Consider the following 57671-nt stretch of genomic DNA (forward strand, 5'->3'; position numbering starts at 1 on the left):
TTTCTGTTTCAACCCCTCACTTTCTTCAGCCAACCTGAGAAAGCCCCTCTTTTTATTAGGCTTTACTAGAGGGAAACAATATCTGCTACATGAACCAGATCCGTATCGATACCTGGTTTACGACTGATTGCATCGTGCAAAGAAACAGTGGTGACAGAGCTGTTCTGAACACCCACCATAATGCCACTATGGCCAGCCAGAAGTTGTTCTACAGCTGACACGCCCAAACGGCTTGCTAAAACCCTATCTGCACAGCTTGGGTTACCACCGCGCTGGATATGACCAAGTACAGAAACCCGAATGCTGTATTCAGGCAAAAGCTTTTCAGTCTTTTCTGCCAGCTTAAAGGTATCACCGAGCTGATCACCTTCAGCAACCAGAACAATATTGGATGTCTTGTTTGAGGCGCGGCTGGACTTCAGCTTATCAACAAGGTCATCAATACTTTTGTTGTCTTCGGGAATAAGAATCTCGGTAGCGCCTCCGGCAATACCAGCATTAAGAGCAATAAAACCTGAATCACGCCCCATACATTCAATAAAGAACAATCGGTTATGGGAAGTGGCTGTATCACGAATACGATCCATTGCCTCGACAACGCAATTCAGAGCTGTGTCGTAACCGATAGTAAAGTCAGTACCGTAGATATCGTTGTCTATTGTTCCAGGTACGCCAATAACAGGGATATTGAATTCAGAGGAAAAAATACTGGCACCGGTGAAGGAGCCATCTCCACCGATAACAACCAAAGCGTCAATATTGTTTTTCTTCAGGTTTTCATGCGCCTTCTGTCGTCCTTCCTTGGTGCGGAAGTTCTGACAGCGAGCGGATTTTAAGATTGTACCGCCACGGTTAATGATATGAGCAACGGAACGAGCATCCATCCCCCTGAGCTCATTATCTATTAGCCCCTGATAGCCTTCAGATATGCCACTGACTTTAATGTTGTAATGGGTACATGCTCTTACAACTGCACGAATGGCTGCGTTCATGCCAGGTGCATCGCCACCTGATGTTAGTACTCCGATGTGTTTCAGTTTGTTGCCCATATTATTGGTATTCCACATAACAGGATCTTATTAATTCATTGGTCTATGAAACAGGTGAAGTTCTGACAAGTAAAGAGGTACAGTGTTTGCCAGATTCCACCTCATTTATTGAAGTATTTGTAATGCGCCTGAATAGATGATTGGGCTGTGAGATATCTCTTACATGATAAACCGACATCTGCGTCTGTTGCTCAGGCGGGCTTACTCCTACTATTACTAGTACATGGATGGTTTGCGCACAGGGCCGTGTAACCCAGGGAAGGGTAACTCTATAAGCGACCACCAGTTCAGGCCTCACCCGCAAGAGGCCTTTTCTTTGCCTACCGTTTACACCCCACTCCGATCCTTAGGTTTAACTCTGGACGCACCCTCATCCGCTGAATAAATATTTGCATAGATTGACAGTATTCAAAGAAATAATCATTGACCTTTACCAGTGTCTGAAGACAATGTGCGCACCCGGTGATGATGTATTTCTTCTTTCTGCATTGCGCCCTATCTGCACAGTTATTCAATCCTGTGCATCGTTATACAACCTTCCAATGAGACCATGCCGATGAAGTACCTTAAAAGGTATCTGCTGTTCGTGTTCACTGCTTTAAGTGTGAGCGGCGGTGTAGTTGCTGAGAACGTTAATGTTCTGAACTGGGGTGACTGCATCGCCGAAAATACATTGACCAACCTTGAAAAGAAAACAGGGTTTGATGTTACATACGATGTGTTTGACAGTAATGAAGTGCCTGAAGCCGAACTACTGTCTGGTAACTCAGGCTATGATGCTGTTGCGCCAACCAGTGAGTTTTTATCCCGACAGGTAAAAACTGGCGCGTTTATTAAACTGGACAAAACGAGACTGCCAAACTGGAAAAAACTTGATCCTGACTTGCTGGATAAACGACAAGGTCACGATAAAGGCAACCAATATGCGGTTCCCTATATGCGGGGTACAACTGGGATTGGATCCAAACAGCACAACCCAAAAGACTACGCCAAAGTTGAAGAAGTTCTTTCTGGCGTGCGTGAATACATTACCTATTTTCATTCGTCTCGATATATTGCCGATCTGGCAAACGGCGATATTGCTGTAGCTATAGGTTGGTCGGGCGATGTAAGGATGGCATCTACCCTGATGCTCGAACGACTAAACGCCTTTATGCCTTTCAGGAAATATCACCCAAACTAAATCGGGTTATTACCAGAGGCTGGAACAGAATCCTCACTGGCAGGCGAGCCAGACCAAACTGGTAACTAAGCGCTTTGCTTCAGATAGCAGGGTGACTTGTACTATTTTTTAGGCATTTTTGCTTCCCTAACTACAGCTCTTCCAGCCAGACTCCGGCGGACTTTGGTTTGTGCTCAGTCAGCACCGTGGATGGGATTACTGTTTTAGTCACGTGGCTTTGGCTGCGTGGGAGATCAGACGTCGATGGCCGTACCATCTGGATTCTATAAGAAAACATTCAGTGCCCGGGAAAAGAAACAGGCGCTACTGAAAATTGAACGTGTTTCCAAAAAATTTGAGGAAACTATCGCGGTTGATGATGTATCCCTCACCATCAACAAAGGTGAAATCTTTGCTCTGTTAGGTGGCTCTGGGTCAGGTAAATCTACCCTGCTACGTATGCTGGCAGGATTCGAAAAGCCGAGTGAAGGAAAGATCCTTCTGGACGGGCAGGATATTACTAACCTGCCACCTTATGAGCGCCCTATTAATATGATGTTCCAGTCGTATGCACTGTTTCCTCATATGACCGTTGAGCAGAATGTTGCTTTTGGCCTGAAGCAGGACAAGCTTCCCGCAGAAGAGATTAAAGAGCGAGTCAGCGAGCTTCTGCGTCTGGTTCGTATGCAGCCATATGCCCGCCGAAAGCCCCATCAGCTTTCTGGTGGCCAACGCCAGCGTGTTGCTCTTGCACGAAGTCTGGCAAAGCGTCCGAAGCTTCTCCTGCTTGATGAGCCAATGGGAGCTCTTGATAAGCAGCTACGTACCCAGATGCAGTTGGAAGTTGTAGAGATTCTGGAAAAGGTGGGCGTTACCTGTTTGATGGTGACTCATGATCAAGAAGAAGCCATGACCATGGCAGACCGTATCGGCATTATGGATGCCGGCTGGATTGTGCAAACCGGCTCTCCTGTGGATATCTATGAAAATCCCAACAGCCGGATGACTGCTGAGTTTATCGGCTCAGTAAATATCTTTGCTGGTGAGATTTCCGAAGACGCAGCAGATCACGTGATTATTCAGTGCCCACAACTTCCTGGTCCTGTTTATATTGATCACGGTATTGCTGCGCCGTTGGAAGACCGTAAATGTTGGGTAGCTATCCGCCCTGAGAAGATTGAAATCGACAGAGAGCGGCCGGGTGAAAACTGTAATTGGGCAGGAGGTACGGTATACGACATTGCCTATCTAGGGGCTCACTCGGTTTATTACATTCAGTTGCCAGACGGCACCATTGTGCAATCCAATATGGCAAACACTGTGCGCACAGCGGATCACCCAACCTGGGATGACAAGGTTTATATTACCTGGGAAGCTGACAGTAGCGTGGTATTGAACTCATGAACCTGAGTAAGCTTTTGTCGCCAGACTGGCGCGAATGGCGCTCGGAGTTTGGCCGGAGAACAGTTATCGGCATTCCTTTTATCTGGATGCTACTGTTCTTTTTAATCCCCTTTGTGATCGTGTTGAAGATCAGTTTTGCTTATACCGAAATTGCAATTCCGCCCTATTCATCGCTGTTTGAGTATGCCGATGAAGCATTAACAATTGTTCTGCATCTGGGGAATTACATTTGGTTAGCGGATGATCCTTTGTATTTGTCTGCTTACTTTGGTTCGGTAGAGATTGCTTTCTTCGGTACATTGTTCTGTCTGGCTGTTGGATACCCTATGGCTTATGCCATGGCTCGAGCGCCTAAGCAGTGGCAGTCAGCCTTACTTGTGGCAGTTCTGCTGCCGTCGTGGACTTCCTTTCTGATTCGCATTTACGCATGGATGGGTATTCTCCGGAACAATGGTTTGCTGAATAACCTGTTGCTGTGGATGGGAGTGATTGACCAGCCCCTGCAGATTCTGAATACCAACGTGGCTGTGTATATCGGCATTGTGTATGCCTATTTGCCGTTTATGGTGCTGCCGATTTATTCCAATCTGGTAAAGCTGGATAACAGCCTGTTGGAAGCTGCGCAGGATCTTGGTACACGGCCTTTGGAGTGTTTCTTCAAGATAACTCTGCCTTTGTCCAGGAATGGAATTATTGCAGGCTCCATGCTGGTGTTTATTCCTGCTGTTGGTGAGGTTGTTATCCCTCAGCTATTAGGTGGGCCGGAAACGCTGATGATTGGCAAGATTCTCTGGCAGGAGTTCTTTAATAATCGGGACTGGCCAGTGGCATCGGCTCTGGCAATTGTGATGCTGTTGGTTCTGTTGATTCCGATCATGATCTTTAATCACGCACGGCTCAGGGAAATGGAGGAACGGTCATGACAGGGAAGAAGTACAGTTTTTCCAATATCGTCCTTGGCTTTGGGTTGATGTTTCTCTACTTGCCCATGTTTATTCTGGTTATTTACTCTTTCAACGCTTCGAGGTTGGTAACTGTGTGGGCTGGTTTCTCAATCAGGTGGTACGGTGAATTATTCCGTGACCGCCAGCTTGTTGATGCTGTTATCACCAGCTTGGAGATTGCTGTGTCGTCAGCAACGTCCGCGGTTATTCTGGGAACCATGGCCGCATACTTGCTTAACCGATACGGACGCTTTCGTGGGCGTACACTGTTCAGCAGTATGATCACAGCGCCTCTGGTTATGCCAGACGTTATTATTGGTTTGTCACTGCTGCTGATGTTTGTGTCTCTGTCGACCAGCATTGGTTGGCCAGAAGACAGAGGTATGCTGACTATCTGGATAGCCCATGTCACCTTCTGTACGGCTTATACGACAATAGTAATCAGTTCCCGCTTGCGGGAAATGGATATTTCTATTGAAGAGGCTGCCATGGATCTGGGCGCTTCTCCTTTGAAAACACTATTTGTCATTACACTGCCAACAATTTCACCAGCTCTGGTTTCAGCGTGGCTACTGTCGTTCACTCTTTCACTCGATGATCTGGTGATCTCCAGCTTTGTTGCGGGGCCAGGTTCAACAACACTGCCTATGGTTGTGTTCTCATCGGTGCGATTGGGTGTTTCACCAAAGGTTAATGCACTGGCGACGCTGATAATTTTTTGTGTGTCGCTGGCTGCCTTTGTGTCATGGTGGATGGCGCGCAGGGCGGATAGAAACCAGCGCGCAGCTTATCAGATGATGGGTCGAGATCAGTAAACAGTGCTTGCTCTGATAGTGGGATCAGGTCGGTTCCACTGTCAGAGTTAATGTATCGGTATAAGAACCAGATGGCTTGTTAGCTATCTCAGCATCATTAATTCTCACCCGCACTCTGGCATTCGTACCGTTATTGCAGTTGATGCTGGTGTGAGAACCTGTGAATGTAATTGATGGCATTGGAACCATTCAGTAATCGGAACTGGTTGCCTTGAGCATTGGCACTATCTGCTCGTAGTGTGTAATCGCCTCCGCCCCAAACAAATACACAGAAGTTCCGGGTTTCAAGGTAAGCGTTATCTGCACCATTTCTTGAATCGACCAGTACATCTTCAAGCCCACTGATCTTTGCCAGCTTTGGTAACTTCATCTCAAAGGGGATGCGAGAATGGTAAATACTGTTGTCTTGCCCCATATCCATACTGAGAGAACCATTGTAATTACCAGGCTGGGCAGCCTGAATTTCTGCAGCAGTCATTGTTACCCTGAGGGAGGCTTTGGCACTTTCCTGTGAGCAGTTCAGTGCTCCGGGAGTATCGTTTGTGAGCTGACTGGTAGAAACGTTAGCGTAATTACTGTTTGGGTTTCCACGCCATTGAAGGTTCAACTCTGGGCCGGTATTGCCACCAATTCGGTAGTTCCCGCTCCCTAAGCTAATAGCATTGGATTCTGTCCGGAACTGTACGTCGTAGGAGTGTTGTTAAGCCGGTTATATGCGAAAGCGCAGTCATCCTCCGTCACCTGCAGTGTTTGGGCTCCAGAGCCGGCGAGCATATCTTCGGTGGGAATAATAGTATCGAGACTGCTGATTTCCGCACAGGTATTACCATTGCACTCTAATGCTTGTGCAGATGCTGGAAGAAAGGGAACCAGAGCAACGTACTTCTTCATGCAGTTATTATTTTTGTAGCCTGTGCCCGGGCATTATATGGCAAAACTATGGGGATCTGGAAAGTTAAAAATCGTTACCAGTCTGAGATTAGTCGGGGCGAAAGGAAAATGGGAAAGGAAACGGGAGCTCATTTTTATCAGGCTCCCCTCTTATTTGAAGTCAGGCTGCGTTTTGTGAAAGAGATGGTTTGTTCTGTTTTTCCCACTCAATCAGTCGACGACCATGCCCAAGGGCGAAGTGCTCATAATCCAGTAAATTATTAATGATCTTCGCGGCACGCCATGCATTCAGGCTGAGCTGAGGCTCGGCAATGCCATGGCTATGCAAACCCGCATTTACAGCGTAAATGTTTCTGTTCGCAGGGCTGTCCCATTGCACCTGGAAGTTGCTGCCTAATTGAAGGTTTCCTTCAGAGAGATCAATGCTCGGGAGCAGTGGTTCCAGATACTCTGGCAACTTGTACTCAAAACCTGTGCAGAGAATGACACAGTCTGCCTCAATATGTTCACTACCCTGCTGGAAGTTATTGGAGATTTCCAGCTGGTAGCCGTTACCTGATTTGTTCATACCGCAAAGAGTTCTGTCTGGAAGAAGATTCCATGGAGGCATAGAGGCTTCTTCTACATAGGAGCGGTAATAAAGCTCTTCATACATCAGATTGAGGTAAGAGGGTGTTATACCGTCACTGGCCAGCTTCTGGCGGTCAGTGATCGTTCTCTTTCTCGAACTTTCAATACTGTGGAACGCTTCAACATAGGCTGGAGTGAAGAACTGGTTGGTGAACGGGCTTTCATCCAATGGTTCAAAGTTGGAACGGCGTGATACCCAGACAACCTCTGAGGGAGCGCCCCAGAGTCCATTCAGGCTATTCATAAACACTTCAGCACCAGTTTGCCCGCCACCGATAACAGCGACACGTTTGCCCGTCAGAGAAGGCTTCTGGTTGTTCAGGCTAGAGGCATGGAAGCAGTTCTCACCAGTGAAGGGCAGGGTGCATTCTGGCAGATGGGGAACTTTGCCCGTGCCGAGGCAAAGATTATTGGCTGTATAACTTTGGTCGTTGGTTCTGAGAATAAACGAACCGTTTTCAAATGACACTTCCCGAATACCGGAGTTGAACTGCAGATTCTGCAAGCCAGCAGCTACCCATGACATGTATTCGGTAAACTCCTGACGACTGATAACAAAGGACTCCAACGACATAAAGTCGTAGAAACGTCCTTTGGAAACCAGGAAGTTTAAAAACGACCATGGGCTTGTAGGGGAAACAGGCGTCACAAGATCTTTCAGGCAAGAGGTCTGCATACGAGCTCCGGGCAACATAAGCCCTGGATGCCAGCTGAACTGTTCCTTGTTATCGAAGAAAGCCGCATTGCATGTTGGAATGCCATCCAGCAGTGCAGCCAGGCTCAGGTTAAAAGGCCCGGCACCAATACCTGCGAGATCGAGTGATCCTTCAAAGCGTGTCATTGTTCTTTTCCAGTGAGGTGTAGAGAGGGTTGTTTAGCGGTGTGCCAAGTGCAGGTAGAGGGCGCTCAGCAGAATCATCGTAACCTTGTTTGAAGCGCACTCGATGCAGGCAAATACGTTCGATTTTTGGAGTAAACAGATTGAAGAGCGCATGACGCTCCTTTAGTTCTGGAGTGCTTGTCATATACTGCTGAAGAACAGAGCTGAGAATTCCGTAAAAGCGTGACTCGGAGAAATTCTGTTCGGCCAGAACGGTAGAAACAAAGCGCAATACCGTGACGAAGTGGCCAGTCAGCAGGTCGTGAATCAGATATTTTTCTGGTAGCTTGCCCAGAGTATTTTTTACGTCGGCAGGCAAACCTTCCTGCTCGGGGTAGTCTGTCTCAGTCAGGCGCAGGTCTCCCTGAAAGTCTTTCAGGGCCACTCGTGCCGGTATCCAGTTTTTCAGTACCAGAGTAATGTTCTGGCCATGGGCAACCAGCCCAACGCCATAGCGACACTGCAGGTGATAGAGCGGAACAACAACAGCATCAAACAGCTTTTCCAGCCACTCTTCTGTGGATAAACCCGAGAGGTGAATGTACTCACAGATAAGAGGGTTGCCGTTGCCATCTTTCTGGAAAAGTGCAGACACCAGCAGCGAACGTTCATCATCTTGTAAATGACTGACGACACTTTCACGCCATATGCACCCCAGCATCTCCTGAAAACGGTAAGGGCTGTTCTCTATCTGTTCGTAAAGGGGGTGTGGATAGAAAGCACCGGCAGGCTCCTGCAGGATAATTGCACGTCTCTGGCTTAATATCTCATCACTGGCTGCAATGTCTGCCAACCACTTGGAAACAACAGGGCCTGCAGTAATGTAGCGTCCAGGAATACCGCGATAGCAGGACGTATTCAGAATCGTTAACGGCAGTTTTATATGGGGTTGCTCAGGTCTCTCTGTATTGGCGAGAGTGCGGAGGGACTGCAGCGGTTGCATTAGATCACCGAACGGCCCGAGGTAAACAATATTCCGGTTGGCTAGTTCAGTCGCAAAATGGGCAGTCAGTTTGTTAAACCATTGCCATGGGTGAACGGGAAGCAAAAGATATCGGTTTCGATAAATATCTTCCCTAGCCAAAACCTGTTTAATACGAGTTTGCTCTGACTCATTGAGTACTGTGCTGAGCAGTGCACTTTCCTCAAAATCCGGGGACAATGCGAGTTGGCAATGATTACGATCTAACGCCAGCCAAACCAGCTGGATACCAGATGAGCTTTCCGTTGAGAAGTGTTGGTGATCTTCAAACCCCCAGCCCATACGGCCTTTGTTCGCGGCAATCTTTGGGTGACCATCCAGAAAAGCTTGCAAGCTGTCGTCAGGCAGTTGAACCAGTTCTGAAGCAGTCAGGTTCTGTTTGGCTAACACCTGCGCATCTGCCATCAGCGTATTGGCCAGTTCTTCAAGAAGGTTAGAAAGAGTGGCTGGTGAAGTCTCCAGCTCTTCACTGGCGTCGATATAGAACTGACGCACACAACTCTGAGCAAGTGTTGGGGAGCGCTCAATGCTGGAAGGTTCGACAACTGGTTGATCCCAAATATTACGCCACGCCCGAAAGTGGTAGCTGGCACCGCTTTTCAGTTTTAGCTGCCATCTATTGTCTGAAAGGATGGTTGGGCTGAACAACTCTTCCCAACATAACTCGCCAATCGATTTAGCAAGTAATTTGCGATTGGCCTGCTCCCAGATTTCCGGGTTGGATGACGGTGGAACAACCAGTGTATTTTTAGCGTCTATTTGAACAGGCATTACAGGCGCACCTTCTGGAAGAACTTATCCCTGCGACATTGAATCAATGCAGCACGTTTGTGAGGGAAATCGAATTCTTTCACAAAGAACCAGCTGGCAGGTTCCAGCAATTTCAACAAGCGTTTGTTATCTGCTCTTGGTTCCCCAACCAGAGTGCGGGTGCGAGGATCATCCAAGTACAGGAAGTGACTGAGGGCGCAGGTCCATGCTTTTGAGTAACGAGCGCCAAGAAAGTTGGTGTTGCCAACAAGTACATGGCTGCCGCGATCCCAATGGTCACACTCGTAATAAGGTCCAAGGCGATCTTCCGGAACCCAGTACATTTCCAGATAGCCCATGGCCTCGCCGTTCAGGCTTGCCAGTACCGGCCAGCTGTGGCGGTCTGCACGAAGAGTTTTAATGTATTCCTTCAACTCTTCCTTACTTTTATCCAGCTCCCAGAATTCAGCAACTCGTGGCTGATTCATCCAGTCATGAAAAATATCCAGATGCTTTTCCGGGTCGAGCGTTTCAAAGGTGACAAGTAGGTCGCTAGTAATGTCATAACGTTGGTAAAGGAGGCCACTTGGCTGCTCTTGTCGTAGAGGATGTTTAACACCTTTGTCGTTTGTTTCCCAAGTTTCTGTTACAGGGTTACGATTACCTCGCCAGTGCCAGAGCAGACCATTTTGATAAAACGCTGCCCGGTCGATAATCCCGAAACCTTTAGCATCCAAACGTGTTATCAGGCCATCGGCCAGACAGTGCTGGTGGAGATGATTAAGCAGATCAGAGTTCAGGATCAGTTCATCCAGAATCTGTGAACGGGAAAACAGATAATCTGTAAGCGAAGCCAGAAGTACAGATGTTTCTGACGACGGTTTACTACTGCCTCGGGCAAGAGTAACTGTCAGCTGAGTAGAAGGCTCCGCTTTCGCAAGTTCAATGCACAGGCGATCATCTCCCCGGTGAGCTTCCAGCAGATAGGTTGAAAGCAGGCCAAGTGTGACAGCGCCTGAGTTGGCAACAGGTATGGTGAATCCAACATTAGCTCTCATTATTCTTTCCTTTCCCTGGTGCCAGGTAATTCTTGAGATTTGAATTGCTCTTGAGAAGAGGGTTTGCCATGGGGTGATAAATCCCCAAAGGGTTGTCCAGCGTGTTTTCGTTCAGAGATTGTAAACAGCAGAAGAAGTTACCCTTGGAGAGCAACTCTTCGCTGTTGAGCATGTAATCCAGGCAGGATGTGTCTCTTGGATTGCTCTTGATAAGCCTGTGCAGAAGTTGTTTTACGTCTTCCAGCAAAAGTGACTCTTTAATATCGCCTGATGAAGCTAACGCCCCGGTAACACCAAAAGTGGTGTTGATAAGCAAGTAATAAGTGAACAGCTTATTGCCAATATCCTCTTCAACACGGTGCTCGTTGTGCTCTCCATGCTTCGGTAAAACATCTGCCAATAGCTTTTGAGCAACAGGGCTGAAACCTGTGCCCTGACAATCCCGGAACCAGGCTCGGGTTGGGTAACCCGTGGTTAAATCCATGAGCAGGTTTTGCTGGTGGGCACCAAACAGAAGACCGTAGTCAGCCTGCCCCACCAGAAGAGGTTCAATAGTGTTTTCCAGAAAAGCTTTGAACCATTCGCAGGTAACAACCGGAAATGTTCGTCCTTCGCTGAGGGCAAGGCTGCGAATGCGGTTAACCAGGCGACATTCGCCGTGTGGGTTGTCCTGGGTGAGGGTAGCGAGGAGTTCTATGTGAGGAGAGTTTTGCTCACTAAATGGATTTTCCCTCAGCACCGTCATGGTTTCCGGCATGGGGTTGCCATCCTGATCGCGTATCGCGCCATGTGCCGGCTCATTGATGATAGAGAACTGCGGAAAGCGCTGGCGAAACTCCTGCCCGGTGCCTGTTTCACCAAGAGCGCGATAAATCTCTTTGCCACGCTCAACTTCTTTCGGAAGAAGGTGGCGAACAGAGTTGGTGAGTTTCACGCTCAGGGAAAACTTAAGTATGAAAGAGGCATGGGGAGCGTGGATAGCTCGCATGGAGGATGTGGCTCGCCAGTGGGTTCCGCTAACTCCCAGATCTTTGAGTTTTCCGTTTTCTAAAAGGCTGGCTATCCAGGTGTTTTTCATCCATTGCTGAGCCTGCCATGGATGAGCCGGTAAGAACGTGAAGCCTTCTGGAATCTGGTTCTGAAAAATAATGCTCGGCCAGGAATCTTCATCAACAAGTTGTTGGGTTAACTCAGCAAACGACTTTTCATGAACACTGTCGGCACACAGGTAACTGTTCTCAATGACAAACCAATGGAGAGCAAAGCTTTGGCCAAACTCCGGGGCAAACTGGCGGGTGTCTGAGTCAACCATTCCCGTTCGACTTTTCGGCACAGGATGGATGGAGTGTCCTGCCAGCAAAGCCTGCTCAGATTCAGCAAAGAATGTTGGCTGGTGGAACAGGGATTCAAGCACATCGCGCCGTTCACTCAGTGCCATCTGGGTATTTCTGAGGCTGTTATCCACCCGCCCAAGGAAATCGGTTATGTCTTTTTCTGGAATCTTCTTTTCTTCAGCAAGCGTGTTGCACATGAGCTCAACTGCTTTCAGAAAAGGTGTCCTGACAGGAGAGGAATCCGGCAGCTGTTGCCAGATATCAAGATTGAACTGGTGACGCCCGGCAATACCCTGATGCTTGAAAGAGAGCACCAGCTGGCCTTCACTTTCCCTCAGTCTGATAAGTACTGCGCCCTCGGGCGATAGCTTCCACCCGTCCCACTCTCGTAAGAGCGCATTAAAGAAACAATTAGTAGCCAGCATTTCTGCTGCAGGACTGAAATGCGTCTGCACCGGTGCTTCCTGATATGGAGAATTGTTATTTGTTGGTAATGAGAATCGTTATCATTTAGTATTATGCTCACGGTAAGAGCAGAATTTCAACAGGGACTGATAAAAATGAGAGATACTTCCAAGCTCTCTGGCCAATCACATACGCTGGCAATGATTATTGCTGTCGTACTCCAGGGAGCTGGACAGACAGCACTACTCGCCTGTTTGCCATTGTTGAATGAGATAACAAAAGCAGGATATTCGTTGTTAACCGCTGCTCTTTCGGCAGGAATGGTAATGGTTCTGTTCACAGCTCCATTCTGGGGGGCGAGAAGTGACAGGTTGGGGCGGCTGACAGTTATTAGAATTGCTCTTTTGGCTATTGCGGTTGGCAATATTGTTCTCGCTCTGGTTGTGCTTGCAGCGGAGGAAAGTTTGTTAAGCCCTCTTGTGGTTGTTGCCTTAATCTTTGCCTCCCGAATTGTTTATGGTGCGTTTGTTGGTGGGCTGTATCCATCCGTTCAGGCTCATATTCTGGATACAACCCCTCATGCTCAACGTGCAAAAGCACTGAGTCGGGTATCGGCAGCAATAAACGTCGGCCGACTTCTTGGCCCTTTAGCTGGTCTTGTTGCTGTTCACTGGGGAGTCGCTGCTTTGCTGGTCGCCTTAGGCGTAGCTCCACTTCTGTTACTGATGGTGATGGGAGTGAAAGCGGGTAAAGCTGAGGAATCTTCAAAAGAAGAGGAGTCACCAAATATTCGTGAACCTCTCTGGCAGTTGTGCGGCCCTGTGTTTGTGATGGCTGTTTTTGTGACTGGTGTTTTTGGGGTTCTGCAGTTCAGCATCGGACCGGTTTTACAAACTCGATTGCAATTGAGTTCTGTGACCACGACAGAGCAGTTGTCTTCACTGATGATGGTGGTGTCACTGATCACGTTGATTATGCATGTGATCTGTTCACGACTTATGGGACGTCGGCATTTAACTTTACTGCGTGCCGGAGCAACAATTCTTCTGACGGGATGCCTTGTGCTGGTTCAAACGGAATCTATGTGGGCAATTTGGATTGGACTCTCCCTGGCAGCCGCTTCAGTCATGATGATGACGCCAGCTTACACAGCGCTTGCGGCAGAACAGGTTAACCATGAACGTGGAAAAATGACCGGGTTGTTAAGCATGATGCACAGTGGTGGCTATGCCATTAGCGGAATAGTGGCTGGAGCAGCCATGACTCTTGGCATTGATATGGTGATGTTTGGCGCTCTTGTTTTAGCCTCCATTCTCTTTTTAATTACCACAATTGTTGTGGATGATTCTCCTATAAAAATAAATTCCGATTATAAAAACCCAGATTATAAAAACCCAGATTATAAAAACCCAGTTGCACCAGGAGTGAATTGATGTCTCTGGAATATTTCAATGAAGAACAATCTATTCGTATGGAAGGCTGGCCACATGTTGAACTGGAGTTTGTAAAGCAAGCCAGTGATGCAGAAGCGCAGCAATGGCTGGACAATATGAATGCCTTGCTCGAAAAAAAACAGTCATTTGTAATGCTGATTCATGCTCGCCCTAACAGCCATTTTTCTCCAGAGGCACGTAAAGCCATGGGCTTATGGTTTAAAGAGCAGCGAGAAAGTCTTGGTATTTACTGTGCTGGTGTCGCACGTTTGGTAGACAGTGTTGAGCATGGAGAACGTGTTGTCAGTGAACGTATGAAAGCAGCAATGCCATTTCCCATGATGGCAACAATTGATAGAGACAAGGCGAATCAATGGATGAGTGAACGGCTCGTCGCTTAATTTTCGGAATGTGGTTCAACTATCTTGAAAGACTCCGTTCTACAAAATGTTGTTTTTATAAATGCAAATCATTATCATTCGCATGCGTTTGGTATAACAACACAAGAATCCTCCGGAAAAACAGCACATGACAGAGACAACATTTGTCACGAGACAATTGTCTTATATCGCAGAAAATCGCGCTGTGCTCGACGGTCTGGATATTTCTATTACCGCAGGAAAAATAACAGGAATTATCGGGCCGAATGGTTCTGGTAAAAGCACCCTACTAAAACTGTTATCAGGGCAAGAGCTGCCCAGCAAAGGGCAGCTGCACATTCTCGATAAACCTTTATCCAGCTGGAACCGCAAAGCATTAGCCCGCGAACTGGCGATGTTGCCTCAATCATCACCTGTACCTTCAGGCATTACAGTTAGAGAGCTAGTTGGCTGCGGGCGTTACCCCTGGGTTGGCTCTTTTGGCCGAATGACGGCGAAAGATCATGCTGCTGTTGATGAAGCTATTGAGAGAGCTGGTCTTGAAAAGCTTGCAAGCCGGGAGATGACACAGCTCTCTGGTGGGGAGCGGCAAAGAGCGTGGCTTGCTGTTGCGCTGGCGCAGGATACAAAAATCCTTCTGCTTGATGAGCCCACATCCTGGCTGGATATTTCTCACCAGCTCAATCTTATTGAAACAGTTCAAACTTTGAATCGTGACAAAGGTGTAACGATTTTGTGGGTGCTTCACGATTTGAATCAAGCTGCGCAATACAGCGATGAGCTGGTGGTTCTGAAAGAGGGCAAGTTGGTAACCCAGGGATTGGCAGAGCAGGTTGTTAATAAACAATTACTGCAATTAGTCTTTAATATTCACGCTGAAAAAGCTCAATGGAACAATGGCAATGAGTCGCTTTGGGTTCCTCAGTTAAATACATCAGTAAATAATCATGATGTGCCGTTGGAGATTCTGGAGGCGGCATCTTAATGATAGGCCGTGTGAAATATCTGGTTCTTTCTTCTGTACTCTTGATGTTGATCTCTGCGGTGAATGCAGATGAATATTTGCACGACTATGGATTAATAGAGCTCTCCGAAAAACCTGAGCGCATAGCTGCTTTGAACTGGACTCAGGCTGAATTTCTTTTGAGCCTGGGCATTACCCCCGCAGGTTTAACGACCATCAAAGGTTATCGCTACTGGCAATCCAATAACCCACCAATTCCTGATGGTGTTATTGAACTTGGCCACAGAGCTGAGCCTAGTATGGAAGAACTGTGGAGCCTGAAGCCAGATCTTATTCTTGGCTACAACTGGCGTCATGGCCGTTTGTATGAGCGTTTGGAAAAAATTGCACCTACTGCACTCTACAAGCAGTACCCCGATGCGGATGACTCTGGAAATTATCTCCAACGTATGCGGGATAACTATCTCCGTGTTGCCGAATTACTAAACCGAACTGAAATGGCCGAGCAACAGCTTCTGGAACTGGACGTTGTGCTTGCTGAAAGCCGCCGACGTATAGAGTTGGCAGGTTTGTCTGGTTCAAAGGTTATGGTTGGTAAGTTTGTAGGTATGGGGCTTGGATTAAGAACCTTTGGAGAAGGCTCTCTGGCTGGGGCCATTATTTCAGAGCTTGGCCTTGATAATGCCTGGGTGAAAACTCTTCCGGGCAGAGACTTTTCCCATATTGATCTGATGCAGTTGCCTTTTGTGGGAAGTGCCAGCTTTCTGCTGGTGGGAGATATCAAGGGTGAAGCGAGAACCATGACGACTTCTGCGGTTTGGCAACAGATGCCCGCGGTTCAGGAGAACCGCGTTTATCGCACGCCACAGCTCTGGGGGTACGGTGGACCACTTTCTGCCCGCCGCATGGTGGAAGAGTTTGTTAATCAACTGATTGGAGAGGCCGGATGATTCGGGGCAATGCCTGGCCGCCAGTGACAAGCTTTGTATTGATTGTTCTGCTTTTGGTGAGTGCCACTGTTTCTGTACACATCAGTAGCATTTCAGTAGATATATCGACTCTTTTGTTTGGCACGGGCGATACGCTTCAGCAGCTGTTATTAACAACGTTATTAATTCCTCGCACAGTCATGGCGCTTTTGTGTGGTGCTGGATTAGGTATTGCCGGTGTACTGATTCAGCAGGCTACACGTAATAACTTTGCCAGCCCTGCAACGCTGGGGGTTAATGCCGGAGCTTTGTTAGCCACCGTTGTAGGCATGGTTGTTGTGCCCGGCGTTATGGCGACAGCTCCAATTGTTGTGGCATTTGCGGGAGCCATGGCAACAACGCTCCTGGTGTTGAAACTCTCCCGAATGATCAGTGATTCCCCGGTCAACCTGGTTCTGGTGGGAATGGCCATGACATTGGCACTTGGTTCTATCAGTGCTGGGTTAATGATGTTCTGGGAAAACAGCCTTGAAGGTTTGTATACCTGGGGTGCGGGCAACCTCTCGCAACATGACTTTTCTGGAGTGAATCGTGTCTGGCCTGTTCTTCTGGTTTTAAGTTTTGTCAGTTGGGCTTTAGGGCGTTCTCTGGATGTTGTTGAACTGGGGCAGGGTGCAGCTCTCGGCCTGGGCATCAATGTTAATTTGATTGTGAATGGTTCACTGGTTGTTGCGTTAGTTTTGTCGTCTATGGTGGTGAGTGAAGTCGGCATGATCAGTTTTATTGGGCTTGTGGCGCCTCCGTTAACTCGCTTATTAGGTTTTCGCAGTGCCCGATCTTTAATCCCTGCATCAGCTGTGACTGGTGCGCTATTACTTCTTTGGGCTGACATGATGGCTCGTGTGCTATCTGGCCAGAATTACAGTCTTCCTGCCGGTGCGATGACAACATTGGTCGGCGCACCTTTTATGATCTTTATGCTGGCCAGAAACCGCCAGAGTAATGGCCGACTGCCAGCAACATCTGAAGCGGGTATTCACGCACTGATTAAGCTGAAACCAACACTGATATTGATGGTTTTATCCTGTCTTGCTGCTGTAACTGTTTTCTTTGCTCTTGGCGGATCTGGTTCTCTCGATTGGTGGGATCTGAGAGCACCAAGGGTTTTTGTAGCAGCTTTTGCAGGAATCATTCTTGGGATCTCTGGTCTTGTGCTGCAAACACTGCTGAAGAACCCTTTAGCCAGCCCTGATGTTTCTGGTTTAACAACAACAGGTGTGTTGTTTGCGGTTATGGGAGTTGTTCTTATTCCCGGAATTTCTTCAACAGGGCTTGTGGGGCTCACACTTATTGGCAGTTGTTCCGCCCTTTGCTTATTGTTGATTATTGGTCGGTTCACAGGGTTTCAGCCTCAGCTTTTCGCCCTTACGGGTTTGTGTTTGTCGGCACTGGCGGGAACTCTGATCAACATTGCGCTGGTGTTAGGCAGTAACCAGTCAACTGAGGTTCTGGTGTGGTTAAGTGGTTCGACGTATCACAGCAGTTTTGATTCAGCGAAGTTGCTTGGGTTTGCAGCCCTGACTGGATTAGTTGTGACCGGATTGTTCTGGCGCCGACTGGATATTATGAATCTTGGTTCTCTCTGGCCGGGATTATTGGGGATAAGAACAGCTCCGGTGATGATTTGGTTATTGGGCGCTGTTGCTGTTATCTGTTCACTCACAGTGTCCGTTGTGGGAGGTATTTCTTTTGTCGGGCTTATGGCTCCACACATCTGTCGTTTATCAGGTTTAACCAGTCACCGGTATTTGATTCCTGCGTCAGCTCTCACTGGCGTGATTCTTCTGGTATTGGGTGATTACTTTTCTCGCACCTTGATGTACCCGTTCGAACTGCCTACAGGGTTGGTTGTGTCGTGTATCGGCGGGTTCTATTTCATTGTGCTTCTAGTCAGCGGCAAATACCTGCGCCGCAAATAATTTCTAATAACTAAAAACGTTTGATGAGCCAGCCCCGCAGGAAGTGGGACACAATAAAAATAAGGATTTGTTGAGAATGATAAGCAATAGCTTTGACTCAAAAAATAAACCAAATACACACTGGAGTAGAACAATGAAAATACACCAGCACACGATTGCACCAAACCGGCTGGCTCTGGCGATAGGCGTGGCTCTCTACAGTGGCATTGTCTCTACAACTGCTAACGCGACACCAACAAAACTGGAAAGTGTGGTTGTAACTGCAACCCGCTCAGCTGAAAGCATCTCTTCTATTTCTGGGACTGTTCAGGTGATTGATGGCGAGCAGATAGCCGAGCAAGTAACACCTGGTGAAAAGCTTTCCGGCATTTTGGAAAAGCTGGTTCCTGGTATGGGCCCAAGTACTCAGACTGTGACTGATCGCACTCAAAGCATTCGTGGCCGTAAGGTACTGGTTCTGATTGATGGTATTTCTCAGGAAGACAACCGTCAGGTAAGCCGACAGATGAACAGCATCCGCCCTGAAAACATCGAAAGAGTTGAAGTTGTTTCCGGTGCCAGCGCTATTCATGGTGGTGGTGCAACCGGCGGTATCATCAACATTATTACCAAGAGACCAGAAGGCGACGGTATCCATTTTGCCTCTGAGGCTGGCATTAAGGTGTCTGACAGTGAATTGAATGCTTATAGCCTGCATCAGAGTGTAAGTGGGCGTCAGGGGGCTTTCGACTTTCTGGTGAGTGGTACTTTTGAGCAGCGTGACAGCATCTTTGATGCTGACGGTAAGCGGGTTAACCCTGATCCATCTCAGGTCAGTCGTAGTGATACCGACACTAAAGACGCTCTGATCAAGTTGGGTTTTGATTTCAACGACACCCAACGTCTGGAAGCGACTGCTCAGATTTTCCGTGATGAGATGGACACTGACTATGCTCCGAATTATGGAACAAACCTCGCTAACCTTGCGGACAGATCTGCAGCTATCACCGAACCTGTTAAAGGGCTGGAACTGGCTGATCAGCCGTACACCCATCGTGACAGCCTGACCTTCAAGTTTACAGATGAAGAGTTCTTTGGCAGCCGTTTAGAAACACAGGCTTACTACCGTACACGTGAAGCCCGCTTCTACCCTTACGCTTATGATTTCCGTGCGGCACTGGACGGTGCTCTGAGAATGCCTGGCGCCAACCTGCTGATTCAGGATGATGTGATCGTAAACCAGTCTACGTCCAAGTCAGAGGTGTATGGCATAAAGGTCGTTCTGGATACTGACATTAGCGACAGTTTGCGTGTTTCCCATGGCCTGGACTACGACGTAGATAAAGGTGAGCAGAAAGCCCGTAGTTATGATGATGAAACTTTTGTTGCCAGCAATGGACTAGCGCTTAAGCCTGTTGGCGGTTCCTATGATTACGGCCCAGATGTTACTGCGAAAACGTTTGGTGCTTTTGTTCAAAGCTCCTACGATATTCGGGATGATGTAACTTTGAACTTTGGTTTCCGTCATGAGCGAGCCAAGCTGGATATCAGCGATTACAATCCAATTGCTGAAACGTGGTTCTTGCCAATTTATACACAACCTGTGTTTGCTCCTTTCCTTGGTGGCAGCGCACTTCCTGATATTCGTACACCTCTGAAAGGAGACACTAAAAAGTACAGCGCCAATCTGTTCAATGGTGGTGTTGTATATCGTCTGGATGATGAGCAGGAAGCATTTGCAAATTACTCTGAAGGTTTTGAAGTTCCAGATGCTGCGCGGATACTGCGTAATGCATACTCCAAAGAAAGCATTTTAACCCGCATTCCTGCAGCCTTTGTTCCTGGTGCAACAGCGACAAGTGTTCAAGATGCCAATCTTGAAGCTATTAAGATTAAGAGTTACGAGCTGGGTTGGCGTGGACAGTTTGCTGACTGGAATGCTAACGCGACTGCATTCTACAACGAGTCTGACAAAACCATCGACTTTAATGCAGACTTCAGCGTTGATCTGCTGGACCAAAAGAAGAAGATTTACGGTATCGAAGCGGGTGGTGAATACTTCCTGAATGATAACTGGAGTGTGGGTGGTCGCTATGCTTTCACCGAAGGTCGTAGTTATTACAAGGAAGTTGGAAAGTGGCTTGACCTGCAAGCTGCAGATGTATCCCCTGAAAAAATCATGGCCCATATTGCCTACGAGCAGGGTGGGATGAATATACGTCTGCAGTCCGCGACCTTTGCTGACTACAACAAAGGTAAGAGAGTAAACAGTAGCAATAAGATTATTAGCCAAGAGGTGGATGGTTATACAACCGTTGATTTGATGGCTACCTTTGAGTTGCCGATCGGTACTCTTAATGCAGGTATCTCCAACCTGCTGAACGAAGATTACGAAACGGTATACAGCCAGTGGGCTCGTCAAACTTATGATGGTTTGAGTGCTCACAAAGCTGAAGGCCGTGCGTACTCCCTCAGCTACCGCATCGAGTATTAATCTTTACTCTCGGTCGGTGTAGCAATCGTTGCACCGGCTTTGCTCTTTCCTTCATGCCTTTCATTACTCCTCATGGTTGTGCGAGACTGCGATTTATTCAATCCACTTTTCTTCATCAAAGCAGTAATAATTCGTGTACAAGGATGTTATGGAGCGGTTCTCGCACCTCAAAGCTGATCTGGTTCTTTTGCTTGTAACTATACTGGCCGCCTTTGGCTGGATCTTTTCGAAAGAAACCCTGACAGAACTTCCCCCCTTGTTGTTCCTTGGTATCCGCTTTTTTACTGCCGGTTTGTTCCTGTTTATTACTCACCGTGGCAGCTGGAAGACTTTGAGTCATCACCCGCTGAAAGAGCAGGTTTGGCAGTTGGGCGGAATTATGGCTGTAGCATTGCTGTTTTGGATTCAAGGCCTAGCCAAAACAGAAAATCTAGGAGTGGGTTCTTTTATCACCAGCCTGGGAGTTGTGTTTGTTCCTCTCGTAGCGTGGTTGATGTTCCGTGAACCCATTGGAAGAAGTACACAACTGGCAGTACCAGTGGCTGTGTTTGGTTTGGGCTTTCTATCTCTGGATGGAGGTTTGAGCTCAGACCCCGGACATATTTTCTTTCTGGTAGCAGCCGCTCTTTTCTCTGTTCAGTTCACTTTGATTTCTCGCATTGCTGCAAAGGTTCCGGCTATACCGTTAACGGCTGCACAACTGATGGTTGTTGGTATTGTCGGGTTTGCTGTTTCCGCATTAACGGAAAACTGGCCATCATCCGTTTCTGTAGAAATCTGGGGCTGGTTACTGGCAAGTATTTTGTTTGCTACAAGTTTGCGGTTCTCTTTGCAAACCTATGGGCAAAGCCTTGCGCCAGTTAGCCATGCTGCTCTGATTATGATTCTGGAACCCGTGTGGACTGCGTTAGCAGCTGCATTCTGGTTTGATGAAAGCATGGCTGCATTAGAGATTTTTGGTTGTCTTCTGATATTCAGCGCCCTGATTATCGGGCGCTGGAGTTTGTTGATATCTAAGCGAGCATAGGGGCTAGAGCTGATCCAGCTGGAATTTTTTGCCCAGAATCTTATGGACAAAATTTCTTGGGAGCCAGCGTGCCAGAAAAGGTAAAGAACCACTGCCGTTACCATAGCGAATAAGTCGGGGGTTCTTACCGTTGTTAACGGCTTTAACAATCGCCTCTGCCATCCCTTCAGCCGATGACGGATTATCCTGAGATGCTCCAGCCCGAGCGAGAATAGCTTTTTCTATAGATCGGTACAGAGAATTTTTAGAAAGAACGCTCAAGTTCTTGGTAGCAGTATTACCAAAGCTGGAGCGAATCGCGCCAGGCTGTACATCAATCACATGAACACCAAACGGTTGCAGCTCCATTCTCAGGGCTTCGGTTAGAGTGCTGAATGCGGCTTTAGATGCGCAATACATTCCTGAGAATGGTGTGGTCAGAATACCGGAAACACTGGTGATATTAACGATGGTCCCGCTCTTCTGTGTCACCATGGTTGGAACCACTTCTTGAATAAGTGCAACAGGAGCAAAAGTATTGGTTTCGAATTGTTGCCTGAGGGATGACTCCGGGCTTTCAGCAATCGGCCCCATGGCGCCGTATCCTGCGTTATTTATCAGCACATCAATTCGGCCATCTTCCTGAAGAATTTTCGTAACCGCAGCTTTTCGGCTCTCTGCACTGATGACATCCAGGGCTAGAGTTTGAACACCACTGTTTTTTAAGTCAGAAATAGATTCAGGGTTTCGGGCTGTTGCCCAAACTTTGTAATCAGAGTTTTGGAATGCAAGAGCCAGAGCTCGACCAATACCTGTTGAACAACCGGTAATAAAAACAGTCTTCTGCATACAGGCTCCACTTCTTATAATAATTTATATCGTGGATATGGTAACAGGCTGCTCTGTTTCTTCTACGGCTTGGGCTTCGTTTAAGTAGTGAATCGGTACTCGTTTCATGTTGCAGAACAGTTCATAAGAAATTGTGCCGGCGTGGTGGGCAACCTCTGTAGCCGGTAAACCATTGCCCCATAGGGTTACAGTGTCGCCAATGTTTGTGTTGGGAAGATGGGTGAGGTCAATAGTCATCATATCCATAGAAATACGACCAAGGATTCTTGTTCGCTGACCATTTACCAGAACCGGGCTCCCGCTGGGGGCGTGGCGTGGGTAACCATCAGCGTAGCCCATGGCAACAACGCCTACAGTGCAGGGGCGGTCCGTTACATACGTTTGGCCATATCCAATTGGCACACCAACACCGAGTTTACGGATCGCGAAAATCTGTGAGGTCACTTCCATCACAGGTTTCAACTGATCTGCCAGTTTGTGCGATGTCGTAAATGGCGAAGACCCATAGAGCATCAGCCCTGGCCTAACCCAGTCACCATGAGCTTCCGGCCAGTGCAGAATGCCTGCTGAGTTACAGGAACAGGTTTCTTCACTCTTGCCTGCTATGGTTTTGGCAAAAAGGGCAATCTGTTCAGGCGTGGCAGATTTCTCTGGTTCATCGGCACAGGAAAAATGAGTCATAAGAATCATGCGATTAACCGCACTGCATTCTTTGAGTTGCTTATAAGCACCGGGAAATTCTTCTGAAAGGAATCCTATCCGGTGCATACCAGTGTCGATCTTCAGAAAAATATTGAAAGACCTTTTCTTCCACCGTTTCAGGATATCAATTTGCTCCTGCTGCTGGATAACCGCGGAGAGGTTATAGTGCTCCATAACAGGTAACTCGTCCGCGCCATAGAAACCTTCCAGTAGAAGTATGGGGCTTTTTATGCCCGCTTCTCGCAGAACAATCGCTTCTTCTATGCAGGCAACAGCAAGGCTGTCTACTTTTTGTTCTTCAAGAACCTGAGCGATGGGGATAGCGCCGTGACCATAGGCATCCGCTTTGATAACACCAATCACTTTTGTGCCTGCAAGGGTGCGGGCAAACCGCAGATTGTGTCTCAAAGCGGATAAATTTATGGTGGCCTTGGTCGGGCGGCTCATCTTATGGGTGACTCCAGTCCGTGAAGCATGAAACAATACGCCTCTTTTACCATGATCATGCTCAGTGGGAAATGCGAAGCTTCACATCTTCGTAAACAGAGTGTCATGGTTTCTGCAACTCTGCACTATTATGGATAGCTGTCGTTCCCAGGGCAGCCCAACACATCGTTGATTGTCGAATCATGAGAAATCGGAAAGAAGTCACCCGACAGCTTGATCGGATTGACCGTAATATTCTACGAATTCTGCAAGAGCAGGGTCGTATATCTTATGTTGATCTGGCCGACAAAGTAGGCCTGAGCACGACGCCTTGTATGGAACGGGTTAAGCGCCTTGAGCGTGAAGGCGTTATTCTGGGCTATAGTGCCAGGCTCAACCCTGATTTCCTCGAAGCTGGCTTGCTGGTGTTTGTTGAAATCAGCCTGGAGACAAAATCTCCGGGTATTTTTGATGAATTCCGCAAAGCTGTTATCAGCCTGCCAAATGTTCAGGAGTGCCACTTGGTGTCCGGTAACTTTGATTACCTGATCAAGGCTCGCATTTCTGAGATGGCGTCTTATCGAAAGCTGCTTGGGGATATCCTGCTGCGTATGCCGGGTGTCCGTGAATCCAAGAGCTATATCGTGATGGAAGAGGTCAAGGAGACTATGAACCTTCCTATTGCTGAGTAATTGGTAATAACGGAATATTTATGTATTCCCGCAGGGTTATTAGAGGAACGTACTGAAAACCTGTATAACGGCACAGAACGTTCCTCGCATTAAGAATGAAGTTTATCGCTCGCCCTTTCTCTCTGAATTAAAAATCACGAATAAAGTAATTCAGAGCAACCTGATCCTGGTCGGAAATATTTTTGATATGAAAGCCTGCGCCAAAATCTTTAGTGAAGCTTGAGGGTTGGCACCACATACATTCTGCAGAAAGCTCAATGGCACGGGTGTTGTCCATTTCTGGCAGCTCCAGGGTCAGGTTTATCACTTCTTTTGGTTGCACCTTTGATGGTGAAAGCAGCATAAAACCCTCTTTGGAGATATCAAAAATACGGCCGAGAGGCGTACCGTTCTGTGTTTGGAAGACATTCGCCGTGCAGGAAAGTCGCTTACGCATATGGCGGCGTTGTTCAGTCGAGGTGTCGGTCATAAGTTCTCTTTATGCAAGAGCCGCACATGGCTTTTGTTATTTTCTTTATCCGTTAGAGAATAACCACAGGAGGACAACAGTACAAATTTGACTGTTTTATGACCTCTGGTAACCCACTGCATTTCTACATTTACTACAAGATTTTTTTAACAAAGCTGCGGCTTGGGGCCGCATCAAACTTTCCACAGCTTACTGCGTTTGTTCTTATTCAATAAAACCAGCTGTGATAGTTTTGTGATGGTTTTCATAAAAGTTGATGACAATAAATATTTATAAGAGCCGGTGAAGATAGAGCGGATATTGTGACTAAACTTTAGGGATATGTAGTGTGCGGAGGGTTGGACTGCTACCACAGTGATCCTCCAATAATAAAAGCCAGCGGAGGGATCCCGCTATGTTTGCCGAGATGAAAAATACACGGACGAGTGAGCTGCACCTCTGGTCCGATGAAGATACAGGTCTTCAGGCTGTTATTGCTATCCACGACGCCAACAGAGGCCCTGCACTTGGGGGCTGCCGATTGTTCTCCTACAAAAGTTCTGATGACGCTATTCGAGATGCTATCCGTTTAGCTCAAGGCATGAGTTATAAGGCAGCACTTGCTGGCGTTGAGCAGGGCGGAGGAAAGGCAGTGATTATGGCTCCACGGGAAATACACAACCGCGAAGCCTTGTTTAAAGCCTTCGGTCGTTTTGTTCACAGTTTGGGTGGGCGTTATATAACGGCTATGGATGTTGGCACTCAGACTCAGGACATGGACACTATTGCCAGCATAACGCCTCATGTTTCCTGTACTTCTCAAACCGGTGATCCTGCGCCATACACTGCGCTGGGTGTTTTCAACAGTATTAAAGCAGCGCTGGATGCGAGTCCTGATCTGTCTGGTGATATCACCAATAAACGGATTGCTGTTCAAGGGTTGGGTAACGTTGGTTTCGCTCTGTGTGAAATGTTGAGTAATGCAGGAGCTGAACTGATTGTCAGTGATATAGACCCAGCCAAAGTTGTTCAGTGTGAGGAATTATTTTCTGCCCGCTCGGTGCCTCCATCAACCATCCTGTCTGTGGAGTGTGATATCTTCAGCCCTTGTGGTATGGGCGGGATTCTGCAAACAGATACCGTGAAAGAACTCCATTGCAACGCTATTGTTGGTTCAGCCAATAACCAGCTTGCCACTCCGGAGGCCGGTTTAGCTCTTCACCGTCAGGGCATACTCTATGCACCGGATTTTTTGGTGAATGCCGGTGGTTTGATTCACGCCTCTCTCTCCCATCGTGGGAGGCCAGCTCAGGAAATTAATGAGCGTATCCATGATATTGGAGCAACCCTCGCCAAAATATTCCAGCGACACCGAACCAGCGGTGAACCCGTTAGCCTGATTGCAGACCGCATGGCTGAGAATTCTCTATACGGGCCAGAACTACTGCAACGCAGCGCATAAGGAGAACATCATGCCTACAACACTGGATGGAGGTGGTCTATTCAGGGTTCATAGCGGTGATGTTCCTTTTGTTCGCTATTTGAATCCTGAAGGTCAACCTACTCAACCTTTGCCCAGCTGGGTAAAGGATGGCCAACAGCTGGTGGCTTACTACAAAGCTATGGTGAAAGCCCGGGAAGCCGATCGTAAAGCCATTGCCATGCAACGCACAGGACAAATGGGAACCTATCCCTCTTGTTTAGGGCAGGAAGCGCCAGGCGTTGTGTATGGATCATTGATGAAGCCGGAAGATGTTCTGGTTCCTTACTACCGAGATCTACCCGGACAACTCTTACGAGGTGTGGAGCTTTCGGATATTTATCTGTATTGGGGTGGTGATGAGCAGGGAAGTGCCGGAGCTGGCTACGGACAAGATATGCCCAACTGTGTACCTATTGCGACACAGGCAGGTCATGCGGTTGGTATAGCCTCAGCATTTCGTATTCGGGATGAACACCGAGTTGTCGTAATAACCTGCGGCGATGGCGCAACATCCAAAGGCGACTTTCTCGAAGCTTTAAACCTTGCCGGTGTTTGGCAGTTACCTGTCGTATTTCTTGTTGTGAACAATCAGTGGGCGATTTCCGTTCCCCGCCATGCACAGTGTGGTGGTGTTACTCTCGCGCAAAAAGGTGCCGGTGCCGGGCTTCCCTGTGTTCAGGTTGATGGTAATGATGTGATTGCACTGCATGAGGTTATTGGTTCTTCCATTGAACGTGCCCGGGCAGGAAAGGGTGCAGTTGTGATCGAAGCGGTTACCTATCGGTTATGTGATCACACAACAGCAGATGATGCGACGCGTTATCGTGAGAACGATGAAGTTCACAAGGCTTGGGAAGAAGAACCGGTGAAACGATTGCAAGCCTACCTTCACGAGCAAGGATTATGGACTCCGGAGCAGGAGAAAAGTCTTCAGAAGCAAATCACTCAGGATATCCACAGGGCAGTAGAAACATATCAAGCTACGCCCTTACAGTCGGTGTCTGAATTGTTTGATTATCACTACGCTGAAACACCGAAAGGTCTGCGGCAGCAAATGGAAGAAATGCTGGGAGGGCAGAATCATGAGTGATGATAAAAAAACTCTGGTAGAAGCCGTAAACCTTGCACTTGACCATGCTTTGGCTGACGACAAAGACGTTGTTCTTCTGGGAGAGGACGTTGGCACCAATGGCGGGGTGTTTCGAGCCACTCAGAATTTAAAACAAAAGTATGGTTTGAAGCGAGTAATGGATACCCCGCTGGCAGAAACATTAATTGCTGGTATGACTGTTGGTATGGCGACGCAGGGCTTAAAGCCTGTGGCTGAAATCCAGTTTATGGGGTTTATCTTCGCCTGCATGGAGCAGCTGGTAGGGCATGCTGCCCGTATGAGAAACCGAACCCGTGGTCGTTTAACCTGCCCAATGGTTATGCGTGCTCCCTTTGGTGGCGGCATCCATGCTCCCGAGCATCACTCTGAAAGTACAGAGGCATTGTTTGCTCATATTCCTGGTTTGCGGGTAGTCATTCCGTCTTCACCAGTGCGAGCTTATGGTTTGCTTCGTTCGGCTATCGATAACCCTGATCCGGTTCTGTTTCTTGAGCCCAAGCGTATTTATCGGGTGCAGAAACAAACTCTGCCTGAAGCCGGAAGTCGCCTACCTCTGGATACCTGTTTCACCCTACGAGAAGGAAGTGATCTGACACTGGTTACCTGGGGAGCTTGTGTGCGGGAATGTCAGGAAGCTGCAAGAAAACTTGCCAAAGGGGGAATAAGTGTAGAGCTGGTTGATGTGGCAACAATCAAACCCTTGGATATGGATACCATTCTGGCATCCGTACGCAAAACCGGCCGTTGTGTCATTGTGCATGAAGCTGCCAGAAGCTTTGGTGTTGGAGCAGAGATTGCGGCGAGGGTTTCAACAGAGTTGTTTCATGAACTGCGAGCACCGGTGCAGCGAGTAGCTGGGTATGACATAACGATGCCGTACTACCGGATGGAAGATCACTATATGCCAAGCTGTGAACGCATAATGTCTGCGTGCAGTCGTTTATAGTGTAAACAACTGTGTTCATCGCTCGGCTCTGACTGGCTGTAGATATTCAACCCGCTTGAGTGGCAAGGTAAGCCTTTCCTCCTTATTTCAGATCTGTCTTAGTAAACTGATTTACAAGATCAGGTAGACCTTTAGATTGAGGGAATTCGAAACCTATAGGAAATTGAATACTCCTTTGTAGGTTGGTCTTGGCTTGATTTATCTGACTTTGGTCTCCTTCTGTATGAGCATCAATATATGCATAGTATGCACTCATCGCCTCAGCAGGGTCTGCACCTGCATTAAGTTGCCCGGTGAGGTAAAAATCAGGACTCATTTCCAGTTTAAAAGAGTTGGATGTGGGGTTTTCTACAGAAACTGATTTCGCAGATTTCAGCCATACCAAGGTGATTTTCTTTTCCAGAGGAGTGGGTTCCGCGAGAAGGGAAGACCCGGTGCAAAGCTGTTGAACATAATTTGTGTTGATGAAGTGGAGGGTGGCCTTTTGTAATTCATCGGTGATGGATTGTGCGTCAGCTGCTTCCATAGTGAATGTTGCGATGAAACCGTTTGGTAGGTCAGAGTCAGATTCCTGCCCTGGCTTAAGAAGCCAATTCTCGAGGCACTTATCTGCGGCATCATGATCACGAAAAACGGACGTGTCGAAAATGTAAAATTGGGTTTTACCATCCCGGATAATCATTGTGGCACTATGTTCCATCTTTTTGAAAAGTTCTTGTTTCTGGCTATCTGTCAGGTCGAAATTTGAACCCAGAAGGTTAATAAAACTTGAGATGGTAAGTGGTGATGAGCAAACGCTCGGCAATACTGGTTTGGGACTGAGAGATAGAGAGCGATAGTTGAGATCCCTGTTGTACGGGGGGCGATATTTTTTGGTTGAGTCTTCCGAACAATGTGCTCGATGGGAGTGGGTTATTTTTGAATGATGCTTGACGGTGTGTTGGTAAGAGCCAAAGGTAACACCTTGGGATGAACTCTCTTCCTGGCTCTTTATCTTTGTTTGACTATTAGGAGAGACAACGGAATTTACTGAACTCCAAAGCTTTTTAGATGAGTGATCCATATTACTCTTTTTCTCAAATTAGTTATCGAGTTTTTTGGAAATTGAGAGGCAGGTTAAGTTCTCGGGTTTTGGTTAATAGTTTGGTTTGCTTTACATGCCTGTTTATGAATCAGGAGTCATGCAGGCTGGCCGGAGCCAGCCTTAAGAAGAGTCAGGAAAAAGAAGTTTGGGTAGGTTTGTTATCTGGCCATCCTGACAGGCGGGTCAGGCTAAGGGCGAATATAACGATAAGCGCACCAATCCATGGGGTATCCATCAGAGTCATATCTGAGACCACATGGCCGCCAATAATGGAACCGACAGCGATACCAATATTGAAAGCAGCAATGTTAAGGCCAGAGGCAACATCTACAGCTTTGGGCGTATATTTGGTGGCCAGCTTAACCACATAAACCTGCAAACCCGGAACATTTCCAAAAGCGAACCCACCCCAAACCAAAACTGTTAATACAGCGGTTACAGGGTGACCAGCGGTAAAGGTGAATACGAAAAGTATAAGGGCGAGCATGCCATAAATAACTGTTAACGCATGTACAGGGCCTTTTCGGTCTGCCAGCTTACCACCCCAGATATTACCCACAGCAACCGAAACACCGTATACAAGCATTACCAGGCTGACAGCATTGGATTGAAAACCCGATACCTGTTCAAGAATTGGAGCAATATAAGTAAAGGCAGCGAAGGTTCCGCCATAACCAGCAGCTGTCATTGCGTATACCAATAGCAGACGAGGATGGGTTAAAACTTGAAGCTGGTCTCTGATACGTGCTGGGGCTGCCTGTTTCAGGTTGCGAGGCACCAGCATTGCACTACCTGCAAGAGCAATAACGCCCAGAATTGATACCACCATAAAGGTTGCACGCCAGCCAAGCATCTGGCCGATCCAGGTGCCCAGAGGTACGCCGGTTACCAGAGCAACAGTAAGGCCAGTGAACATAATGGCAATGGCGCTGGCTTCTTTCTCTTTAGCAACCAGACTGGTGGCAATAGTTGAACCAATGGAGAAGAAAACGCCATGGGCCAGCCCCGTAAGAATTCGGGCCACAATCAATGAGCTGTATCCGGGAGCCTTCCATGCCAGCAAATTACCAATAATAAAAAGTCCCATCAGAGAAAGCAGTACACTCTTTCTGTTCCAGCGGTTTGTTAAAGCAGTCAGTACCGGTGCCCCAATGGCGACACCAAAAGCATAAAGGCTGACCAGCAGTCCAGCGGATGGCAGGGATACATGAAGATCCTGAGCAATGGTTGGTAGCAGGCCGACAATAACGAATTCAGTTGTTCCTATAGCAAAGGCACTGAGCGTCAGCGCCAAGAGAGCAATTGGCATAAGATGCACTCGGCATGAGTTAAGATGGTACGCATTGTGCGGATTGTTTCTTGTGTGAAAAACAGCATTAATGGCAGATTACTTTTGTTGTTGTGACATAAATGACTCGTTCTGATGATCTTGAAATTTTGATTGCGGTTGCCGATTTGGGCAGTTTTTCCCGAACAGCTGAGATGCTGGATGTTCAGGTGGCTAAGGTTTCCCGCACAGTTGCTCGCGTTGAACAACAGTTGGGGATAACGCTTTTCCAAAGAACCACCCGCCGGGTGGAACTGACGGAAGAAGGGAGAGGTTTTCTCAATATCTGTCGTGTAGGGTTGGGAAAAATTGTGGAGGCAGAAGAATGGTTGAAGTCTCGGCAGGAAGCCCCTTCCGGTAAGTTACGCATTAACGCTGCCAGCCCTTTCATCCAGCATCAACTAGTGGGTTTGATCGCAGGGTTTAATGATCTTTATCCACACATCAGTGTTGAACTGCAAACCGGGGAAAGTATTGTCGACTTGTTGGAGAAGAGAACTGACGTTGCCATCCGGCTTGGTGCTCTCAGCGACTCTACACTTTATTCGCGTATGTTAGGGCGTTCGCCTCTGTATCTTGTTGGCAGCCCCGATTATTTCAGCCGCTATGGAATGCCCAAAACAGCTACTGAGTTAAGACATCATCGTATCTTAGGTTTTATTGCGCCAACAGCTCTTAATCATTGGCCTGTTGGCAGTGGTGTAGAGATTGAACCGGATACATCGTCAAGCAATGGAGAGATTCTTCGTCAGCTATGCCTTGCGGGTAATGGTATTGCCTGCCTGTCGAACTTTATGGTGCACAAAGATCTTTGCAACGGTGATCTGGTGAAGGTGTTAGAGGCAGACATGATTTCTCCACATCCACGAGAACAAGTGCAGGCTGTTTATTATCGTAATACTGCGCTGGCAAGCAGGATTAGTGTATTCCTGGACTTTATATCGGATTGTTTAGAATTGTAGGAAATCAGGGCATTTGCAATTGCGAATGCCTTGGATGGTAAAGGTTATGAGTTGGCCGTTTTACTGACAGGGGATTCCATCAGTACAACAGCTAGGAAACCAAGAAACAGCGATAACGCAATGACTAGAAATGAATCGCTAAATGCCATAATTCCTGCGTCTCTTAGCACCTGCCGTATAACTAGCACCTGCCGTATAACTAGCGCCAGATTCTGTTGCAGGGAGAGATGGAAAGTATGTTGGGGTAAATAGCTGGTATTTATCTAATCAGAAAGTAGGGTGTTTTTTGCTGCGGGCTCAAAAGTCATTTGTATTTTCCAGTATGTTTTACACCCGCGTGCCAGAATAGACTGCCCACAAGTTCCTACTTGTGGAGATGTCTGCGATGACTGCAACGCTGTTCTCACCGATCAAACTTGGCAACCATTCTCTGAATAACCGGATTGTGATGCCACCTATGACCCGCTCCCGTGCAACCCAGCCGGGCAATATCGCAAACGATATGATGGCGGAATACTACGGTCAGCGTGCTTCTGCGGGGCTGATTATTGGGGAAGGTACCCAAATTGCTGGGAATGGTCAGGGTTATGCGTGGACTCCTGGTATTTACACACAGGAACAGATAGTCGGCTGGAAGAAAGTTACCGACGCTGTGCACGCAGAAGGTGGCGTAATCTTCGCTCAACTCTGGCACGTTGGCCGTGTGACTCACCCGGATAATATCGGTGGTCAGCAGCCTATTTCCTGCTCTGCTATCCGTGCGGAAGGGGTAAAAGTCTTTATCGACAATGGTTCCGATGCTCCCGGTTTTGTTGATGTTGTTGAGCCTCGTGAAATGGCTCTGGAAGATATTTCTGAAGTTATTGAGCAGTATCGTCAGGCCGCATTGAATGCTGTTGAAGCAGGCTTCGATGGTATTGAATTGCATGCGGCTAATGGTTATCTGGTCAACCAGTTTATGGATTCCGAATCAAACGCTCGCACTGACCAGTACGGTGGCAGCCTGGAGAATCGTCTGCGCTTCATGGATGAAGTGGTCGCTGCAATGGTTACTGCTATTGGGGCAGAAAAGGTTGGGGTGCGTCTGGCTCCATTGACCACTCTGAACGGCACTGTGGATGCGAACCCTGAAGAAACCTATGTAGAAGCTGCGCGTGTACTGAACAAGCATAAGATTGCTTTCCTGCACATTGCCGAAGCTGACTGGGATGATGCGCCGCTGATGCCTGTATCTTTCAAGAAAGCTGTTCGTGAAGTCTTTGAAGGTGTGACCATTTATGCAGGTAAGTACACTCCGGAAACGGCTCAGAAAGCTCTGGATGAAGGTTGGGCTGATATGATTGGCTTTGGCCGCCCATTCATTTCTAACCCTGATTTGCCTACACGTATCCAGAACCACTGGGGGTGGGCTGCTCACGATCCTGATACCCTGTTTGGTGGTCGGGAGAAAGGCTTGACTGATTACGCCACTTACCAGTAATTATTCCCGTCGCAATGCCCATGAAATCTGGAGATCATCTCTGGATTTCATTTTTATTACTTCAATTCGCTTTTGCATATCAAATATTTATTACTAATCTGAATAAAGAGAGCTTTTAAAAATATAAGCGTCTGTGATTGAAGCCATCACGGAGGGATGCCGTGAAGTTTTTTAAGTTGCCTGATCTAGGGGAAGGAATTCCCGAGGCAGAGATTGTTGAGTGGCATGTTCGCGAAGGGGAAACCGTTCGTGAAGATCAGGTGATTGTGTCTATGGAAACTGCCAAAGCGGTGGTGGAAGTTCCTTCTCCCTGTTCAGGGGTTATTGTCCGTCAGTTTGGTCAGCCAGGTGATTTAATTCATACTGGTGAATCGCTGGTGGAGTTTGAAGGTGCTGATGAAGACACAGGCACAGTCGTCGGTACAATCAAAGAAGCTGAAACAGCTGGCGCCGATGATGAAGAACAGTTTTTTGTTGGAGCGTCGCCTTCAACCGCAAAAGTTCAGGAGATGGCAAAGCCGGTTATCTCACAACTCACCCGCAGCTTAGGTAATCCCGTTTCAGGTTATGAATTGGAACATGGTGAACCTCTGCGAGGTGTTCGTCGGGAAATGGCTCGTAGCATGGCACGTTCAGGTCGCGAAGTTGTTTCCGTGACCCTGTTTGCAGATGCGGACATTCATTTCTGGGGGGAAGGGGAAGACCTTACCGTCCGTGTAGTACAGGCATTAACTGTCGCTTGTCAGGAAGAGCCTTCACTGAATGCCTGGTTTGATGAAGCAGCAGAGCAACGTCAGTTGATGGATGACGTTCATATCGGTTTAGCAGTGGACTCACCCCAAGGGCTTTTTGTACCGATTATCCGCGATGCCCAGAATCTTACTGCACAGCAAATTCGCGTTGAAATCAACAGACTCAAAAATGGTGTGAAGCATCGAGAATTACCACCGGAAGCTTTTCAGGGGGCAACAATTTCTGTGAGCAATTTTGGTGCGTTAGGGTGTGGGAAATATGCCACTCCAGTTGTTGTTCCACCGGCTGTTGCCATTCTTGGAGTAGGTTCTGTTGATGATCAGGTTGTCCCTTATCGTGGGCAGCCTGCGGTTCACAGGGTTATTAGTTTGTCGTTGTCGTTTGATCATCGGGCGGCAACCGGAGGAGAAGCTGCAAGGTTTCTGAAAGTTGTCGTACAACATCTTGAACAAAAAGAAATGACAATTCAGTTGCAGGGATAAGCATTTCGTTTTACAAACATAGTAAGTAGGAAAAAATACATCGGGTTTAGCTGCGTTATCGGCCACCGATAGTTGTACTAAAAAGGAGGTATCTGCAGTACCTGCCGCATCAGGATGATGTGTCAGGAAGGATGACAAGAAAACAAAAACCGTTAACGCGGGGCAGGTTATGCTGTCGCTCCCAAAGCAGTAAAAATAAACACGTTTAATGCTTAAGGGTCAGGTAGAGAATATGGATATTTTCAATAATTACCAACAGCGTTATAAACAGAAAGAACAAGAGGAGATGTCTCTGCAAGAGTATCTCCAGCGATGTAAGGAAGATCCTACCGCCTACGCCAACGCAGCAGAACGAATGCTGATGGCTATAGGTGAACCAGAAATCATAGATACTTCTCGTGATTCGCACATGTCTCGGGTTTTTTCTAATAAATTGATTAAGCGCTTCAAAGGCTTTGAAGATTTCTATGGTATGGAAGATGCCATTCAACAGATTGTTTCTTACTTCAAACATGCTGCTCAGGGATTAGAAGAAAAGAAACAGATTATTTATCTGTTAGGTCCTGTTGGTGGTGGTAAATCTTCACTGGCTGAAAAGTTGAAAAGCCTGATGGAGAAAGTTCCCTTTTATGCCATCAAGGGCTCTCCTGTTTTTGAATCACCACTTGGTCTTTTCAATCCTGCGGAAGATGCCAACATTCTTCAGGAGGAATATGGAATTCCTTCCCGTTATGTCCGTGGAATTATGTCGCCATGGGCGGTTAAACGATTGCACGAGTTTGGCGGTGATATCAGCCAGTTTCGGGTTGTGAAACTGTGCCCGAGCATTCTTGATCAAGTAGGTGTTGCGAAGACAGAACCTGGTGATGAGAACAATCAGGATATCTCAAGCCTGGTTGGCAAAGTGGATATTCGTCAGCTGGAAGAGTATTCACAGAACGACCCCGATGCTTATAGCTTCTCTGGTGCACTTTGTCGTGCAAACCAGGGTGTAATGGAATTCGTGGAGATGTTTAAAGCTCCTGTGAAGGTTTTGCACCCACTCCTGACAGCCACTCAGGAAGGTAACTACAACAGCACTGAAGGGATGAGTGCGATTCCGTTCGATGGAATTATTCTGGCTCACTCTAATGAGTCTGAGTGGCAAACATTCCGCAATAACAAAACGAACGAAGCTTTCATTGATCGGGTTAATATTGTGAAGGTGCCCTATTGCACCCGTGTCAGCGAAGAGATCAAGATATACAGTAAACTGCTGGAACACAGCTCACTGAAAGATGCACCTTGTGCGCCAGACACGCTCAAGATGCTGGCGCAGTTCACCACGCTTTCACGGATCAAAGAACCAGAGAACTCCAATGTGTTCTCTAAGATGCGTGTTTATGATGGTGAAAGCCTGAAAGATACCGATCCACAGGCCAAACCTTTGCAGGAGTATAAGGATGCAGCTGGTGTGGATGAAGGGATGGAAGGTTTGTCCACTCGATTTGCGTTCAAAATCCTCTCCAAAGTTTTCAACTTTGATCCTTCAGAGGTTGCGGCTAACCCTGTGCACCTGCTGTATGTTCTGGAAAGAGAGATTGAGCAGCAGCAGTTCCCTCAGGAGACCCATGAGCGCTATCTGCGCTATGTGAAAGAGTTTCTGGCTCCCAAGTACATTGAGTTCCTTGGTAAGGAAATCCAGACGGCTTATCTGGAATCTTACTCAGAATATGGCCAGAACATTTTCGATCGCTATATCACCTATGCGGATTTCTGGATTCAAGACCAGGAATATCGTGATCCTGAAACCGGCGATATTCTTGATCGTGGTGCCATCAATGATGAGTTGGAGAAGATCGAGAAGGCAGCCAGCATTGCGAATCCAAAGGATTTTCGGAACGAGGTTGTAAACTTTGTACTGCGTGCCCGTGCTGGTAATGATGGCAAAAATCCAAGCTGGCTTAGCTACGAGAAAATGCGCTCAGTGATTGAGAAGAAAATGTTCTCAAACACAGAAGACCTGTTACCGGTTATCAGCTTTAACGCCAAGGGTAGTCAGGAAGAACAGCGCAAACACACTGAGTTTGTTAAGCGGATGATGGAGCGTGGTTACACGGAAAAACAGGTGCGCTTGCTCTCTGAATGGTATATCCGGGTGCGTAAATCCCAGTAAACAACGATATTTAAGGTTGAAGCCTTAAAAACAGCCATACTTATTAATGATGTAGATGTAAGACAGACGGGGCGAGGCGATCACCAGGGATTGTGAGTACGGTGCCAAGGATGGTGCCGGTCTCGCCCCAGACGTCTCTTAGCAGCATCGCGGCACAGGGAGTGCGCATGAGCATCATCATCGACAGACGGCTCAATGGCAAAAACAAAAGCACTGTAAATCGCCAGCGCTTTATGAACCGTTATCGGAAGCATATTAAGAAAGCTGTTTCTGAAGCAGTGAATAAACGCAGTATTACCGACGTCGAGAGTGGCAGTAGTATTACCATTCCCCGCAGAGATTTGTCTGAGCCTATCTTCCATCATGGAACCGGCGGTTTGCATCAGCAAGTCATGCCCGGCAATAAAGAATTTGTTTCTGGCGACCGTATCAAGCGCCCACCCGGCGGTGGTGGTCAGGGTGGTTCTGGCAATGGTCAGGCTAGTGATCAAGGTGAAGGTATGGATGAATTTACCTTCAACATTAATCACGATGAATTTCTGGAATTCATGTTTGATGGCCTTGAGTTGCCAAACATGCGAGAGAAACAACTTCATGAAACGGTAGAGTTTCGCACCCATCAGGCGGGGTTCACTACAGATGGCCCACCTGATCGTTTAAATATCGTTCGTTCTCTACGCAGCGCCCATGCTCGTAGAATTGCATTATCTGGCGGTACTCGTCGTGAGATTCGTAAACTCAAGCGTGAGTTACGAGAGATGGAAGTACAGCCTGGATCTATGGACAAAGAACGGGCAGATGTTATTCGTGCAGAATTAAAAGAGCTGAATGGCAAAATGAAAAAACTGCCGTTCATTGATGATATTGATCTTCGCTATAACAACTTTGTGAAAGTGCCTCAGCCTTCCAATAAAGCGGTAATGTTCTGTGTAATGGATGTGTCAGGTTCCATGACTCAGGAAATCAAGGATATGGCCAAGCGCTTCTTTATTCTGCTTTACCTGTTCCTGCAACGTAGCTACAAGCAGATAGAGGTGGTCTTTATTCGCCACCACACTGCTGCGAAGGAAGTGGATGAGGATGACTTTTTCTACTCACGGGAAACTGGCGGAACAATAGTTTCCAGCGCATTAGAAATGACCAGAGATATTATTACCAAGCGTTACTCCCCCAGCGACTGGAACATTTATGTGGCGCAAGCCTCTGACGGTGATAACTGGGAAGGTGATTCTTCTGTATGCAGCAAGATTCTGGTTAATGGTTTGATGCCGCTGGTTCAGTATTTCTCGTATGTAGAAATTACTGATCGTCAGCATCAGAACTTATGGCGTGAATACGAAACCATCCAGGATGGATATTCTGACACTTTTGCCATGCAACAAATAAAAACAGCGGCGGATATTTATCCCGTATTCCGCAAACTGTTTGAAAAAAAGGAAGCATGATGGAAGACCAGCAGGAAGCTGTGCAGAACAACAGCGAAGGTAGAAAGAAGGAACCTCTGACAACAGGGGCAGACTGGACTTTTGATCTTATTCAGCAGTACGACAGCGAGCTGGCAAGGATTGCTAAAGAGTTCCGTCTTGATACGTATCCCAACCAGATTGAAGTGATTAGCTCCGAGCAGATGCTGGATGCTTATGCCTCTGTTGGTATGCCGCTGATGTATAACCACTGGTCTTTTGGTAAGCATTTTCTAAGTAACCAAGAGCGTTATCAGAGCGGCCATATGGGGCTGGCTTACGAAATTGTTATTAACTCGAACCCTTGTATTGCCTATCTGATGGAAGAAAACACCATGGCAATGCAGATTCTGGTGCTTGCTCACGCAAGCTACGGGCACAACTCCTTCTTTAAGGGGAATTATCTTTTCCGTACCTGGACAGATGCAGAATCCATCATTGATTATCTGATGTTTGCTAAAGGCTACATCTCCCAGTGTGAAGAAAAATATGGTGTGGAGAGTGTAGAAGAAATTCTGGATGCAAGTCACGCTCTGATGAATCAGGGGGTGAATCGTTACAAGCGCCCGCGTCCATTATCAGCGGGTGAGGAAGAGAAGCGGCAAGAGGAGCGTGCCGAATATATACAAAGAACCTTGAATGATATTTGGAGCACGATACCGCAACAGGAAAAAGCAGCTGAGAAAAGTACAGAGCGATTCCCGAAAGACCCAGAAGAGAACATTCTGTATTTCATTGAAAAGCATGCTCCCTTGTTGGAAACATGGCAGCGGGAGCTGGTTCGTATCGTTAGAAAGGTAGCACAATATTTTTATCCACAGCGCCAGACCCAGGTTATGAATGAAGGCTGGGCAACATTCTGGCATTACACCCTAATGCACAAACTTTATGATGAGGGGCTGATTAACGAAGGCTATATGCTGGAGTTTTTACACTCCCATACCAGCGTAATTTTCCAACCTGAATTTGATGATCGCCGATTCTCGGGTATTAACCCTTATACGCTGGGTTTCAAGATGTTTATGGATATTAAACGCATCTGTGAAGAACCAACGGAAGAAGATAAGAGTTGGTTCCCAGAAATTGCGGGTACAGACTGGCTTGACGCTGTTCATCATGCCATGAAGAACTTCAAGGATGAGAGTTTCATTCTGCAATACCTCTCCCCCAAGGTTATGCGTGATATGCATCTGTTCAGTATTGTGGATAACGAAAAGAATGCTTATCTGGAAGTGGACGCCATCCACGATGACGCTGGCTACCGTAAGGTAAGAGAATCATTGGCAGCGCAATATAACCTGGGTAATCGTGAACCAAATATTCAGGTGTATAACGTAAACGTGAAAGGAGATCGCTCTCTGACTTTGCGCCACTTTATGCATCAGGGGCGCCCGCTTGGTGATAGCTCCGCAGAGATCGTGAAACATATCCACAGACTCTGGAAGTTTGATGTGAAGTTGGAGAGTGCAGAAGGAAATGATGTGAAGAAAACGATTTCCTGTCCAAAGGAATCAGAGAAGAGTCGGTCAGGGGCCATTATTGAAATGGCATAGTCGTTCGTGAAATTGAAAAGGGAGCCTGACCTGGCTCCCTTTTTTTACCCGAAAATCAGCGTTTTATAACTCTGATTTCTGCCCTGCGGTTTTGACTGCGGTTATTCTCCGATGAGTTTGCCACTCGTGGTGATAGCTCACCTTTGCCAGATATCTTTATTTGATTTGCTGGAACACCTTTCGCTTTCAGATAGGTTTTCACAGCTTTTGCCCGTTTGAACGACAGAGCCTGATTATAAGCTTCTTCGCCAAGGTCACAGGCATGACCGGTTACATCAACCATCATGCCTGATTTGACGTCTCTAGCCAGCTTATCAAGAAAGTCTTTCTGCTCTTTGCTCAAAGCTGAAGAATCAAGATCAAACTGCATAACAGCCATGCCGTTATCAGCATTTGCACAGGCCACACCAGAAATCAGTGCACCTGCAACAAAGGCTACGCCACCTGTTGCCAGATCGAAAGCTGCGGCTGGTAAACCCAGAGCCAGGCCTCCTTTAGCAGAACAAAGAGACCAGTCGTCAGAAGGTTTGTATGCGGAACCAGCCTGATAGCCAGAAGAGGCACAGCCGGTAAGAAACACAAAGATGAGTATCAGCGCCGATACTCCGGGAAGTTTTTTACTCACGGTACTACTCCATCCATGAAGTGATTTTTGAGTCCTTTCCACACTGGAGCAGAAGGTTCAGAGAAAACATTCAGCCCGGTCTGTAAAGTCAATTTGAGTATAGCGTTGGGCAGAAGCCAGACTTTACCGAAATGGGGTGAAATCACTTTGTGGATTGGTATAGACGTTTTCCTGTCGAAAATACCTTGGATGAAGCGCAGAAACGGCCATAAATATTGCGATTTACATGCTCAGCCCTGTGATCTTATGCTGATGTGTGAGTAATTTGTCGATAAGAAGCGTCAGAGCTTTAGGTTGGTGCTTTCGTCTTCGGTAATAAAGATAGGCTTGGCGAACTTCCAGCTGATGTTGGGGGAGTACCTGAGCCAGATTGTTCTTATCTGGAAGGTGGTGAATGGGAATTGAACCAATGCCGATGCCAGCTTCCACAGCTCGAATCAGCATTTTTACATCATTAACAACCATTCGTGCCTTAATTCTGTAAGAAAAAGCATCTCGCTCTGGCATGGTGAAATGCAGCACTCTTTTTTGTTGAACGCTTATCCAGTCGTGAGTATCCAGTTCTTCAATTGTGTGTGGTTCTCCATGCTTGTCGAGATAAGATTTCGAGGCATACAGGCCATCGCAGGATTTCATAAATGGCCGTGCAATCAGATCTGATTGCCTGCCGGAGTTAAACCCAAGAACCAGGTCTCTGTCTGACTCCGGCACACTGTCGTCCAGATTTAGGCGAATATCTATGGAGACTTTCGGATAATCAAGAATAAACTCTTCAACGAGATCACCAATGCCAGACTGGTATATGGTGTAAGGGACAATCAGACGAATATTGCCCTTTATTTGTTGTTCTTCATAAAGAAGTTCTGCCAGTTCCATCTCACTTTGTTCGAATTCTCCGGAGAGGCGATTGAAAAAAATCTGACCTGTTTGCGTGGCTGAAAGATTTCGACCCTTGCGCTCAAGCAACCGAACACCAAGGCGACCCTCCAGTGCGGTCAGGCGACGGGACATGGTCGATACCGGTAAGTGCAGGTTCTGGGAAGCTTTTTGAAGAGAGCCACTCTCAACAACGTGGCAGAAAAGATAAAGGTCGTCGAAGTTTCCAAATATGGAATTCATGTTTTAAAAACTGCGTGTTTTTTCCATAAGGCGAAAGTATTCATCTGGCGATAGTTTATAGCAAGAGCATTTTTTGAAGGTTTTTTTAGTGAATAGAAAGTTGTTTTGGGTGACCTCTATTTTAGGGGCCGGTGTTATGTCTCTGGTTATGTCTGGCCTGATTTCAACAATCAATAATGGTCTGGATCACATGACATTTATGGGATGGATGCGTAGTTTTATTATCTCCTGGCCGATTGCATTTACCATGAATATTCTGGTGTTACCTAGTGTACGTTCACTGGCTGTAATGGTTTGCCCGGAAAAAGCAATCTAGCCATCAATACAACAAATGATGTCGCAACAATAAAAAGCACATCGCACTGCAGAATATATTATGGTTATTAAAAATGGGAATATGATCTTATCTATTCCTATTTTTAAAATCTGAAAATAAAATGATTTGCAGTTGTCAGTCTGGAGTCTATTACCTATTTTTCAATCGCCTTTATTGTGTCAGAAGCGAGGGTCTGATTCGTGAATATATTCGAGGAAGTGATGCACCGCTTGAGCAGCAAAACCCGTATGCGCGGGTTGTTCCGGGATGTGCACATTGAAGATCTGGAGAGAATTGTTTCCAGATTACAGGATGTTTTGGAAGAAAAACGCGAAGCTGTCAGCGCGGAAAAAGAGAAGCTTCAAGAGAAAAAAAATAGCATTGATGCTATACGAAAACTTATGGAGGAGCGTGGGGTTTCTCTGGAAGACTTTGGTCAGACGCTGCCTGGGGAAAAGAAAAAACGCAATATCAAACGCTTCCTGTTTGAATATCAGGATAGTGACGGAAGCGTCCATCAGTGGGAAGGTTCGCTGACTGGCCGTGCTCCAAAAATATTTCAGGATTATCTGCAGCGTTCTGGCAAGGAAAGGTCAGACTGCATCATTGAATCACGCTGATTTTCTTATCAAGCAGCCTCTTTTACTAAGCGACTTTGAGGAAAGTGGCAGGTAAAACTACTACCTCTTCCTGGTCTGCTTTTTACCATTAGCGTTGCATCGTGTCTGAGCAGGACATGTTTAACTATTGCGAGGCCAAGTCCTGAGCCTCCTGTTGATGCATGTCTGCTCTTGTCGATTCTGTAGAACCGTTCTGTCAGGCGGGGAATATGTTGGGGCTCGATACCGATGCCGTTATCTTTGATTGACAGATAGCCAGTATTAAGTTCAACAACCCATTTTAACTTGATAAAGCCGCCGTCCGGCGTGTATTTAACGGCATTAAATACCAGATTTGAAATTGCGCTGCGAAGCTCTTTTTCGTTACCTAGAATTTGCGTACCTGATTTACAAGATACGTCAATCGTATGGTTTCTTTCTCCGCTAAAGGATCGTGCATCTTTAGCAATCTCATCCAATAGTTCAGCAACAGGTATAGGCGTGAGATCTTGCAGGCTATCGGCTGTTTCCAGCTTCGAGAGAATTAACAAGTCTTCAATGATATTTGCCATTCTATCTGACTGATTCTGCATCTGGCCCAGAGCCTTAGGCAGCATTGGTGGCGGAGGCTCTGGCATTAAAACAAGACTGTCGGAAAGAGTTTCTACGTAACCAGAAATCACAGTTAACGGCGTTCTCAATTCATGAGAAACATTAGCTACGAAATCTTTCGTCATCTGCTCAAGTTGGAATACCCGGGTGCTATCCCGTACAACCAAAAGACGATTGTTCGGGCCATAAATCGTAATGGAATAGAGCAGTCTCTTCTCGGCAGAAACCGGAGAAGGGAGCATTAATGGCTCCTGATAGGACTCACTTTCAAAATAACGGGCGAAGCGCGGGTGACGAATCAGGTTGGTAACCTGCTGCCCTACATCATCCGGATTGCGAAAACCGAGGATATGTTCAGCTGCAGGGTTCCACCATTCAATCTGGCCCTGATCATTGGTTAGAACAACGGCATCCTTAAGGGCTGTAGTGGATTGCTGAAAACGATTAATGACAGCTTTAAGACGGTTGTGCGCCCGTTCTTGTTTACGCATCAGGCGGTACATGCTATCGAACATTTCTCCCCAAAGGCCATGACCACTGGGAGGTTCTATAAGCTCAGAGGAGGAAGAGGACATTTCCAGCCAGCTAATGAGCTGAAAAACATTTTTCAGAGTCCAGACAAGATAGGCTCCGCAGCCTATCAAGAGGATAGAAAGGGTTTGTCCGGTTAACAGTCCAATCCCAAAACAGATACCCAGCATCAGAACCAGGCGCTTAATAACTTCAATTAGCCAGTTATGGTTCACATTTTATCCGGTCTTATTATGTCAACAAATCCATTTTGGATCCGGCTCAACCGCCGGTCGAAACTCCGGTTATACCTTCATGGAAAAACGGTATCCTGTACCCCTTACTGTCTGGATCAGCTTTTCATGGCCGTTGCCTAATGCTTTTCGCAGGCGGCGAATATGAACATCAACAGTTCGTTCTTCAACGTAAACATTACCCCCCCAAACATGGTCAAGCAACTGACTTCTGGTGTAAGCCCGTTCCTGATGAGTCATGAAAAACTGGAGTAAACGATATTCGGTTGGCCCCATTTCGGCGGGGGAGCCATCAATAGATACTCGGTGGCTGATTGGGTCGAGCATTACGCCCAGAACTTCAATAGGTTCACTCTGGCCGGCAGCTGCTGTTCTGCGTAAAACGGCTTTAAGGCGGGCAACAAGCTCGCGCGGAGAGAAAGGTTTTGTGATGTAATCATCGGCGCCGCTTTCCAGCCCCTGAATCTTGTTATCTTCTTCGCTTTTTGCGGTGAGCATGATGATAGGGGTGCCAGAGGTCAGTTCATCACGCTTTAGGCGTCGGGCTAGCTCAATACCGGTAACACCCGGAAGCATCCAGTCTAGAAGAATAAGGTCTGGATTTTGGTCCACGATCAGGGCGTGAGCCGTTCTGGCATCCTCTGCCTCAAGGCAGTGATAACCAGCCATTTCTAGAGCAACAACGATCATCTCTCTGATTGGAGCTTCATCGTCAACTATGAGAATTTTGCTGGTTGTTGTCATGGCTCAGAAGGTTCCCCCTTAGGATCTGCCTGAGAATTACAACGCCTCAATGTTACAGTTAAATGACAGAAACTTATAAGCACAAAATTAGTTATTTTTTCTGGTCATTTCAGGACGACGGGAAGAGTGCCAAGCACTCGGTAGTGACGCTTCGTAGACGGTTCCAGACAAACCCAGTACTTACGTAGCTTTTTAATGACTTTAAAGGTTTTTTTGTTCTCTATCTGGAAAATATCACCTGGCGATAAATCATTCAGGGTTTTGCCATTTACTGGTTTGCGTAGAGTTTGCAGGTGGTTGTCGTGACCACTGCTGGCTTTAGGATTAATGCTGTGTTTTTGGAGTGCATGTGTTGTTTCAGCATCCAGAACTTTCAGCGCAAGCAGTTCGTGGAGCTTCTCCCGGTAGTTTGTTTTCCATTCTTCACCGTGGGGCGCCACCTTTCTTCCGTGCTGGTTCCAGGTGTGCACATGTGCGACCTCATGGGCAAAGGTTATAAGAAACTGCACTGGCTCAAGGTCACAATTTACACTGATTCTGTGGGGTAATCCCCGGGCTGCTGGCCTGAAGTCTCCAAGTTTGGTTTTTCTAGGGCGGGAGATACGCATTTGAATATTGTCATTCAACAGCCAGCTGGCACAAAGGGATTCTGTACCGGCGGGAAGATAAGGTGCCAGCTGTTGGGAAAGTTCTAAGCTCATTTAAATAATTAGGCAACGATCAACAATAATGCCGATAAGAACAGCCAGCCCAGCCCAATGGTTAGAGAGAAATGCTTTAAAGCATTCATCCCGGTCTCTGTTCTGGGTCATACGACGCTGGTGGAAAAATACTCCGGCCATTCCGGCAAGGCCAAGATAGTAAGCAACTCCGGAACTGGTAATCAATCCGGTAATAACCAGTATTCCCAGAGTGAGCCCCTGTAAAATCTGGATGATCAGATTGTCATATCGACCAAAAAGAATAGCAGTGGATTTAATACCGATTTTCAGGTCGTCATCCCGGTCTACCATGGCATATTGGGTATCGTAAGCCACAATCCATAACAGACATCCGGCAAACATTAACCACGAAACAGGCGCGACTGCTTCTGTTTGTGCCGCCCAGGCCATAGGGATACCCCAGGCAAAAGCTGCTCCAAGAACAAACTGCGGAAGATTAGTAAACCGTTTCATAAACGGATAGATAATAGCCAGAGCTGCTCCAGCGAAAGAGAGTTGAATAGTTAATGCATTTGTAAGCAAAACCAGTAGAAAAGAGGCGGTTAACAGTGCGGAGAAAAGCAGCAATGCCTCTTTTTTTGAAACTTGGCCTGTTGCCATCGGACGATTCTGAGTGCGTTTTACGTGGCCATCCAGGTTTCGGTCCGCAAAATCGTTAATTACACATCCGGCAGAACGCATGAGGAGTGTGCCGATCGAGAAAATGATAATCAGGCCAGGATTCGGCCAGCCATCAGCCGCTATCCAGAGTGCCCAGAGCGTTGGCCATAACAACAAGAATGTGCCGATAGGCCGGTTAAAACGAGTGATTTGAATATAGTTTTCCAACCGGGTTGATGCAGAGGTCGGCATGCTGCTCATACGGGCAGAACTCCCGCTGTCGTCTGGTTGTTTTTCATGCAGGTTTCTTCAGGCAAAAAATATTCGCAAACAGCGAGAGGTTTGTGATTGAGGGTGAAAAGTGACCTTCTTCCCCAAATGTCTCTATTTGCAGAATCGGTTGTACGGGTTAGCTCAATCGGGCCGCGCTTGAGATCGGGTTGAGAAAACAGAAATGCACCGAGGGGGCGATCCTTCAGAAACAGCAGCTGACGGTTCTTCCCCTCAAGGCTGGAAGCAGGAAGAATACTTCTGGCGAAGACTTTAGGTACGCCATTACAGAGCAGAGTAACCTCCCGGATACTGGCCTGTTCCCTCTGAGAGATAGAAAGAAAACTGCGTTCATCTGGAGTAGGTCTGTCCCACTCATGGAACAAAACCTGTACTTCAAAGGTGCCAGGAAAGTTTTTTTTGAGCCGGGCTGTTAATGAACCGGTATCCAGCAACCAGTGTTTCCAGTGTTCGGGAATGCTCCACGGCAAAGTGTCCGTGTCATACCAATGTTGTGTGTCCAGATTAAGGGGGCGAGACGGCATAGTGTTACTTAATTTCTCCAGCGCATCCAAGCCGTATTTTGCCGCAGCATGATGGATAAAACACGCTGGTGCAAGTATTTGTACGTGGCGTCCGTATGCTTTTTGAAAAAACATTGAACATCAATGATGGTGGCTATCTTTATGGTTTTTGTATGTTTTTTGCTGAGAGTGACGTTTTTAGCCTTATATAAGGTGATAAATGGTATTGCCCTTCAATAAACGCTGTTTTAAGGTTGATTCAGTGCTGGCACTTATAAAGCTCGAAAACGCTAATAAGTTAGTGCTGCCTGTTCTCAGTTGAGAGCTTTGGATGAGCTCTTCAGGGAAAAAATAAAAACAATCATAAATAAAACGGATTCGAGAGGGAGCTATGCGCAAGCCCGAACTTGTTGCTGCTATTGCAGATCAGACAGACCTGAGCAAAGATAAAGCTGGTCAGGCACTGTCAGTTATCATTGAACAAATCACTCAGGCGCTGGAGCGTCAGGAATCAGTAAACCTGATCGGTTTCGGTTCTTTCACTCAGCGTGCCCGTGGTGCCCGTACCGGTAAAAACCCACAAACCGGTCAGCCTATGGAAATTCCTGCCAGTAACACCGTTGCTTTCAAGCCAGGTAAGTCTTTGAAAGAAGCTGTGAACAAGTAATTTGTTTCCTGTGCTGGCACGTGTCTCTCACACTTAGCCTCTTGCCAGCACATTCAAACTCCTCCCTGTTATTTTTCTATTTCCCCATTGTTGACTCTATTAACTACCAATCAGGGCAAAAATGCACTGGTCTGGAGCCGGTTTGTCTATAGAATGCTTGCTGGTTATCCAGAGTAGGGGAAGTATCTGTGAAGTTTCGGTTGCTGCTTTTAGGTTTGGGCTTTCTTATGAAGCGAGCCAGTGCCAATAATTCTGCGTTTCAAAAGAAACTGGAAGGAAAGGACATGTCCTTTGAGATTTCCAGTGATGATGGTGTGTGCCGTAACTTTACCGTGAAGAATAATAAGGTGACCAGCAAAAGCGGAACAGCTGTAGAACCTGAGTTCAGCTTGCGTTTTAAGTCATCTCAGGAAGGCTTTGCAGCGCTTACTGCCAAGAATGCCCAGCTTGCATTTATGAAAGGTATTCAGGACAAGAGCATTCGTGTTGAAGGCAATCCTATGAGCCTGATGTGGTTTCAGGGGATAGCAGCAATGGTTGTGCCAAAGAAGAAAAAAAAGGCTGCCTGATTGCTCTGGCAGATCTAATAAAACGTAAAAAGGGGTTTGTCTAAGTGCACCTTTTTACGTTTAGAGGGATTGACTTATTTCACTGTCATGATTTTCAAAATCATGGCATCTGTTTCTTCCATTCCCTGATTGCCTAACAGGCCAATATTATCAATGGTCTTTTCCAGGTCATTTTCGATAATGCCTTCATGACCAGATATGCGGGTACCATCCAGCACCATCAAAGCGGCTTTAACAGCAGCAGAAACTTTCAGTGAGCAGCCCATTTTAGCGCTATCACAGAACATGCCTGTCACATCACCAAACATGTTGAAAACAGTACGGCTGGCCGTTTCAAAGTCTCCGCCCAGCAGCCAGGCGATAGCCATGCTGGCACCTGTTGCGGCTTATTACGACTGGCAGCCCATTCGAGCTGGTTGAGTATAAGGGGCGCGCTTACCCGGTTGCCCAGTGTAACAATATTTATATCTTCCCTGGTCTGGGTCTTGGCGTTATGGCCTGCGGTGCAACGAAAGTATCCGATGCCATGCTGGATATTTCTGTAGAAACTCTGGCGAACTGTTCTCCGGCGGCGACTGATCGTAAAGCTGTACTGCTTCCAGAGCTGGAAAAGGTTCAGGATGTAATCTGTAAAATGGCTTTGGCTGTAGCTCTGCAGGCGCAGAAAGAAGGTCTGGCACCAGAACGCTCTGAAGAAGATTTGAAGGAGCTTATTCGCTCTCGTTTCTGGAGCCCGGAGTATCGCCAGATTCGGATGGCTTACTGCTAATCAAACTTTTCTTCATCATCAAGAAAGCCAGAGTCTTTGTGTTACAAAGATTCAGGCTTTTTTGGAAGTGCGTCCAGTAGGGCCTGATTCGCCCTGGATGCTTGTTCAGCCTCAGACTTGGGGCTCAGCCTGTCAGCTTGTTTTGCAAGCAGATGAGCGCGTCCGCCCCTTGCGAGGAATAAAAAATAATTTTTGGCGAAATATTCGAGATTTGGAGCAAGGTTGGTGCATCCAATCAGTAGAGAACCACTCACACTTTCTACTTCCCATGCCAGCTTTTTATGTTTTTCTCCGGGAACGACGGGGACTTTTACATCAGAGCGCGCCGCTTCAGTGCATGGCCGCAAGTAAGTTTTCAGGTGATGATCGGATATTTGGTCGGTTGCTTCTTTAAGTTTATCTGTAAATGGCCCCAGCCCCTGAACTCTCTCTTTTACTTTCTCGTAATACTCTTTCTGTAATGCAAGGAACCTTTCGCTGGCTGCTTTCTGTTTGGCCACAATCTCCTTCGTCCGTTTGTTTTTCTTTGATTTACCTCCGGGGGATGACTGATTCATGAGCTGAACCGCATCATTGTTTGCTTTTTGTAGCTCTATAGCTGCCTCATCCATCTCTCTTGGAGAGAGTGGAGATATTGCTGCAATCATTGGGATATATTTGAGAACTTCTCTGGCGTATTCTTCAATGGCAGCCCATTTCTCATGCAGCTGCACGACTTCCATTTGTCTACGCAAGCTATCCCTTGCACTTTCCTGTGCGAGACCCCCCTCCAGAGCACCGGGAATCTTTTTATTTCCAAAAAGCACCAATAGTTGCTGTAGCGCCCGGTCACATTTGGGATCTCGCACAATATCCCCCAAAGTGCCATTAAATGAGTTGAAGGCTGCACACAGCGTTTTGCCCTGTTCATAAAGTTCGAGCAGGTTGTTTGTCCAGCCCTGACCTACAGATTCAGCTACGTAAAACTTATCGACTTCGCGTTTTTGGAGATTTTTATAGCTTGGTCCAGGTAATTGAGAGTCAGTATTCTGGTTGGAAAGTTGTGAGTCGACACTGGTTGGCCGGGTTTCCCTGAGAAAAGCTTCTTTTGAGTCAACGGAGGTTTCACTGGAAGCACTGCTAACCCCGCTGTCTGTACTGCCCGTGCTGTTTTGTCTGCCAGTTTTCGGTGGAATCCTGGAAGAGTCCATATTTATGACCTTTGTATTCCCTTGCAGGAACTATAGATCAATAGGGAAAAGAGTTCAGGCGTCAGCGAAGCAGTCACCCATGGGTAACCAGCGGTCAATTAAAGGTTGTGCGTGGGTAGGCGCCTCCTGCAGTAGTTGTTCTGCGGAGCTCTTAATACTTTCAAGCAGTATCTTGTCTCGTTCAAGGTCGGCAACCCGGAACTGCACCAGGCCTGTCTGACGAGTGCCTAGAACTTCTCCCGGGCCACGAAGATCCAGATCTTTTTCTGCAATGACAAATCCATCACTGGAATCGCGCATGACCTGCAAACGTTCTTTGCTTTGTTGAGACAGTGGAGGGTGATACATCAGCACACAATGGCTGGCAATACTGCCCCGGCCAACACGACCGCGGAGCTGATGAAGCTGGGCAAGACCGAGCCGTTCAGGGTTTTCAATGATCATCAGACTGGAATTGGGAACATCAACACCAACTTCTATCACCGTTGTCGCAACCAGAAGATGCAAATGGCCTTCCTTAAATGCGGCCATCACTTCAGCTTTCTCAGCCGGTTTCATACGGCCATGTATTAAACCGATAGAAAGTTCAGGCAGTGTTTTCTGAAGCTCTTCAGCCGTTACCTCTGCAGCCTGGCACTGCAGCGCTTCGGACTCTTCAATAAGCGTACAAACCCAATAGGCTTGTCGACCTTCAAGGCAGGCGGCTCGAACTCGTTCAATAACCTGTGGGCGACGGTCGTCGCCCATAACAATTGTGTTAACAGGAGTTCGGCCGGGGGGCAGTTCATCAATCACTGATAAGTCCAGGTCAGCATAGGCACTCATCGCCAGCGTTCTTGGAATGGGGGTTGCCGTCATAATCAGCTGATGGGGCATGGCTCCGATATTTCGGCCTTTTTCACGTAATGCCAGTCGTTGATGCACACCAAACCGATGTTGTTCGTCAATAATTGCCAAGGCTAAATGGCGAAATTCCACGTCACTCTGAAACAGGGCGTGGGTACCAACAACAACTTCGGCTTCACCAGAGCGAATCAGCTCCATCTGCTGTTCACGTTTTTTGCCTTTGGTTTTGCCCGTAAGCCACGCAACGGTAATGCCTAAAGGCTTCAGCCAGTTGTGGAAGTTGTTGTAGTGCTGTTCGGCCAGAATCTCGGTAGGAGCCATTAACGCAGCCTGGGATTTGCTCTCCACAGCCTGCAATGCTGCGAGTGCAGCGACAACAGTTTTACCTGAACCAACATCCCCCTGAACAAGGCGCAACATGGGTGATTCGGAAGACAGGTCTTTCCGTATTTCTTGGGCAACCCTTTGCTGCGCACCTGTGGGTGTGAACGGCAAATTGTTGAGGAATTTGTCCACAAGCTCGCTGGTGCCATGAAGTGCCAGACCTTGTTGTCTGCGAACACGCTGGCGAATCTGTTGCAAGCTCAGGTGATGAGCTAGTAATTCTTCAAAGGCAAGGCGCTTCTGAGCCGGGTGTTGCCCTTCCATAATCTGGAAAACATCCGCATCGGGCGGTGGGTGATGCAGAAAACGCACAGCATCTGTTAATTGCCAGAGGTTGTAAGGGCGGCGAACTGGTTCGGGCAGCCACTCCTGTAACGCTTCCGGATGTTGTAAAAATTGCAGAGCCTGTTGGCATAATCCGCGAATGCGTAACTGAGTGAGCCCTTCGGTGGCGGGATAAACTGGAGTCAGGGTTTCCTCAACAGCATCGGGGTTATCGTCATTAAGAACCCGGTATTCTGGATGGTAAAGTTCCAGTCCATGCGCCCCGCGGCGAGGCTCGCCAAAACAGCGAACGGTTGAGCCTCTTTTCAAACTGTTCTTTTGTGCGGCACTGAAATGAAAAAAACGTAAAGTTATGATGCCAGTGCCGTCTTTGACTTTGCAGACCAGGCTGCGCCTGCGCCCCATGGCAATATCAACACCGGCAATCTGACCTTCAACAACAGCATCAAGGCCAAACTGCAGTGATCCGATAGGCGTGATGCGGGTTCTGTCCTGATAACGAAGAGGCAGGTGGAACAGCAAATCCTGAAGGGTTTTGATGCCAATCTTTGCCAGTTTTTCAGCCAGCGCTGCCCCCACACCTTTCAGTGTCGTGACAGGAACTTCGTGCAAAGCTTTGGCTGCTGACTGAACCACCCGATCTCCTTATCAGCCTTTAATTACTGGACACTGTCGTACGGCTTTTTCCAGTGCATCTATTGCTTTCAGGCGTGGAAAGCTTGCCCGCCAGGCAAGAGCTACTGTTCTGCCTGGAGCCGGATCGCTAAAGGGGCGAGTAGTGAGCATATTTTCTGCGTAATGGTTGCTGCTGCCCATGGCGGATTGTGGCAGAACAGTGACACCCATTCCGGAAGCAACCATATGGCGCATGGTTTCCAGCGAGGTGGCCTCGATGGTTGTTTTCTTGTGACTGTTGTCGTCTTTATTGGTGAGAGCCGGGCAGGCTTCGAGAATTTGATCTCTGAAACAGTGCCCCTGACCCAGCAGAAGAAGATCAGTTTCCGCCAGATCATTAACCGGTATTTCATCCCGGTTGGACCATGGATGGTTTCCGGGCATCAGAACAGAAAAGGATTCATCGTACAAAGCTTTAGTGACAACATCGGCCTCAGTAAATGGCAGGGCAATGATGATGGCGTCCAGTTCACCGAGGCGCAGGCGGTGGCGCAGCACATGGGTGAAGTTTTCTTCAACGTACAGCGGCATATCTGGAGCTATGCGACGAAGTTGCGGCACCATATGTGGCAGAAGGTAAGGGCCAATGGTGAAAATGGTGCCAATCCGCAGAGGGCTGGAAAGCTGATCTTTACCTTCGTTGGCAATGGACTTGATGGCTGATGACTCTTCCAGAACTTTCTGAGCCTGTTCAACAACTTTGCTGCCGAGGGGCGTAACCCTGACAGCGGATTTGCTCCGCTCAAAAATGGCGACGCCAAGTTCATCTTCCAGTTTCTTTACACCCACGCTCAAAGTGGGTTGACTGACAAAGCAGCGTTCTGCGGCTTTGCCAAAATGGCACTCTTGGGCGAGTGCAACGATGTATTTGAGTTCGGTCAGAGTCATTGGCTAATAATACTGTAAATTTAAACAGTTGGAACAGCCGAATACTGCTATCAACCAGCTGTGGTACTGGTTATAAACTACGAGCGCAGAGATAAAACCTTCAGCTTGCTCTATTGTTGATACCTTGCCGTCAATTAATTTTTTCTATTAACTGGCGTGAGAATAATAAACCAAATCCGGCATAAAGCTGAGTCTGATTACTTTTGAAATGTTTGTGAGGGCAAATATGGCTTTCTCTAAAGAAACTCCGGTAACCCTGATAGTTGGCTGTGGAGATGTGGGGAGCCGTTTAGCGATAGAGCTTTTGAGTCTGGGGCATAAAGTTTATGGCTTACGCCGGGATGTTTCCCGATTACCAGAAGGCGTTAACCCTGTTGCCGCAGATTTGGCTGCCGGAGAACTGGGGGAGTGGCCAGATCATATAGACTTTGTCGTGTATTGTGCAGCGGCAGGCCGGCAGGGAGAAGAGGGGTATCGCAAGATTTACTTTGAAGGCCTTGGGCGTGTTGTCAACAAACTGAAAAACAATAAGAATCAGCTGAAACGTCTTTTTTTCACTTCAAGTACGGCTGTTTATCATCAGGTTACTGGAGAGTGGGTTGATGAAGTTTCACCAACACACCCTGAGCGATTTAACGGCAAGGTTATGCTGGAGTCTGAAAAGCTGGTTCTGGATTCTGATTTACCTGCGACTGTTGTTCGTTTCGGCGGCATTTATGGGCCGGGGCGCAATTACATGTTGAAGAAGGTGCAGGGTGGTGAAGTATACAGCAATGACCCGGTGATCTTTGGTAATCGCATTCATGCTGACGACTGTGCAGGAATGCTGGCTCACCTGATCGAGCTGGAAAAGCATGGCAAGTGTGTGCACCCCCTTTATCTTGGAGTAGATTCTGACCCAGCCCCATTATCAGAGGTGACTTTGTGGCTGGCTCAACAGATGGGGGTGACGCCAACCTGTGAGATACATGGTGGCGGGCGAGGAGGAAGTAAGCGATGCCGCAATCAGAGGATTCTGGATGCGGGTTATAAATTTCATTTCTCGAGTTACAGAGATGGATATCTATCTCTTATGAGTTAGTTCACCGGGTCATTAGTGAGGTCTTCAAGGCTTATATAGTTAGTGCGGCCTCGGCCCCTTCATTGACCTGGGTTTGAGAGCAGGATTTCTGGCTCAATCAGTTGATTCTGAACTGCTGCCGGAAAGTGATCAGTGAAAATAATACTACCAATGGATAAAACGCTTTCATAACGCCCCCTCATATCCGGATCCCCTGAGTAGACAAAATATGACTTAACCAGATAGTCAGGTTTGCTTAGCGGATATGTGCTCAAAAGTGGTGGGATTGGCTCTAAAACGGGTTTTTTTCTGGAAGCCAATGCGTTGACAGGGTAAGTTATGGCGTCAGAACAGATAACAAAAATATTATTTGAATAAAGACCGGGGGTCAGATGTACCAGGCACCTGTCGCACTAGAGCTGACAGATATTCACAAACGTTTTGGGGATCTTGAAGTCCTTAAAGGCGTGTCTTTAACAGCCCATGATGGTGATGTGGTCTCCATTCTAGGCTCCAGTGGCTCCGGAAAAAGTACTCTCCTTCGCTGCATTAACCTTCTTGAAAATCCCTGTCAGGGGCAGATTGCTGTCAATGGTGAAGAACTCCGCCTGCAGACTCGATCTGACGGCTCTATGGAAGCTGCAGATGAAAAACAGTTAGCAGCTATCCGCTCCCGGTTAGGTTTTGTATTCCAGAACTTCAACCTCTGGCCACACATGACCATTCTTGAAAATGTCATGGAAGCTCCGATTCATGTTTTGAACCGTTCCAAAGCCCAGGTAAAGGAATTTTCGGAATCATTGCTTGAGAAGGTTGGGTTGGCGGATCGTGCTCATTACTACCCTGCACAGTTGTCTGGAGGGCAGCAGCAACGGGTAGCCATTGCCAGAGCATTGGCTATGGAGCCTCAGGTAATGCTATTTGATGAACCTACTTCTGCACTTGACCCAGAGCTGGTGGGTGAAGTGCTTGGTGTGATGCGCAGCCTCGCAGATGAAGGCCGCACCATGCTGATTGTGACCCATGAGATGAAGTTTGCCCGGGAAGTTTCTGACCGGATTGTTTTTCTTCATCAGGGGCGCGTGGAAGAAGAGGGCACACCGGATGAAGTATTCGGTTCAGCCCAGTCTGCCCGTTGCCGGGAATTCCTGGCAACAGCCGTATAAGGCAGCAGACAGGTTGTTTATAAAAAATAGAAGTTTCACAAGAACATAAACACAACTAGAAAACAGCGGAGCAGAAAATGAACAAGTGGATGAAGGCCGGTGCGCTGGCAGCGGGTGTTTTAGCAAGTTCGATGGCAATGGCTGGAGACAAAATCCGTATTGCCACAGAAGGTGCCTGGGCTCCTTTTAACTTTGTTAATGAACAAGGGCAGCTGGCTGGCTTCGATGTAGATATCGCCAATGCTCTGTGTGCAAAGATGAAAGCTGACTGTGAAGTCGTTGCTCAGGATTGGGATGGCATGATCCCAGCACTGAAGGTCCGCAAGTTCGACGCTATAGTAGCCAGTATGTCTATCACTGAAGAGCGCCTGAAACAGGTTGATTTCACGAATCATTATTACTCTGGTGGTCTGCGTTTTCTGGGTGCGAAAGATAAAACTTTGGATATCACCAAAGCTGGTTTGAAAGGCAAGGTCATCGGTGCCCAGCGTTCTACTGTTGGTGGCCAGTACCTGGAAGACAACCTGGCTGATGTTGTAACAGTTAAGCTCTACGATAATCAGGAAGCTGTTTATCTGGATCTCATCGCAGGCCGTCTGGATGGTGCTATCTCTGATGAACTGCCAACTTATGACTGGCTGAAAAGTGAAGCAGGCCAGAACTTTGAGTACAAAGGCGAAGCTTTCGCCAAGAATGACAAGATTGGTATTGCTATCCGCAAGAACGACGAGCTGAAGCAGAAACTGAATAATGCTCTGCAAGCCATTCGTGAAGATGGTACTTACGAACAGATCAACGCCAAGTACTTCCCTTTCTCCATTTATTAATGGTGCTGCCACAGCCTGACATTCAGGTTGTGGCTATAACAATAAAGACGATTGCAGTACTTCGTTTAAAGGATGACCTGTTTTGTTATTTGATGGTCTATTTGATGGTTTTACCGCACAGCTTTTAGCGGGCATGGTGATGACCGTGAAAATCACCCTGGCAGCAACCGTGGTAGGCATTTGTCTTGGTTTGCTGGGGGCGTCTGCCAGAATGTCGAAGACGCGCCCCATACGCTGGCTTGGGGATGGGTACGTTGGCATTATCCGGGGAATCCCCGAGCTTCTTATTGTTTTTCTGATTTATTTTGGTTCTACACGGCTGTTAATGTTCATCGCTTCGCAGTTTGGTTACAACGAATATATAGAATTAAGCCCATTTATTGCTGGTGTTATTGCTCTTGGCTTAACGTTTGGCGGCTATGCGACAGAAGTCTTTCGTGGCGCTTTTTTGGCGATACATCCCGGGCAGAAAGAAGCAGCTGAAGCTTTGGGTATGAGCAAAAGGCGAATTTTCTTTCGCATACAGCTGCCACAGGTTTGGCGCGTGGCGTTACCTGGCCTTGGTAACCTGATTCTGGTGTTAATGAAAGACACTGCGTTGATCTCTGTCATTGGCCTTGAAGAGCTTACTCGTAAGACATCGATGGCGGTAACGGCGACACGAGAACCTTTCACCTGGTATTTAACCGCGGCCCTTATGTATCTGGCTCTTACGGTTATTGCGACACTGCTTCTGAATTATTTTGAAAAGCGCTCACGCCGGCATGAAATGCCTGTACAGAGAACTGCTGTAAAGCTGGCGGAGGGTTAAAGGATGGATTGGTCTGTTATCGCTGAATACTATCCACGCTTGCTGGAAGGCGCCTGGGTTACTCTACAGCTGGTTGTGTTATCAGGCGTGATTGGTGTTGTTCTGGCTGTGCCGATGGCTTTGGCTCGGATTTCTGAAAAGAAGAGATTCAACCTGATCCCACAGGCTTATATTTTCTTCTTTCGTGGCACGCCCCTTTTGATTCAGATATTTTTGATTTACTACGGGCTGTCTCAGTTTGAAATTGTCAGGGAAAGCTTCCTGTGGCAATTCCTCAAAGAGCCATACTGGTGCGCCATCATTACTCTGGGCTTGCATACAACGGCCTATATTGCGGAAATTCTGCGTGGTGCCATACAGGCAATTCCTAAGGGTGAAGTGGAAGCCTGTCGTGTAATGGGAATGAGCAAGTTCACCATGTATCGCAGAATCCTCCTGCCCAGAGCTTTTGGCATTATGCTGCCAGCATACGGTAATGAAGTGATTTTGATGCTTAAAGGCAGTGCGCTGGCGAGTACAATCACGTTGCTTGACCTCACCGGTATGGCGCGAACGATTATTGCCCGTACCTATACGCCGGAAGAGATTTATATTGCTGCCGGTGTGATGTATCTGCTGATCAGCTGGTTGTTTATGCTGTTTTTCAAAGTGCTGGATAATCTGTTTAACAAGCATCGTCTGGTTTGATCACATCTTTCCGGTCTTCCCTGGAAGGCCGGATGATGTATCCGGTTGTTGCTTCTTCGCAGACTTTTTCCCCGCTGCCATTCTTGCAGTGTCGTTCACCTTTGTCTTTTGCTGCCGCTGTCAGGGGAACAATAAAGTCTCCACAAGATAATGTTGGTAGCGAGAAAATATCTTCTGCACAAGTCGGATGCTTTGGTTTGTTGGTGAGTCTCCAGCGCCCTTGGCAGTCCCCATAGGTTACCATTTCATCGACGGTTACTCGCCGGACATAGCGATCCATCCCTTTGAAAAAACTATCCAGTAAATAAGTTTCAACACAATGCAGGTTAAACAAAATGCCTTCAAGTTGAGTAATACACTCTGCTAAAGGCATGTATTGAGTATTGGGAGTATGGAAGTACTCAGCCAGAGTTGCCCGCATCAATTCTTCATTCTGCTCTATCAAAATATTTCTGATTCCGCGGGAAAATAGACCGCAGATCAACTGGTGGTTTAAAGAGTTTGTTGCCGAGCCAGAAAGCGCATCATCAACCTCTGTGCATTTATCGTTTTTGAAGGTCACACGATC

55 protein-coding genes (1 of these 55 running past the window's edge) are annotated in these 57671 nt (G+C 47.3%); 31 read left to right on the forward strand and 24 right to left on the reverse strand.

Annotated elements, in window-relative coordinates; all coding sequences use genetic code 11:
• Positions 1-65 precede the first annotated feature (65 nt).
• The gene (gene pfkA / locus QMA35_RS07050; protein WP_281646436.1) at positions 66-1067 is read right to left on the reverse strand and encodes a 6-phosphofructokinase; all 1002 of its coding nucleotides are present in this window, start codon (positions 1065-1067) and stop codon (positions 66-68) included.
• 538 nt (positions 1068-1605) lie between these two features.
• Here pfkA and QMA35_RS07055 point away from each other — a divergent pair.
• From QMA35_RS07055 to QMA35_RS07070, 4 genes are all read left to right on the forward strand, one after another.
• Complete coding sequence (locus tag QMA35_RS07055) at positions 1606-2232, forward strand: hypothetical protein (protein ID WP_281646437.1); 627 nt, start codon at positions 1606-1608, stop codon at positions 2230-2232.
• A gap of 243 nt (positions 2233-2475) precedes the next feature.
• Entirely contained in the window at positions 2476-3615 is a 1140-nt protein-coding gene (gene potA, locus QMA35_RS07060) for a polyamine ABC transporter ATP-binding protein (RefSeq protein WP_281646438.1), read from the forward strand.
• Positions 3612-4538, forward strand: a complete 927-nt coding sequence (locus QMA35_RS07065; RefSeq protein WP_281646439.1) for an ABC transporter permease subunit — start codon at positions 3612-3614, stop codon at positions 4536-4538. Before potA ends, QMA35_RS07065 begins: the two co-directional genes overlap by 4 nt.
• Positions 4535-5374: an ABC transporter permease subunit gene (locus tag QMA35_RS07070; protein WP_281646440.1), complete on the forward strand. Its 840-nt coding sequence runs from the start codon at positions 4535-4537 to the stop codon at positions 5372-5374. The genes QMA35_RS07065 and QMA35_RS07070 overlap by 4 nt, the downstream gene beginning before the upstream one ends.
• Before the next feature lie 130 nt (positions 5375-5504).
• Here QMA35_RS07070 and QMA35_RS07075 read toward each other — a convergent pair whose 3' ends face one another.
• The 6 genes from QMA35_RS07075 to QMA35_RS07100 all read right to left on the reverse strand — a co-directional run bounded on the left by QMA35_RS07075 (position 5505) and on the right by QMA35_RS07100 (position 12354).
• Positions 5505-5981 (reverse strand): hypothetical protein, encoded by a 477-nt coding sequence (locus QMA35_RS07075; RefSeq protein WP_281646441.1) that lies wholly within the window; start codon positions 5979-5981, stop codon positions 5505-5507.
• Positions 5982-6022: 41 nt separating this feature from the next.
• Complete coding sequence (locus QMA35_RS07080; RefSeq protein WP_281646442.1) at positions 6023-6265, reverse strand: hypothetical protein; 243 nt, start codon at positions 6263-6265, stop codon at positions 6023-6025.
• A gap of 160 nt (positions 6266-6425) precedes the next feature.
• A complete protein-coding gene (locus QMA35_RS07085) occupies positions 6426-7736 on the reverse strand; it encodes a SidA/IucD/PvdA family monooxygenase (protein WP_281646443.1) in 1311 nt (436 codons plus the stop codon).
• Positions 7723-9528 (reverse strand): IucA/IucC family protein, encoded by a 1806-nt coding sequence (locus QMA35_RS07090; protein ID WP_281646444.1) that lies wholly within the window; start codon positions 9526-9528, stop codon positions 7723-7725. Before QMA35_RS07090 ends, QMA35_RS07085 begins: the two co-directional genes overlap by 14 nt.
• Positions 9528-10565, reverse strand: a complete 1038-nt coding sequence (locus QMA35_RS07095; protein WP_281646445.1) for a GNAT family N-acetyltransferase — start codon at positions 10563-10565, stop codon at positions 9528-9530. Before QMA35_RS07095 ends, QMA35_RS07090 begins: the two co-directional genes overlap by 1 nt.
• The gene (locus QMA35_RS07100) at positions 10555-12354 is read right to left on the reverse strand and encodes an IucA/IucC family protein (protein ID WP_281646446.1); all 1800 of its coding nucleotides are present in this window, start codon (positions 12352-12354) and stop codon (positions 10555-10557) included. The genes QMA35_RS07095 and QMA35_RS07100 overlap by 11 nt, the downstream gene beginning before the upstream one ends.
• Before the next feature lie 105 nt (positions 12355-12459).
• Here QMA35_RS07100 and QMA35_RS07105 point away from each other — a divergent pair, with 105 nt between their 5' ends.
• The 7 genes from QMA35_RS07105 (at position 12460) to QMA35_RS07135 (ending at position 21489) form a co-directional block, all read left to right on the forward strand.
• Positions 12460-13737 carry an MFS transporter gene (locus QMA35_RS07105; RefSeq protein WP_281646447.1) on the forward strand — a complete coding sequence of 426 codons (1278 nt, stop codon included), beginning with the start codon at positions 12460-12462 and terminating at the stop codon, positions 13735-13737.
• Positions 13737-14138 (forward strand): hypothetical protein, encoded by a 402-nt coding sequence (locus QMA35_RS07110; protein WP_281646448.1) that lies wholly within the window; start codon positions 13737-13739, stop codon positions 14136-14138. Before QMA35_RS07105 ends, QMA35_RS07110 begins: the two co-directional genes overlap by 1 nt.
• Before the next feature lie 127 nt (positions 14139-14265).
• Positions 14266-15102 carry an ABC transporter ATP-binding protein gene (locus tag QMA35_RS07115; protein ID WP_281646449.1) on the forward strand — a complete coding sequence of 279 codons (837 nt, stop codon included), beginning with the start codon at positions 14266-14268 and terminating at the stop codon, positions 15100-15102.
• Entirely contained in the window at positions 15102-16031 is a 930-nt protein-coding gene (locus QMA35_RS07120) for an iron-siderophore ABC transporter substrate-binding protein (RefSeq protein ID WP_281646450.1), read from the forward strand. The genes QMA35_RS07115 and QMA35_RS07120 overlap by 1 nt, the downstream gene beginning before the upstream one ends.
• Positions 16028-17989, forward strand: coding sequence for an iron ABC transporter permease (locus QMA35_RS07125; protein ID WP_281646451.1), 1962 nt, complete (start codon positions 16028-16030; stop codon positions 17987-17989). Before QMA35_RS07120 ends, QMA35_RS07125 begins: the two co-directional genes overlap by 4 nt.
• Before the next feature lie 133 nt (positions 17990-18122).
• Positions 18123-20462: a TonB-dependent receptor gene (locus QMA35_RS07130; RefSeq protein WP_281646452.1), complete on the forward strand. Its 2340-nt coding sequence runs from the start codon at positions 18123-18125 to the stop codon at positions 20460-20462.
• 133 nt (positions 20463-20595) lie between these two features.
• Positions 20596-21489, forward strand: coding sequence for a DMT family transporter (locus QMA35_RS07135; protein WP_281646453.1), 894 nt, complete (start codon positions 20596-20598; stop codon positions 21487-21489).
• Positions 21490-21492: 3 nt separating this feature from the next.
• Here QMA35_RS07135 and QMA35_RS07140 read toward each other — a convergent pair whose 3' ends face one another.
• Complete coding sequence (locus QMA35_RS07140) at positions 21493-22317, reverse strand: SDR family oxidoreductase (protein WP_281646454.1); 825 nt, start codon at positions 22315-22317, stop codon at positions 21493-21495.
• 24 nt (positions 22318-22341) lie between these two features.
• Positions 22342-23466 carry an alanine racemase gene (gene alr, locus QMA35_RS07145; protein ID WP_281646455.1) on the reverse strand — a complete coding sequence of 375 codons (1125 nt, stop codon included), beginning with the start codon at positions 23464-23466 and terminating at the stop codon, positions 22342-22344.
• 182 nt (positions 23467-23648) lie between these two features.
• On the opposite strand from alr, the gene lrp reads away from it, so the two are divergent.
• Positions 23649-24137 (forward strand): leucine-responsive transcriptional regulator Lrp, encoded by a 489-nt coding sequence (gene lrp, locus QMA35_RS07150; RefSeq protein ID WP_281646456.1) that lies wholly within the window; start codon positions 23649-23651, stop codon positions 24135-24137.
• A gap of 127 nt (positions 24138-24264) precedes the next feature.
• Here the strand turns inward: lrp and QMA35_RS07155 are convergent, their stop codons facing one another.
• Positions 24265-24606, reverse strand: coding sequence for a PilZ domain-containing protein (locus tag QMA35_RS07155; RefSeq protein WP_281646457.1), 342 nt, complete (start codon positions 24604-24606; stop codon positions 24265-24267).
• A 394-nt stretch (positions 24607-25000) separates the two neighbouring features.
• On the opposite strand from QMA35_RS07155, the gene QMA35_RS07160 reads away from it, so the two are divergent.
• From QMA35_RS07160 to QMA35_RS07170, 3 genes are read left to right on the forward strand one after another with little or no spacing between them, the layout of a single operon-like run.
• Positions 25001-26047, forward strand: a complete 1047-nt coding sequence (locus QMA35_RS07160) for a Glu/Leu/Phe/Val dehydrogenase dimerization domain-containing protein (protein ID WP_281646458.1) — start codon at positions 25001-25003, stop codon at positions 26045-26047.
• Between the two features lie 10 nt (positions 26048-26057).
• Positions 26058-27158, forward strand: a complete 1101-nt coding sequence (gene pdhA / locus QMA35_RS07165) for a pyruvate dehydrogenase (acetyl-transferring) E1 component subunit alpha (protein WP_281646459.1) — start codon at positions 26058-26060, stop codon at positions 27156-27158.
• Positions 27151-28125 carry an alpha-ketoacid dehydrogenase subunit beta gene (locus QMA35_RS07170; RefSeq protein WP_281646460.1) on the forward strand — a complete coding sequence of 325 codons (975 nt, stop codon included), beginning with the start codon at positions 27151-27153 and terminating at the stop codon, positions 28123-28125. The genes pdhA and QMA35_RS07170 overlap by 8 nt, the downstream gene beginning before the upstream one ends.
• Positions 28126-28207: 82 nt before the next feature.
• On the opposite strand, the gene QMA35_RS07175 is transcribed toward QMA35_RS07170, so the two are convergent.
• Both QMA35_RS07175 and QMA35_RS07180 read right to left on the reverse strand, forming a co-directional pair.
• On the reverse strand, positions 28208-29188 hold the full coding sequence (locus tag QMA35_RS07175) for a hypothetical protein (RefSeq protein ID WP_281646461.1): 981 nt from the start codon (positions 29186-29188) through the stop codon (positions 28208-28210).
• A gap of 151 nt (positions 29189-29339) precedes the next feature.
• On the reverse strand, positions 29340-30518 hold the full coding sequence (locus QMA35_RS07180; RefSeq protein ID WP_281646462.1) for an MFS transporter: 1179 nt from the start codon (positions 30516-30518) through the stop codon (positions 29340-29342).
• Positions 30519-30619: 101 nt separating this feature from the next.
• Between QMA35_RS07180 and QMA35_RS07185 the strand changes: the two genes are divergently transcribed.
• The 6 genes from QMA35_RS07185 (at position 30620) to QMA35_RS07210 (ending at position 39384) form a co-directional block, all read left to right on the forward strand.
• Entirely contained in the window at positions 30620-31498 is an 879-nt protein-coding gene (locus QMA35_RS07185) for a LysR family transcriptional regulator (RefSeq protein WP_281646463.1), read from the forward strand.
• Positions 31499-31883: 385 nt separating this feature from the next.
• The gene (locus QMA35_RS07190) at positions 31884-32978 is read left to right on the forward strand and encodes an alkene reductase (RefSeq protein WP_281646464.1); all 1095 of its coding nucleotides are present in this window, start codon (positions 31884-31886) and stop codon (positions 32976-32978) included.
• A 161-nt stretch (positions 32979-33139) separates the two neighbouring features.
• Positions 33140-34213 carry a dihydrolipoamide acetyltransferase family protein gene (locus tag QMA35_RS07195; protein WP_281646465.1) on the forward strand — a complete coding sequence of 358 codons (1074 nt, stop codon included), beginning with the start codon at positions 33140-33142 and terminating at the stop codon, positions 34211-34213.
• A 232-nt stretch (positions 34214-34445) separates the two neighbouring features.
• Entirely contained in the window at positions 34446-36368 is a 1923-nt protein-coding gene (locus tag QMA35_RS07200; protein WP_281646466.1) for a PrkA family serine protein kinase, read from the forward strand.
• Positions 36369-36535: 167 nt separating this feature from the next.
• Positions 36536-37813: a YeaH/YhbH family protein gene (locus QMA35_RS07205; protein ID WP_281646467.1), complete on the forward strand. Its 1278-nt coding sequence runs from the start codon at positions 36536-36538 to the stop codon at positions 37811-37813.
• Positions 37810-39384, forward strand: coding sequence for a SpoVR family protein (locus tag QMA35_RS07210; protein WP_281646468.1), 1575 nt, complete (start codon positions 37810-37812; stop codon positions 39382-39384). The genes QMA35_RS07205 and QMA35_RS07210 overlap by 4 nt, the downstream gene beginning before the upstream one ends.
• A 55-nt stretch (positions 39385-39439) precedes the next feature.
• Here the strand turns inward: QMA35_RS07210 and QMA35_RS07215 are convergent, their stop codons facing one another.
• Positions 39440-40009: an OmpA family protein gene (locus QMA35_RS07215; protein ID WP_281646469.1), complete on the reverse strand. Its 570-nt coding sequence runs from the start codon at positions 40007-40009 to the stop codon at positions 39440-39442.
• Between the two features lie 222 nt (positions 40010-40231).
• The gene (locus tag QMA35_RS07220; protein WP_281646470.1) at positions 40232-41128 is read right to left on the reverse strand and encodes a LysR family transcriptional regulator; all 897 of its coding nucleotides are present in this window, start codon (positions 41126-41128) and stop codon (positions 40232-40234) included.
• A gap of 88 nt (positions 41129-41216) precedes the next feature.
• Here QMA35_RS07220 and QMA35_RS07225 point away from each other — a divergent pair, with 88 nt between their 5' ends.
• Positions 41217-41444 carry a DUF2798 domain-containing protein gene (locus QMA35_RS07225; RefSeq protein ID WP_281646471.1) on the forward strand — a complete coding sequence of 76 codons (228 nt, stop codon included), beginning with the start codon at positions 41217-41219 and terminating at the stop codon, positions 41442-41444.
• A gap of 200 nt (positions 41445-41644) precedes the next feature.
• On the forward strand, positions 41645-42064 hold the full coding sequence (locus QMA35_RS07230; RefSeq protein ID WP_281646472.1) for an H-NS histone family protein: 420 nt from the start codon (positions 41645-41647) through the stop codon (positions 42062-42064).
• Positions 42065-42072: 8 nt separating this feature from the next.
• Here QMA35_RS07230 and phoR read toward each other — a convergent pair whose 3' ends face one another.
• From phoR to QMA35_RS07255, 5 genes are all read right to left on the reverse strand, one after another.
• Complete coding sequence (phoR, locus tag QMA35_RS07235; RefSeq protein ID WP_281646473.1) at positions 42073-43401, reverse strand: phosphate regulon sensor histidine kinase PhoR; 1329 nt, start codon at positions 43399-43401, stop codon at positions 42073-42075.
• A 69-nt stretch (positions 43402-43470) separates the two neighbouring features.
• Positions 43471-44163 (reverse strand): phosphate regulon transcriptional regulator PhoB, encoded by a 693-nt coding sequence (phoB, locus tag QMA35_RS07240; RefSeq protein WP_281646474.1) that lies wholly within the window; start codon positions 44161-44163, stop codon positions 43471-43473.
• 104 nt (positions 44164-44267) lie between these two features.
• Positions 44268-44864 carry a hypothetical protein gene (locus QMA35_RS07245; RefSeq protein WP_281646475.1) on the reverse strand — a complete coding sequence of 199 codons (597 nt, stop codon included), beginning with the start codon at positions 44862-44864 and terminating at the stop codon, positions 44268-44270.
• The gene (ubiA, locus tag QMA35_RS07250) at positions 44865-45746 is read right to left on the reverse strand and encodes a 4-hydroxybenzoate octaprenyltransferase (RefSeq protein ID WP_281646476.1); all 882 of its coding nucleotides are present in this window, start codon (positions 45744-45746) and stop codon (positions 44865-44867) included.
• Positions 45743-46414 (reverse strand): chorismate lyase, encoded by a 672-nt coding sequence (locus tag QMA35_RS07255; RefSeq protein ID WP_281646477.1) that lies wholly within the window; start codon positions 46412-46414, stop codon positions 45743-45745. The genes ubiA and QMA35_RS07255 overlap by 4 nt, the downstream gene beginning before the upstream one ends.
• Positions 46415-46670: 256 nt before the next feature.
• Here QMA35_RS07255 and QMA35_RS07260 point away from each other — a divergent pair, with 256 nt between their 5' ends.
• Positions 46671-46946, forward strand: a complete 276-nt coding sequence (locus QMA35_RS07260) for an HU family DNA-binding protein (RefSeq protein ID WP_281646478.1) — start codon at positions 46671-46673, stop codon at positions 46944-46946.
• A gap of 188 nt (positions 46947-47134) precedes the next feature.
• Positions 47135-47515, forward strand: coding sequence for a helicase (locus tag QMA35_RS07265; RefSeq protein WP_281646479.1), 381 nt, complete (start codon positions 47135-47137; stop codon positions 47513-47515).
• A gap of 74 nt (positions 47516-47589) precedes the next feature.
• On the opposite strand, the gene QMA35_RS07270 is transcribed toward QMA35_RS07265, so the two are convergent.
• Complete coding sequence (locus QMA35_RS07270; protein ID WP_281646480.1) at positions 47590-47883, reverse strand: L-serine ammonia-lyase, iron-sulfur-dependent, subunit alpha; 294 nt, start codon at positions 47881-47883, stop codon at positions 47590-47592.
• A gap of 11 nt (positions 47884-47894) precedes the next feature.
• On the opposite strand from QMA35_RS07270, the gene QMA35_RS07275 reads away from it, so the two are divergent.
• Positions 47895-48284: a malic enzyme-like NAD(P)-binding protein gene (locus QMA35_RS07275; RefSeq protein ID WP_281646481.1), complete on the forward strand. Its 390-nt coding sequence runs from the start codon at positions 47895-47897 to the stop codon at positions 48282-48284.
• Positions 48285-48325: 41 nt separating this feature from the next.
• Here the strand turns inward: QMA35_RS07275 and QMA35_RS07280 are convergent, their stop codons facing one another.
• From QMA35_RS07280 to QMA35_RS07290, 3 genes are read right to left on the reverse strand one after another with little or no spacing between them, the layout of a single operon-like run.
• Positions 48326-49474 (reverse strand): hypothetical protein, encoded by a 1149-nt coding sequence (locus QMA35_RS07280; RefSeq protein WP_281646482.1) that lies wholly within the window; start codon positions 49472-49474, stop codon positions 48326-48328.
• 54 nt (positions 49475-49528) lie between these two features.
• Positions 49529-51625 carry an ATP-dependent DNA helicase RecG gene (gene recG, locus QMA35_RS07285; RefSeq protein ID WP_281646483.1) on the reverse strand — a complete coding sequence of 699 codons (2097 nt, stop codon included), beginning with the start codon at positions 51623-51625 and terminating at the stop codon, positions 49529-49531.
• Between the two features lie 12 nt (positions 51626-51637).
• Positions 51638-52552, reverse strand: coding sequence for a hydrogen peroxide-inducible genes activator (locus QMA35_RS07290; RefSeq protein ID WP_281646484.1), 915 nt, complete (start codon positions 52550-52552; stop codon positions 51638-51640).
• 226 nt (positions 52553-52778) lie between these two features.
• Between QMA35_RS07290 and QMA35_RS07295 the strand changes: the two genes are divergently transcribed.
• The 5 genes from QMA35_RS07295 (at position 52779) to QMA35_RS07315 (ending at position 57103) form a co-directional block, all read left to right on the forward strand.
• On the forward strand, positions 52779-53633 hold the full coding sequence (locus QMA35_RS07295; RefSeq protein WP_281646485.1) for an SDR family oxidoreductase: 855 nt from the start codon (positions 52779-52781) through the stop codon (positions 53631-53633).
• Positions 53634-54004: 371 nt separating this feature from the next.
• Entirely contained in the window at positions 54005-54778 is a 774-nt protein-coding gene (locus QMA35_RS07300) for an ATP-binding cassette domain-containing protein (protein ID WP_281646486.1), read from the forward strand.
• Positions 54779-54855: 77 nt separating this feature from the next.
• Positions 54856-55605 (forward strand): ABC transporter substrate-binding protein, encoded by a 750-nt coding sequence (locus QMA35_RS07305; RefSeq protein WP_281646487.1) that lies wholly within the window; start codon positions 54856-54858, stop codon positions 55603-55605.
• Between the two features lie 82 nt (positions 55606-55687).
• A complete protein-coding gene (locus QMA35_RS07310) occupies positions 55688-56416 on the forward strand; it encodes an ABC transporter permease (RefSeq protein WP_281646488.1) in 729 nt (242 codons plus the stop codon).
• Between the two features lie 3 nt (positions 56417-56419).
• A complete protein-coding gene (locus QMA35_RS07315; protein ID WP_281646489.1) occupies positions 56420-57103 on the forward strand; it encodes an ABC transporter permease in 684 nt (227 codons plus the stop codon).
• Here QMA35_RS07315 and QMA35_RS07320 read toward each other — a convergent pair.
• Positions 57081-57671, reverse strand: partial view of a hypothetical protein gene (locus QMA35_RS07320; protein WP_281646490.1) — the 3' portion only. 372 nt of this gene lie beyond the right edge of the window; only the last 591 of its 963 coding nucleotides appear in the window; its start codon lies off the right edge, out of view; it ends in the stop codon at positions 57081-57083. The two genes, QMA35_RS07315 and QMA35_RS07320, sit on opposite strands and share 23 nt — an antisense overlap.

This window comes from Parendozoicomonas sp. Alg238-R29, from assembly GCF_947331445.1.
In the GTDB taxonomy this organism is placed as follows: Bacteria; Pseudomonadota; Gammaproteobacteria; order Pseudomonadales; family Endozoicomonadaceae; genus Sansalvadorimonas.

Coding starts and splice junctions, on each gene's coding strand:
- pfkA (WP_281646436.1), bottom strand. CDS start 1,067: ATGTGGAATACCAATAATATGGGCAACAAACTGAAACACATCGGAGTA.
- QMA35_RS07055 (WP_281646437.1), top strand. CDS start 1,606: ATGAAGTACCTTAAAAGGTATCTGCTGTTCGTGTTCACTGCTTTAAGT.
- potA (WP_281646438.1), top strand. CDS start 2,476: ATGGCCGTACCATCTGGATTCTATAAGAAAACATTCAGTGCCCGGGAA.
- QMA35_RS07065 (WP_281646439.1), top strand. CDS start 3,612: ATGAACCTGAGTAAGCTTTTGTCGCCAGACTGGCGCGAATGGCGCTCG.
- QMA35_RS07070 (WP_281646440.1), top strand. CDS start 4,535: ATGACAGGGAAGAAGTACAGTTTTTCCAATATCGTCCTTGGCTTTGGG.
- QMA35_RS07080 (WP_281646442.1), bottom strand. CDS start 6,265: ATGAAGAAGTACGTTGCTCTGGTTCCCTTTCTTCCAGCATCTGCACAA.
- QMA35_RS07085 (WP_281646443.1), bottom strand. CDS start 7,736: ATGACACGCTTTGAAGGATCACTCGATCTCGCAGGTATTGGTGCCGGG.
- QMA35_RS07090 (WP_281646444.1), bottom strand. CDS start 9,528: ATGCCTGTTCAAATAGACGCTAAAAATACACTGGTTGTTCCACCGTCA.
- QMA35_RS07095 (WP_281646445.1), bottom strand. CDS start 10,565: ATGAGAGCTAATGTTGGATTCACCATACCTGTTGCCAACTCAGGCGCT.
- QMA35_RS07105 (WP_281646447.1), top strand. CDS start 12,460: ATGAGAGATACTTCCAAGCTCTCTGGCCAATCACATACGCTGGCAATG.
- QMA35_RS07110 (WP_281646448.1), top strand. CDS start 13,737: ATGTCTCTGGAATATTTCAATGAAGAACAATCTATTCGTATGGAAGGC.
- QMA35_RS07115 (WP_281646449.1), top strand. CDS start 14,266: ATGACAGAGACAACATTTGTCACGAGACAATTGTCTTATATCGCAGAA.
- QMA35_RS07120 (WP_281646450.1), top strand. CDS start 15,102: ATGATAGGCCGTGTGAAATATCTGGTTCTTTCTTCTGTACTCTTGATG.
- QMA35_RS07125 (WP_281646451.1), top strand. CDS start 16,028: ATGATTCGGGGCAATGCCTGGCCGCCAGTGACAAGCTTTGTATTGATT.
- QMA35_RS07130 (WP_281646452.1), top strand. CDS start 18,123: ATGAAAATACACCAGCACACGATTGCACCAAACCGGCTGGCTCTGGCG.
- QMA35_RS07140 (WP_281646454.1), bottom strand. CDS start 22,317: ATGCAGAAGACTGTTTTTATTACCGGTTGTTCAACAGGTATTGGTCGA.
- alr (WP_281646455.1), bottom strand. CDS start 23,466: ATGAGCCGCCCGACCAAGGCCACCATAAATTTATCCGCTTTGAGACAC.
- lrp (WP_281646456.1), top strand. CDS start 23,649: ATGAGAAATCGGAAAGAAGTCACCCGACAGCTTGATCGGATTGACCGT.
- QMA35_RS07155 (WP_281646457.1), bottom strand. CDS start 24,606: ATGACCGACACCTCGACTGAACAACGCCGCCATATGCGTAAGCGACTT.
- QMA35_RS07160 (WP_281646458.1), top strand. CDS start 25,001: ATGTTTGCCGAGATGAAAAATACACGGACGAGTGAGCTGCACCTCTGG.
- pdhA (WP_281646459.1), top strand. CDS start 26,058: ATGCCTACAACACTGGATGGAGGTGGTCTATTCAGGGTTCATAGCGGT.
- QMA35_RS07170 (WP_281646460.1), top strand. CDS start 27,151: ATGAGTGATGATAAAAAAACTCTGGTAGAAGCCGTAAACCTTGCACTT.
- QMA35_RS07175 (WP_281646461.1), bottom strand. CDS start 29,188: ATGGATCACTCATCTAAAAAGCTTTGGAGTTCAGTAAATTCCGTTGTC.
- QMA35_RS07180 (WP_281646462.1), bottom strand. CDS start 30,518: ATGCCAATTGCTCTCTTGGCGCTGACGCTCAGTGCCTTTGCTATAGGA.
- QMA35_RS07185 (WP_281646463.1), top strand. CDS start 30,620: ATGACTCGTTCTGATGATCTTGAAATTTTGATTGCGGTTGCCGATTTG.
- QMA35_RS07190 (WP_281646464.1), top strand. CDS start 31,884: ATGACTGCAACGCTGTTCTCACCGATCAAACTTGGCAACCATTCTCTG.
- QMA35_RS07200 (WP_281646466.1), top strand. CDS start 34,446: ATGGATATTTTCAATAATTACCAACAGCGTTATAAACAGAAAGAACAA.
- QMA35_RS07205 (WP_281646467.1), top strand. CDS start 36,536: ATGAGCATCATCATCGACAGACGGCTCAATGGCAAAAACAAAAGCACT.
- QMA35_RS07210 (WP_281646468.1), top strand. CDS start 37,810: ATGATGGAAGACCAGCAGGAAGCTGTGCAGAACAACAGCGAAGGTAGA.
- QMA35_RS07220 (WP_281646470.1), bottom strand. CDS start 41,128: ATGAATTCCATATTTGGAAACTTCGACGACCTTTATCTTTTCTGCCAC.
- phoB (WP_281646474.1), bottom strand. CDS start 44,163: ATGACAACAACCAGCAAAATTCTCATAGTTGACGATGAAGCTCCAATC.
- QMA35_RS07245 (WP_281646475.1), bottom strand. CDS start 44,864: ATGAGCTTAGAACTTTCCCAACAGCTGGCACCTTATCTTCCCGCCGGT.
- ubiA (WP_281646476.1), bottom strand. CDS start 45,746: ATGAGCAGCATGCCGACCTCTGCATCAACCCGGTTGGAAAACTATATT.
- QMA35_RS07255 (WP_281646477.1), bottom strand. CDS start 46,414: ATGTTTTTTCAAAAAGCATACGGACGCCACGTACAAATACTTGCACCA.
- QMA35_RS07260 (WP_281646478.1), top strand. CDS start 46,671: ATGCGCAAGCCCGAACTTGTTGCTGCTATTGCAGATCAGACAGACCTG.
- QMA35_RS07270 (WP_281646480.1), bottom strand. CDS start 47,883: ATGGCTATCGCCTGGCTGCTGGGCGGAGACTTTGAAACGGCCAGCCGT.
- QMA35_RS07280 (WP_281646482.1), bottom strand. CDS start 49,474: ATGGACTCTTCCAGGATTCCACCGAAAACTGGCAGACAAAACAGCACG.
- QMA35_RS07290 (WP_281646484.1), bottom strand. CDS start 52,552: ATGACTCTGACCGAACTCAAATACATCGTTGCACTCGCCCAAGAGTGC.
- QMA35_RS07295 (WP_281646485.1), top strand. CDS start 52,779: ATGGCTTTCTCTAAAGAAACTCCGGTAACCCTGATAGTTGGCTGTGGA.
- QMA35_RS07300 (WP_281646486.1), top strand. CDS start 54,005: ATGTACCAGGCACCTGTCGCACTAGAGCTGACAGATATTCACAAACGT.
- QMA35_RS07305 (WP_281646487.1), top strand. CDS start 54,856: ATGAACAAGTGGATGAAGGCCGGTGCGCTGGCAGCGGGTGTTTTAGCA.
- QMA35_RS07315 (WP_281646489.1), top strand. CDS start 56,420: ATGGATTGGTCTGTTATCGCTGAATACTATCCACGCTTGCTGGAAGGC.